Origin of the sequence: Paenibacillus melissococcoides, from assembly GCA_944800085.1 — a bacterium.
Lineage (GTDB): Bacteria > Bacillota > Bacilli > Paenibacillales > Paenibacillaceae > Paenibacillus_B > Paenibacillus_B melissococcoides.
In genome coordinates, this window is record CALYLO010000005.1 from 458169 (window position 1) to 511884 (window position 53716).

Genomic DNA, 53716 nt, shown 5'->3' on the forward strand with positions numbered 1-53716 from the left:
AAATTTGCCGCTCGGGTTGACGTAGCTGTCCAGCGACTCCAGCGTAGCCAGCTCCAGGTTTTCGTTGCGCTTCGCGCTGGAGAAGGTCCCGTTGTCAAGCACATCCGACCCGTAGTAGGTCCCGTCCGTATTTCCACTCGACTTGTTTTTACCCGTGATGACACGGACGCCGAACTGATCCTGCTTATAAAATTTGCGGATCGCGTTCACGACCTGAGAACCGCTGACCGTGGTATTATCATAGACGGTAAACGATGCTTTGCTGAGCTCCGTCTGTATGGACGAGAACTCATTTTGCGCCGTCTTCGTCGCCTCCTGGGCGCTGACGAACAGCAAGACGACAATCGTAATCAATGCAATGGTCAAAAAGATTCCGGCCGCTACCTTCAGCGCCGATTGAGCATTATTCATCGCAATCACCTGCACCTTTTCCCGATTTTTGTTCTAGGTAAATGCTGATTGGCATGCCTTGCTATAGGCGGGCCGCTCTCCTGGCCGCAACCTACAGCTGGCGAATTTGGTCAAAAGACGAGCGCATTTGCTCCGCGCTCATCCAGACGAGCGGGATGACCAAATATAAAAACACGAGCGCATACATCGGCGCGAATCCGAACCATTGTCCCCATACCGCTTTGGCATCGATGCTCTTTTCATAATGCTGCTTTATCATTTCTTGCTCATAAAGCCAGTCCTGCTCTACGTCATCGAAGGCTTGATGAAGCGGAATCAGATCGAAGGCCAATTCGATTTTTTCGACGAAGCGGACAAAGTCGGGATAAGGAGCATCCCGCTTCAACTGCCGCAGCGCCTCCTCGGCCCCGCTCTCCCAATTCATGAGGCATGCGTGCAGCGGCTTCCTGAAGTATATCGAGCTGCGCCCCATCCAGCCCACGATCTGTTCAGCCGTCATGCGGTCGAAGGCTCTCATCAGCAAGGTCAGCGACTGGAATTGGCTAATCTCCGTCCTCATGTCGATATGCTGCAGCCGGATCCGGAGATGAAGAAAGACGACCGGGCAGGCATAGGCGGCAAGACTGGCGGCAAGGACCAGCAGCACCTCCCACCACTGAATGCGGCTTCCTTGCACCCGATCGGCATAATCGGCAAAGTAGCTGGCTGCCTGCTTGGATTTCCATTCGCTGCCCGCCGAAGGCTGAGCAAGGAGTTGTCCCTTCCATGTCTCAAGTGCTTCCGGCGATAGCCCAGCGGCGCTGCTGCCTGACACAGGCTGCAGCTCCAGTCCGAGCGCCGTCATCTGCCGCTGCAGTTGATTCCACGCCCCGGAAGCCGCGGTCGACTGCAGCAGGAACAGCAGACAGACGCCGCAGCACAGCACAACCGCAGCCAAGGTCCAGCGCCGGGCATAGAATCGATCCACCGGCATGTTATCGTTCGCTTCTCTCAGCAGCCGCTGAATCCGGCGGATCGCTGCGGGCGGCGTGCGGGCCATCAAACGGCGCACGAGACGCTGGACGGCAGGGCGGGTCCAGAGGCGGCGCTCCCATGTCCGCCGGGCTTCGGCTTCAGTTCGGCCTGATCGCCAATGCAGTTGAAGCAGCAGCCTATGGCAGATAAAGACCGTAAGGAACACCGCCAGTTGAAGCAGCCAGCCGAGCTTGCTCTCATAAAACTGCTCCATTAGCGGGAAATAGGCCTTCGCCCAGCGGGAGAGCGGGTCAGCGAACAATACCGGCGCGACCGCAATCGCCTGCAGCCCGCTCAGCAAATAGTCCAGCCGGGAACGCATCGTCAATTCCAGATGCATCTCCCTCACGAGCATCGAGATGCCTTGAAGATAGGAGGAACCTTGCCGCTGAGGCGGATCCCCGTATTCGACTATGAAGCGCGACAAGCCGGCGAACAGCTTGAAGTAACGGTTCGGTGCCGCCTCTTCATATGCGGCCAGAGCCGCTTCCGGCTGCTGCTCCTCCATCATGGCGAGCATTCGCTTCATATGAGACTGCAGCATCGGGTGCCCGCCGTCCGCCGCCTCGGCGATCGCCGCATCGACCATGCGATGGCGATGATAGGCTTGCCTCACACTGGCGAAGGCCTCGGCCCCGATCTTCAGCAGCTTGCGTTCCGCGCGCTGGACAGACGCATCCCGGTATAGCCCTTCCGCGACGCTCAATACGAGCAGAAGCATAAGCCAAGACAGCACATCCTGATCGAACGACAGGAATACGATTGCCGCCAGCGCAGCCGTCACGGCACTGCCGAGCAAGACGGCTGCCGTTTTCCGGCGCAGCAGCCATTCATCATACGAATAGAATGGGCTTAGCCGCTGCCGGATTGAACGGGCCCGTCCCTTCAACAGCGGCGTCTTTACAGCGATTACATAGAAGCGCTGCAGCGCGGCATGCCATGCCGCTTGGATATGTGCCCCCCAAGACTCGCTTTGCCGGGGGAAAATATGGGCTTGCTCAGCTTCAAGCCTCCGGCTGATTCGCCAGAGCAGAATACCGACGGCTAGCGACAAGGCGGCCAGCGCCACCAGCACCGTACTAACCGGCAAGCGTCATCCCTCCTTCCTTGCGCAGCCATTCGCGGAACCTCCGCTTGTCCTTGGCTGTCATTTCCCGTTCCATTGCTTCCGCCTGCCGAGCGGAAAGCGGATGAACCAAGCAGTACCGCCCTTGCCGGTATTCGACGATATTGCGATATTCGAATGCGCGCGTGCGGCCAAGCCGGCGATGCAGCTTCTCCGAGGACAGGATGTATCGTTCCCAGGATATTCCTGAACTCCCGCTCTCCACGGCCGGCGGCACGTCCCCCGGCTCCGGCTCCGCCACCGGAATGCACTCCGTTATCCGCTCGATATACCGTTTGCCGTCCGCATCCCGGGCCAGATGCACATCAAAATGGAGAACGCCGCTAACCTGCTGCTCCGCAATCGCCTCATTATGGAACATCCCGCTTTTAAGCAGCGAATTGCGAAGCGCGAAAATAAGGTCCGGGAACGTTTTCGCATGGTGCGTGAAGACGGTGAACAAGCTTGCAACCTGCGCCATTTGAATCATCCAGGCCGCTACCGGATCGGTAGCGACTTCACCGAGTATATGCACCGTGCCGTCCGTTTTCTTCTGCACGTCCAGCCCGGCCTGGCCGGAAATGCGCTCGGTCTCCCGAAGCGAGACAATATTCCGCTGCGGATACAGGCGCCGCAAATGGAGCTCGAAAGCCTGCTCCTGCACGCGAAGCGGATAGAACGGATAGATGGATTGGACAAGCGCCATCAATAGCGTCGTCTTTCCCGATCCTTGCGCCCCGGTAACGGCCGTCACGCGGGCCCCTTTCATTAAATAGGTAAGCAGAGCGATCGGCAGCTCCGCGTTCTTGTCCGTAATCAGCTGCGGAAGCGTGACGCGGCTCGTGTCGAATTTGCGGATGAAGAAGCACCATGATTCCGCAAACGGCGGGCGAAGAACGACAACCCGCGAGCCATCCTTCATATGATTGACCCGGTAGCCGTCCGCTTCGGTCAGCGGGCCGGGCGATTGATATTTATATATGTTGTGGCACACTCTTCGCAGTTCCGCTTCGCTGCCAAAAGAAAGAAACGCAAACCGAATCGATTTCCCTTTATAAAAAATCCACACGCTGTCGCAGGCCCGGATATCCTCCTTGTCCCCCGATTCCGCCTGCACCATATCGGCGTACGGCGAGCCGGCCAACACGTCAGGGATTCCGTTAATGCCGCCGGATACGCCGTCAATGCCCATATCGCGCATCTCATCAATGACCGAGAATCCTTTATACCGCTGATACAGCCGCTGAGCTACAATCCGAATCCGATCGCGACGCGAAAAGTTCAATTCCTCCACCCGAAACGCCGCGTCGACATCCTCGCCCGTGACGACATAGGCTGACTCGTCATCGGCAGACGAATGAGCTCTTAATTCATCCCATTTATACGTCCGTATCAGCACATCCAATGCGCCGTACCCGTATCGCTGCTTGTACGCATACAGGAGCAGGTCGAACTTGTCCTGCACTGTCAGCAAATCCGGGCGGTTAAATGAGATAAGCCGGTCCAGCTCATCAGCCGCGAGCTTGATATGCTGTTCGATAATATCGATTATCCACTCTTTTATATATTCCTTTGCCGCAGGCTCGCCGCTGCTGCATGCTTTCAGCGCTTTTTTGAGCGCCAGCCTCCGCGCCGTCTCGCGCCTGAAATCCTCTTCATTCGCATGCAGATCCATCAGAATATCGGAGGTCCAAGATATAAAATACTGCTTCACGGCGGCGTCCAGCTTTTCCCACGTCCAATCCTGCCGCTTGCCCGCATTGGCCGACTCTCTTCCCCTGCCGCGCAGGCGCAGCGTCAATGCGGCAAGCGTGCCCGCGGCAATAGCCGCGATGAGTATCCCGTTCCAGAACATGTGCTCACCCCGCTTTCCCTGACCCGGAACGCGCTATCGCGCCTGACTCCGACATCAGCCAATCCGCCAGCTTGTTGTGATGATCGGCGAATCCATTCCGCCGGTTCCGCTGCGGCTTCATGAGCTGCTGAATATACCAGGCGAGCAGCTTGCCCTCGTCTGCGGCGTTGCGGTAGCCGGCGGAGTACGGAATAATGAACAGCGGCGCCATCGGCCTGTATTGGCGGCGAATCCGAACCTCATTTTGCCGGATATCGTCATCATACATGCCTAATATATAGGCGGAGGCAGGAGATCCCCCATCGCTGAACGCGGCCTCCAGCGAAGACCGCTGCTGGCTGGCGACGACCAGCGTCCCATGGACCAACGCCCCAACAGCCTGCGCCATATGACCATTTTCTCCCCCCGGGTCCCACAGCACGATGTCATACCGCTTCTCCGCCAGCTTCATGATCCTCGGTATCCATTGGCGAAGGTTGGCACCTCCAGGCGATCGATTATGGTCGGCGTCGAAGCCCGGCATAATATCGAGATTGCGCATGATGGGAGCTGTGAAGGAAGTGAACATATCATCCTCCGCTTGCTGGTGCTCCATCATGCGAAGCAAATGGCTCCAACCGTTCGGAGTGGCGCGATAGCGGATCGAAGACGCCGCCTCCGGCTTCGGCAGGAGCGCCTCCAGCCCCCTTCCCCGCTGCTCTGCATGAATGAGGAGCACGCGCAGTTGGCAGCGCCAGGCGAGCGTTATGCCCAAGCATGCCGTTAATGAGGTGCCTCCGCACATTCCCCGTCCCGCCGAACGTACCATCCAATGCTTGCATAGCGGCATATTTCCATTACCGTCCTTTCGTCTTGGCCTTGAGGCATCTTCTCCATTCTTTGTCCCCGAGCGGACCCGCAATCTGCTCCGTCAGCTTGCGCCATGCTTTTTTCGTCCCGGGCGCAAAGGCCTGAAGACGGAGCGTTCCCGCCTGCTCCTGCTCCATCTTCGCCGCCCAATCCCGTTCGTCTTCGGGAATGACTACTGCGGCCTCCGACCAGCGCTGCTCGAATCCGGAATGATAAAGTTCCTTCACAAATGCCAGCTCGGACTCCGGCTCCACAGAACGGAACAGCACCGGAATGAATGCGAGCGGCTCCCCTTCCTGATGGCGCTGAAAGGCAGCCAGCCACTCTTTATTCTTCGCGATATGATATCGCTCTGCAGTCTGGCAGAGGAAGCGGCAATCCGCTTCCGCCCATTGCGCGGGAGCAAAAAATGCGGCTGAGTCCGTATCGACGAGGAGATCATCATAGCTCGGCGGCGCTTCATCTTCCCGCTCCAGCATCCGGAACGCGTCCATCCAATTCGAGCATCCGGTCAATACATCGAAGCCATTCCAGTTGTTCAGATTCATGGACGGATCCGGGCCGGCAACCCGGTACGTGCTCCATTGCGCCCGGGTCCCGTCAATAAGCAGCACCTTGCGCTCCAGCCGGGCCAGCAATGTGCATACCGCAAAGAGATGTTCGCTCTTATCCACGCTTCCGATAAATACCGCGCTGGTCAATCGTATTCCCCCTCTTCTTCACTCCCACTTCTGCCGCTATCAGCGGTCAGGCTCGGAAAAGATCGATTTATGATGCGCCGCATCTTCTGCCTGTTTTCCGGATCCGCCTGACCCTCGCTGCGAGGCTTCCGCCGGAATGAAATGATCGGCTTCATCCGGATGCATCGGCTCCGCAGGCCGTCCAGCCGGGTCCTTCTCAGTTCCAGCGCCTTCGGGAACCGTACCAGGCCATGGCCGCTGCGTATCCTGGGCTAACGGTTCTGCGGACGCGCCGCCCTTCGGACCGACGAACGGAGAATCCCTTACCGCCTCCGGCGCTCTTCCCGTCAGTGGAGACGCTTCGGCGGCCTGGGCAGAAACAGGATAACGGGCGGCCTGCGTCCCTTGCTCAGGGCTCATTCTTGTCACGCCGTGAGCATCCCCCTCGCGGGCTTTGTCGGCCCATGTCTTTTCCATTTGTTGACGAAGACGGCTCATTAGCGCCGTATTGGCCTGCTTCACGATATTCGGGTTCGATTGCATCAGCTTCAGAACCTGCTCATTGGGCGGATAGTTGACTGCCGCATCCTGTTGCAGATGAGGCTCGATATACTGCAGGGCGTAAATCTGCCCTCCGTGCAAATAAGCGTCCACGCAGGCGCTGGAGAACGACAATCGTTCCCGCTCATCCATCTGCAGCCAGACGACAGGCTCCTGCAGATCATGAATCGCCTTGCGGGACAGGATGACATAGTCTTGACCATCCGGGAAGCGGATGCGCACATCAATCGCGTCGCGCTTGCTCAGCCGCAGCGGCAGTTGGATGACCGCCGTCTCCACCCAGCGCATATCATCCGCCAGCCGCCCCTCTTCATACATCAGCGAGGCAAGGACCGGAGTTTTTGCCGATACGTCGATTTTCAGCACTTTCCCGATGGCGTCGCTGGCATCCTGCACCCGGCCGGCCGGCGCAGCCGATTCCGCGATCTCCTCTCTCTTCAGATCGGCCATGCTGATTCGGGTCCCGGCCTGGAGCGGCCGCTCGAACACCCATATTCCCGCCTGCCGCTTCCGCCGTTCCGAAGCCAGCCGCTCCAGCCGGGCGATTTCCTGCTTATACTCGGCTTCTACAGATGATCGCAGCGCAAATAAGTGGCGGTCGGACCACCACAGGCAGAACCAGAACAAGAGGCCTGCCGCCGCCGCGCCGCACAGTGCGGACCACGCCATTTGCTTGCTTCTCCGTGTCCATCTTCTCAACTTACACCTCTCCTTTGCCAAGTTTCTTCACCTTCATCCATCGCCCGAGCCGATTCAGCCAGCCCCGGCCGGTTCGCCCCGCCCCTATAAGCTCTTCCGTCCATCGCAGTGCGTCCTCGCTCCACTCGAACGGATTCGGCTGATAAGGCAGCTTCATCACGCCTCTGCACTGCCCGCGAATCCAAGGAGGCCGCCAGACAGGATAGGCATCCGCATGCGCAATGGCCGCGTACCAGTGCGTGCATTGATTGGCCTCTAACCTTCGGACCGCTTCGCGCAGCTCTTCCCGGCGCCAGGGAACCGCGCTGCCGACAAGCACCGGAATCTGGGCCCGTTCGAACTCCTCTGCACGGTATCCCGTCGCGCCCGCACTCATATCAAGCACGACATATTCGTACCGGCCAAGTAAATACGGCAGCAGATTGCTCTGCGTCCAGCGGTAACAGGTCACGCCATGCAGCCGGATTCCTGCGGCAGTATCTCCCGCCGGCTTCCGGCGTATTCGATTGTTCGCCATCGCATCGGGCTCCTCGCCTTCATAATCCGCCTCCAATGCGCGAATGACCGGACCGTCCGCCTCTTCACGAGCATCGACATAGGCCGCCCTGCCCCATTTCCCGGCCGTCAGGTGATACGCGCACATGAGCGCCGCATGCGTCGCTCCTATTCCGGAGGAGGTGCCGCGAAAAGCAATCACGACTCCCGCGCCTAGCCTTCCGGTCCTTCCGGCTGCAGTAAGAGGAGCGTTCGACTCATCCAAAGAAGAGCTGGCGTTCCCCGCGGCGAACGGCCTTAAGACTTCAAGCAGTTCCTGCGCCGACTGATAGCGATGATCGGGATGGGCGGCCAGCAGCTTGACGAGGACCGGAAAGAAGTCCGCCGGAACGTCATCGGCCAAACATTGCGGCGGAAGCGGAACCTCTCCCTTCCAGCGGCCGGCCGACATCATATGGGTCAGCAGAGCGCCTAGCCCGTACAGATCCGTGCGGGCATCGCTCTGCTTGCCGTCGTACTGCTCCGGCGCGGCGAACCCGACCGTGCCCAGCTTCACCGTATCGTCCTCCTTGTCTGCATCGACATTGCGGGCGATTCCGAAATCAATCAGCTTCACTTGGCCCTGCCGGGTCAGCATAATGTTCGACGGCTTCATATCGCGAAACACGATGGGCGGGTGCCGGCTGTGTAAATAAGACAAGGCTTCGCAAATCGGCCCCGCGTACCCGATCGCTTCGGCGAAAGAAATCGGCCGCTCCCGCATTCGTTCTCCCAACGTCGCCCCCTCGATATATTCCATGACGAGATACGCCCTTCCCGACGCGTCGGGCGGATAAAAGTCAACAATGAGAGGGAGATGCGGATGGCGCAAAGCCGTCAGCAGTCTTGCTTCATGCACGAGCCGCTCCATATCCCGGGCCGCGGGCTTAGAAACCTTAATCGCCCACAGCTTCCGGGCGAGCCTCTCGTCTTCCGCCAAATAGACGGAGCTCATTCCTCCTTTTCCAAGCAATCGGACAATGCGGTACCTGCCGTGCAGCAGTTGACCCGGCTGCAGGCCATATCCATGTTCCGGCAATGCAATCCCCCCAAGACAACGCAAAAAAGCACCCTGAAAACGAACCATCGTTCGTAATCAGGGTGCTTCCCTGTGTGCACGCTATGTTTTGATGCTAGTGTATCGAATTTGCGACGGCTTGTCCAGCCTTATTTTGAAAAAGGTCATGCCGCCGAAAAATTAATATCGTTAAGATTTCATCATATAAAGCGTTATCTCGTCCCGATTGTGGAACAACTGCTTCGCCCCGATGATTTGGGCATGCTCGGCATACATCGCAGTCACATCGCGTATCGTCTGCAGCGGCTTTTTGTGCATCAATTTTACGGTGACGAGAATCGTTCCTCCCGCAATCACCCCGTCCAGCAATCGGATAACCATCTCCGCCGTCGCTTTGGGGCTCCAGCTCATATCGCAGACGAGCAGATCGAACTCGTTCGGCTCCACCGGGACATCCGCAGCATTCCGCTTCACATATGTCAGCCGCGGATGACCCAGCAAGCTAGGATGCATATTGGCCGGGTCAATCGCGGTAACATGCACACCCCGCTCCAGCAAGAGGCTTGTCCAGCCTCCCGGCGCGGCGCCGACATCCAGCGCATGCCGATAAGCCGAGTAATCGAGGCCGAATGTCCGTTCCGCTTCCAGCAGCTTGAACTTGGCGCGGGAGATTTGCCCTTCCTCCCTCTGGAACCGCATCGCTCCGCCCGGCCAGTCAGAACCCGCTTCCCCGGGAGTCATCATGCCGGCATAGATTGCCTCCTCGCCAATCACGATGGAAACGATAACGTCCGGTTCGGCCAGCACCGCCTCTCCTCCAAGCCGTTCGATTAGAGAGAGGAACGCTTCCCGGACCGCCTTGTCTTCCTCTGTACGAGCGCCGCCAGACCGAATATGGACAGCGACCCGCGTGCCGCCGCCGGCTTGGAGACCGGTGCATGCGCTCAACCGCTCCAGCCACGAGGCGCACATCGCCTCCAGTTGTTGCGCCGGACCGCTCGTCAGCCCCTCTGCGCGCTTGACCGCCAGGTGCACCGGCTGAATATGCCGGCCGAAGATCGGCGGCTCCTGCTGCCAGCGTTCCATCGCTTCAGCGGAACCGGCTGGAAGCTCCATCAAGGCCATTTCGCCGGGAACGAGCATGCGGCTCTTCAACTGGCCGAAGCTTCTGCGCAGCTCCTCCTGCGCATACGAGATATAACCGTGATTGGAGGTGACAATCCAATGGGATGACGGTGTATAATGTGACTCCAGAATCAATTCTTGTACGGATTCCACGTGGGCAAACCTCCAGCTTTGTTGCGAATCAATCGCGTTATTCGAACATCATTTCAGGGTATATCATTTCAAAATGACGTGGCTCGCGGCACCCGTTCAAGGCACCCGTATCCATGGGCGATCATTCGTCCAGTCTACCTGGACGCCCATATCGAAGGTCTCCGAGAGCAGCTCCGGAGTCATCACCTCGCGCTTCGGTCCTGATGCAATCATCCGCCCCTCATGCAGCAGCGCGACATGCGTGAATAACGGGATAATTTCCTCCGAATGATGCGTCACATAGACAATCCCGAGATCGCGCCCCGAGAGCAGCGCCATATCTTGAAGCAGCTTCTCCCGCTCATAAATGTCGAGGCCCGAGCAAGGCTCATCCATAATAAGCAGTTCGGGATCGCCCATCAGCGCGCGGGCAAGCATAATCTTCTTGCGCTCCCCTTGCGAGCAGACGGCAAGCAGCTGATCCGCCAGACGGCCGAGCTGAAATTCCTCCAGCAATTGATGAGCCCGGTCCTTCACTTCGTTCGGAATCTCCTGGTAAAAGCGCAGCCAAGCAAAGGCGCCGGTCGCCACCACTTCCCACACCGGGTCGCGCAGCGTTAATTTCTCGACGAGCGATTGGCTGATATAGCCGATCCGCTGTCTGACTTCTCTCACGTCGCACTGACCATATGTATGACCGAGCACGCGGACGGTTCCGCTTGAAGGAAATTGGTAGGCGGTTATCAGTTCAAGCAGCGTCGTCTTCCCGGATCCGTTCCGTCCGAGAAGAACCCAGTGCTCGCCCGGGTTGACGCTCCAGTTGACGTCATTTAAAATGGTTCGCTCTTCTCTCTGGAACCTGATTTGTTCTAGCTGTATCACAGCAATCCCCCGCCTTTCAATCGTTCAAACATATACGTTACCGAATGAAATGCATATATTTTCTCGGGCCGGTTCTCCCGTTCCGGCGCCTCATCTCCCCATAGCAGAAGGCAAGGGACGCTCTCGATGCGATGCGCCTGCACCAGCTCGGCAGCTTCCAGCACATTGACCGAACCGATGGCGAGCTGCGGATACGACTGCTCCAATAGAGCCAGCATCCATTCAGCAAGCCGGCACGTCCCGCAAAAGGGGCTGTATACATAGAGGGCATGCGGTCTTCCCGCAGCCGCGGCCGGACGACCTGGCATAAATGCCTGCAGTTCTTGACCGCGAAGCGGCTTCACTGCTTCTCCATCCTAACCCGCTCCAGCGTATCCCAGCCCATGGGCCCGTTATGAAGCTTCACGGAGTCCGGCTTATGCTTATAGAGCTGCTGGTACATCCGTTGTCTCCCTTCCGGGCACGAAGTATGGAGATAGATTTCCTCCTCCGGATAGAGCCCGCGGCGCACCATTTCCAACACAAGCTCCGTTCCTGTCGGCTCGTCCGGCCCCAGATCATGATCCAGCGATAAAATACCGACCCGCTCCTCTTCCAGAAGCAGCAGACATTCCTCCATATTCCGCGCCAGCACGAATCCGTCCGGACAGCGCCGCCAGTCGTCCAGGTAGACATGAATCATCGCATTCCCTCTTTCCCTTCACCTAATAAATCATTTCTTGTCGGCCCGAACTGCCTCCTTCAGCCTGTTCCACTCGGGTACATGTCCGTATTGGCTACTTCCCGGCGTCTCCAAAATGAGCGGCTTGCCGCGGATCCCTTCAGCCATGGCCAATCGGGCCAACTCCTCAATGCCGATATGCCCGTCTCCCAGATTGGCGTGCCGATCCTGGCGCGAAGCATAGGCTTCTCTTGAATCGTTCAAATGAATGACCTGCATATGCCGCCAATAACCGAGCTCATGCCCCTTGGCGACCAATTCATCGGTCTTGGACGGATCCCATAAGCCGCTGACGAACGCATGGCATGTATCGAAGCAATAGCCGATTTTATCCGAATACCGGCTTAACTGTCTGATCTGGACAAGCTCCTCCAGCGTCACTCCAAGGCCGCCATGGCTGCCCGCCTGATTCTCCAGCAGTAGCAGGGCTCGTCCGTTCCAGACGGCAAGCACCGTGTCAATCGTGCGAATAATATTCCCGTAGGTGCGCAGCAAAAGCTGATCCCCGCCGTCCTTGCCTTTGAACATGCCGAAATGGACGACGGCTCCGATTGAGCCGCAAGCTTCCGCGATCATCAAATCATTCAACAGCGATTGAACCGTCGCTTGGAAACGCTCTGGCGTCTGCTCGGCATCCACCGCCAAATTCGTCGGATACGGCGTATGAACGACCGTGCGAATCCCGTGCCGTTCACATAGCTCCCGAGCCGCCTCCGCCTCGTCCTCGTAACCTTGCTTGACGGACAAGCCCCTCGGGTTCTTGCTGAAATATTGATAACAGCCAAGGCCGAACGCCTCCTGCAATCGTACGGCGTCACGCGCAGCATGGCTGTAGCCGCCCCGCAGCGATAAATGACAACCGTATTGCAGCGCGAAGCTGCCCTCTCCCCTCCCCGGGAGATTAGGATTCATCCGCTGGCGGCAGCGGCTGGCACTGCGGACAGTAATAAGCAGGCTTCCGTTGGATCAGCATTTCTTCAATCGGCGTGCCGCAGCGCGGGCAAGGCTCCCCTGTCTTGCCGGCGATTCCCCATTCGAGTGAAGCTCCGCTGCCGTCAGCTGCCGCTTCGCTCCTATCCTGCCGCTCGATCGCTTCCTGAAGCACATGAATCATGGATAGATACAACCGGTCAAGCTCTCCTTCCTTCAACTGATCAACCCGCACAGACGGGCGAAGTCCGGCAGCAAACGCGATGTTATCCGCATACCGGCTGTCAATTCCGGCTAGCAGAGCGGGATTCATCAAGGCCGCCTTCAAAGTCGACCGCCGCTTCGCGAACCGTTGGCGGAACCGCTCCGCCGTCAAGTGGCGGGACAACGGGTCAGGCCCCTGCTCCCGCTGCTGTTGATCCAGCTCCTTCGCCGACAGCAGCAAGAGCTGAAGCGACCGCGACTTGTGCACGGTCACAGTCATGCTATCCACACGCAGCGAAAATGCCGACTTGCTGGCGCTTGCGGCCGCTTGCGGTTCATCTTCCTCCGAACCGGCTTCGAGCCTGTCAATATGAAGCTCATCCTCCTGACCCAACCGCAGTACCAGACGCTGGCCATTATCCAGATGAAAAATAAGATCTGTTCCTCTTCGTTCCACAAATAAAATTTGTCGGCCAAGAGCCAAATCGTGAATACGTTCCATTTCCACGTTCAGCCCGGCTGGACGCTGCATATCCAATCTGCGGATCCGCTGGCCTACCGTATCCTGATCCAGCCGTTTCCGGTAACCTTCGATCTCGGGAATTCCCGGCATCGAGCATCTTCCTTCCTATGTCTATAAATTAATGGCGTTAATAGCGCTTATTCGTTATTATGCGCTTGTTCCAGGAACCACTGACGCATTTCCTCCAGCGTCTCGCATATGATATCGGGATTGACTCCCGAGCGCTTCTGATAATCCATGCGGTTGGCCGCCGTCGTAATGCCTGTCAAGACAAGCGCCGTTCGGCAGCCCGCCTGCTGGCCCGCCATCATGTCAGTCATCATATTATCGCCGATGACGATGGCTTCCTCCGCGCGGCAGCCCAGCCGTTCCAGAGCGGCGTCCATAATGATGCGGCTCGGTTTGCCGATCACGACGGGTTCAACCCCCGAGGCCGCCTGGATCGCAGCCCCGATCGAGCCGGCTCCAGGGGAGAATCCCCGGTCGGAAGGAAGCATCAGATCCGGATTCGTCAGAATCGAGAGCGCCCCCTTGCGGACTGCTGCTGCAGCCGCTTCCAGCTTCGCATAGCTCAAGCTCCGGTCAATTCCCTGGACGACGATATCGACCTCTTCATTCCATACGGCCTCCTCATCGTCCGTCCATTGAACGCCGGCATCCGTCAACGCTTGCTCCAGGCCTCTTTCCCCGATCATAAAGACGCGGCGGCCCGGAAATTTTTTCAAAATATACGATGCAGCAGCTTGCGCCGACGTGAGCACATCCTGACTTTTCGCATGGATTCCGAGCCCGTTCAGCATATCCGCGACTTCCTCCGGCGTGCGCGATGAGTTATTTGTCACGAACTGATACGGAATTTGGAGCTGCTGCAATGTCAAGATCAGCGCATCCGCGCCTTCAATCATCGTCGAACCGTGATACATCGTTCCATCCAGATCGATGCATGCATACCAATTTGTCTTCATCATGATGCTTCCCCATTCCTTTCTGCCGCATGCCGTAAGCAGACACGGCTAGGCCTGCCGCTCCCGGTCGGTGCGGATGACATGATCCACCCACTGCTCCACCGCATTGCCGTCCGCCAAGGTCGGAACGATATCCGACCAGCGTTCATCCCCGGACAATCGCAAAATGAAATGATGAAGCGCCGCAAAGTGGCTGTCCTGAAAGACGCCCATCGTCGCCTTTTCGTCCGGAAGCAGGTACAGGCTGTCCGGTTCAGGGAGCGCAGGCTGTTGTCCGGTCAATAAGTGCAGGGACGGCATCTTATCCCGTTCCAGGTCGCATGTGATGCTTCCCTTCGTACCGACGATGTCGATCCGGAACGCATCAGCGCCATAAGCAATCCGGGACACTTCCACCATGCCGTGGATACCGCTCTCTGTCTTATAGGTCATGACGGCCCAATCATCGACATGGACAGGGACGCGCTCTTCCGAGCCGGCCGTCTTCGGCCGCTCCGGCACAAACGTATGTACATGGCCATCCACCCTCGCGAAATCGCCGAACCAGTGCCGGATCAGATCAAGCGCGTGCACGCCGATATCCGTAATAGCTCCTCCGCCGGACAGCGAGTCGCTCAGCCTCCAGCTGAAAGGCCTCGATTCGCTCAAATATCCGGAGCGCAGATAAGCGATTTTGCATTGCAGGACATCGCCGACAATTCCCGCTTCCAGCCAGGCCCGGATGCGCATGACAGCCGGATGATAACGAAAGACAAAGGCGAGCTGCTGCGGGTGTTGTGCAGGTATCTCCTCTACCAATTGTTTCGTCGCCTGCGCATTGTCCGTTACCGGCTTCTCGCAATATACAGCCTGCCGGTAGGCAACGGCGGTTCTGACCTGCTCCGCGTGCAGCGCATTCGGCGTACAGATGCTTACCGCATCGGAACCCTCGATCTGAACCGCCTCTTCCAACGAATTCGTAATATGGGCAAATCCGATGCGCCGTGCCTGATCGCCCACTTCCTCGGGCCGTCTCGTGACCAACGCGTGGAGAGACAGCTCCACAGGCAGCGGCTTCACAATCGGCAGCGTTCTCAGTGCGATCATATGGGTTTTGGCAATCGTGCCGAACCCGACTATAGAGAAACCAAGCTTCTGCATGGAGGATTCCACCTTTCCTTCTTCCCGGCCTTCGCTGACGACAGCTTGCGGGGAAATACTCAACTTTGATCCATTGTAAAGAACCGCCACTCCGCTTGCAAGGCCGGATCTTAGAATGATCCGTCCATTTTCGACGGAACGCCGCGTCGAGTGGCGTCGAATTCCCATCCCTTTCCCTCGTACCGCCTCGGAAGACGCATCCTTTGTCAACTTGTGCGCTTTCCCGGAAAATAATCGGCCCGCTTGGCCGGCTTCCGCCGTCCGGTTGGCGACCCGGACACGAGCTTGCCAACGGGTAGTTGCTCCAGGCTATTGCTCCGTTTCCATCGCCAGCGGTATAGCGAGCAGGTCGTCGGCGAGCACAGTGGAGGAAAAGATAGCCCTCGCCTCAGCCAGCAAACGGGCCAGCGTTTCCTCCTCTTTATAGCGCGAGCTGAAGTGGGTGAGCACCAGCTTGCCAGCGCCGGCCTTCAGGGCGATGGCGGCTGCATCCGCGGCAGTGCTGTGGCCGTACTCATGCGCATTGCTGCGTTTATCCTCCATGAACGTAGCTTCATGAACAAGGACATCCGCCCCTTCCGCCAACCGTACCGCGTTCTCGCATGGCCGCGTATCGCCTAATATCGCGATCGCTTTCCCCGGTATCGGTTCTCCCGCGACAGCCGCTGCGGCAATGCAACGCCCGTCTGGCAGCATGACATCCTCCCCGCGCTTCAGCTTCCCGTAGACCGGACCGGGTTCGATGCCCATCCGCTCGAGCACCTCGATGCGCAGCTTGCCCGGGCGGGCAAGCTCCTGAATCCGATAGCCATAGGAAGGCACACGGTGATCCAGCGGCAGCGCGGTGACGCGGAAGCTGTCATCGGACCAGATCTCGCCCGGCTCGATCTCCTGGATTTGCAGCTCATAGGGCAAATGAGTATCACTCACTCGAAACGCGGTCTCCATAAACTCGCTCAGCCCTGCCGGCCCGAACACGGTCAACGGATCCACACCGCCTTGATACGCTCTGCTGGACAACAGCCCCGGCAGCCCGAACAAATGATCTCCATGCAAATGCGTTATAAAGATGAATTCGCACTTGCCCAGCTTCAATGGAGAACGCAGAACTTGATGCTGCGTCCCTTCTCCGCAATCGAACATCCAGAACGTTCCCCGTTCTTCTTGCAAGCGCAGCACGAGGCTGCTTACATTGCGCCGGGTAGTCGGCATGCCGGCCCCGGTGCCGAGAAAATAAAGATCCATAGCCCTGTCTCCCCCTTTACTTAATGATATAAAATAATTTCGGTTACTGATAGTGCATTCGTAGTAAGCTATACCCAACTGCGCTTCGTTCGATTCTGCCCTTGCTCCCACAAAAACAAAACCTCCGCACCTGCCAATAGAGGAAGCGGTGCGGAGGCGCGGAGTTGTTATTTTGGATCTATTATTCTGACAGCCTTGTTAGGCCTTATCCACATTGAAGTATGTTGCTTGCGGATGAGCGAACACCATCGCGGTAACAGAGGCTTCCGGCTCCATCATGAAGCCTTCCGTCAAGTGTACGCCAATATCCTCCGGCTGCATAAGGCGGAACAGCGGCTCCTGATCCTCCAAGTTCGGACAGGCCGGGTAACCGAACGACACCCGAATGCCCTGGTATCTGGCGCCGAACCGTTCCTTCATCGTCATCTCGGCGGGATCAGGGATCCCCCACACTTCCCGCATCATATGATGAATCCGCTCAGCCAGACCTTCCGCCAGCTCCAGCGCTACCGACTGCAGCGCGTGTGAACGCAAATACTCTCCCTGCTGCTTGAATTCATCTGAACGCTCGCGGACTCCTTTCCCGGCCGTTACGACCAGGAAGCCGACGTAATCCATAACGCCGCTCTCCTTCGAGCGCAGGAAATCGGCCAGACACATAAAAGGCTCGACCTGCTGCCGCGGGAACGTGAAGGTATGCAGCACTTCATCCTGCCGCTCCGGATTATAGATATGAATGGAGTCCCCTTCCGACTGGGCCGAGAAGAAACGGTACATCGCGTTCGCCTGCAGCACGCCGCTCTCCGCTTCCTCATGCAAAATCCGGTCCACGGTCTCCTTCAGTTCGACCGTCTTCGGATCGCGCTCCTTCAAGCGCTGCTCGACAGACCCGCGCATGCCGAGATGATGCCCGAGCAGCATCTGCATATTGACGTACGGAATGACTTGCGGCACAGGAATGCTGCGCAGCACGTGACGATCCAAATCTGGAGGAAGATGGACCGGCGCTTCCTTGATCGCCGAGCGGACCGCACGGGTCAGCTTCGGCAGCTTCTGCTCCACTTCCTCTTCCTTCGCCAGCCGCTCCTTATGCGCGCGCAGCTCGTCTACGAGGAGCTGCCGTTCTTCGGCATTCATCAGCTTGTTCGCCAGATCCAGCCCTTCCATCGCATCCTTCGCATAGAGGACTAGGCCGTCATATTCCGGAATAATCCGGGTTTTCGTAAATTTGCGCGTCAGCGCCGCCCCGCCAACCATGATCGGCACATCGATCCCGGCGCTCCGCAGATCTTGCGCGGTCACCACCATTTGTTGGGCCGATTTGACGAGCAGGCCGGACAGGCCGATCGCATCCGGCTTTTCTTTACGGTATGCTTCAATCAACTGTTCGGGCGGAACCTTGATCCCGAGATTAATAATTTCATAGCCGTTGTTAGACAGAATGATTTCAACCAAGTTTTTCCCGATATCATGGACGTCGCCCTTTACGGTAGCGAGTAAAATTTTCCCTTTGACCGCCGATTCGTTCTTCTCCATATGCGGCTCAAGGAAAGCAACGGACGCCTTCATCACCTCGGCGCTTTGCAGCACCTCGGCAACGATCAGCTCATTGTTGTTGAACAGGCGGCCTACCTCTTCCATTCCTTTCATCAGCGGACCGTTAATAATGTCAAGCGGCGGATATTTCTCCAGAGCGAGCGTCAGATCCGGAATAAGTCCTTCCTTCGTGCCCTCCACTATATATGAAGCAAGCCGTTCCTCCAATGGAAGATCGTTCGTCTTCACCTTTTTCTCTACCGTACGGTTGCGGAACGCCGCCACGAACTCGGCAAGCGTCTCATCATTCGTGTCGTAGAGAAGGGCTTCGGACAGCTTCCGCTCATGGTCCGGTATGGAGGCATATCGCTCCAGCTTTTCTGTATTGACAATCGCATAGTCGAGCCCCGCCTTGGTGCATTCATACAGAAAGACCGAGTTCAACACTTCCCGGCCGGCTTCCGGCAAGCCGAACGATATATTGCTGATGCCGAGTATCGACTGGCAGCGCGGCAGCGCCTCTTTGATGAGGCGGATGCCTTCGATCGTTTCCTTCGCCGAGCCGATATATTGCTCATCCCCGGTTCCGACCGGGAATACCAGCGGATCGAAAATGATATTTTCCGGCTCGATGCCGAAGTCATTGACGAGAATGTCATAGGATCGATTCGCGACCGCCAGCTTATCCTCCCGGGTAATCGCCTGCCCGCGCTCATCGATCGTACCGACCACGAGCGATGCCCCATAACGGTGCACTAACGGAACGACGCTCTCGAATTTTTCCAGTCCGTCCTCCAGGTTGACCGAGTTAATAATCGCCTTGCCTTGCGTATATTTTAATGCGAGCTCCAACACTTCCGGATCCGTCGTGTCAATGACGAGCGGGACTTTGACCATCTTTACCACTTCCTGCAAAAATACGCGCATATATTCCGCTTCATCCCGATCCGGGTCCTGGAGACACACATCGATGACATGAGCTCCGTTCTTCACTTGGGCACGCGCTATCTCTGCCGCTTCTTCGATCTTGCCTTCCCGGATTAAGCGCTTGAATTTGCGCGAACCCAGCACGTTCGTCCGTTCGCCGACCATGTACGGACGGCTCTCATTCTCGATGTAGACCGTCTCGATCCCGGATACGGCCGGCGGATGGCTTCCGGCTTGCCGCCGAGGCTCATATTTATCCAATTCTTCTTTGAGCACTCGAATATGCTCCGGCGTCGTCCCGCAGCAGCCGCCAGCTATATTCAACCAGCCCTGCTCGGCGAAGGTGGCGATTTTGCGAGCGAGCGATTCCGGGGATTCATGATAATGTCCGTTCTCGTCAGGCAGCCCCGCATTCGGGTAACAGCTAATCGCCGCCCGGCTAATCGCGGCAAGCGAACGCAAATGATCGCGCATGAATTCCGGCCCGGTCGCGCAGTTCAAGCCGATCGACACCGGATTCAAATGCTCAAGGGATATATAGAAGGATTCAATATTTTGGCCGGCAAGGGTCGTTCCCATCGGCTCGATCGTGCCCGAAATCATTAACGGCAGCTTCTGCCCCGTCGTCTCCATTGCGCGTTGAATGGCAACCGAACCAGCCTTCACGTTCAATGTGTCTTGAGACGTCTCCAGCAGCAGCGCGTCGACACCCGCTTCAATAAGCGCCAGCGCCTGTTCGTAATAGCTGTCTACCAATTGATCGAAGGTCACCCCACCCGTCACCGACAGCGTTTTTGTCGTAGGGCCCATCGCTCCGGCCACATAGCGCGGCCATTCTGGCGTACTGAACTTCTTCGCTGCCTCTACCGCCAGCTTCGCGGCTGCGAGATTTAATTCCCGGGCCCGTTCTTGGAGATCGTACTCCGCGAGCACAATGCTGGTGGCGCCGAAGGTGTTCGTCTCCAGAATATCTGCCCCGGCTTCAAGGTATTGTTCGTGTATTCGTGAGATGACGTCGGGACGAGTCAATACGAGCATTTCGTTGCACCCGTCCAAATGTTCGCCTCCGAAATCTTCCGGCGATAAATCCGCCTGCTGAATCATCGTCCCCATCGCACCGTCGAGAATGAGAATGCGTTCTTGAAGTCGTTCTTCTAATGTTGGTTTCTTCATCCTTCTGCCCACCCTCTGTCAAACGTTTAGAACCTAGTTTATCAGAAGTGCATCGTTTAGGAAAGACTTGTGATCTTGTCACTCGCTAGGCTCTTGCCCATTCATTTCCTGTGTACTATAATACAATCACAATAATTCTGATTATGAAAGTAGGGATTGGCGTATGGCAGAGATTCGGATCCGAAACACGAATGAAAAAATTACAGGAGAAGAAAATGTTCGTAATTTCCTGGAGGGGCAAGGCGTGCTGTATGAGCAGTGGAATCCGAACAAATTATACGCCTCCCTGCAAGACAAATTTGTGCTGACGGATGACGAGAAGCAGGCGATTCTTGATACCTTCGATGAGGAGATCCGTGACTAGGCAGCGCGCAGAGGGTGTCGGACTTGGGATATTATCGCGCTATCCGACGCGACGCCGAATATCGAAGAGCTGTTGAAAAAATTCGAGCAAGTTCATACCCATACCGAAGATGAAGTTAGAGCGATAACCGCCGGCAATGGGATCTTTGTGATTAAAGGATCCGATGATGTCGGCTATATGGATGTCATTCTGTCGGCCGGCGATGTCATCTCCGTTCCGGAGAACAAGCCGCACTATTTTACCTTAATGGACAACCGCAAAATCGTAGCTGTTCGCTTGTTCATCGAGACCGAAGGCTGGATCGCCCATCCGTATGCGGATTCGTCTTTCCAACAGGCGTAACGGTGGAATAAATACGCAAAAAGCCCTGTCGCCATGACAGGGCTTCCTGCTTTATGATTTGACTTCGAATTGCTTCTTCGGCATTGAATGCATATCGCGTGCCGTTACATGGGAGATCACATTGTAGGCGCCCGCTTTGTCAAACGTATGCTCGAATTGATATGTACCATCCTGCGTGAAGGATCCCTCGGCCCGCTCGTGCTGCTCTTCCCCTTCCAGCCAATATTCGAACTCCACTGTGTCCGCATCATCCACCGCCTGGTCGTTCTGCGTAACGCGAGCGGTTATCGTAACAGGCTCATTTACTTTCACTTCCGCGGGAACCTGCAGGTCTACTTTAATCAAGTCTGGTACCGCCCCATCTTGCCCGTGCTCTGCGTGCCCGCCATGATCGCCCGATCCATTGTGGCCCGCATGCTCGCCGCCATTGCTATTGCCATTTCCGCAGCCTGCAGCGAAAATAAGCATCATGCAAAGCGACAGCGCCAACATTAACTTCTTCATCATGCCCATTCACTCCTTAGCGATTTCCAACCTCTCTATGCATTCATTATAAACAACAATACTCCGCAAGATATGACTCGATCGGGCTAGATCCTGAACGGTTATGTGACGGTTATGTGACATTCATCACACCAGCGCCGGCTCAAGCCATTGCCGTGGCCGCAGTGTTTAACCCCATCAAGCAAGAAAGCCCGCCCTTCAGGCAGACTTTCCTTCATTTATGGGCTTATTTTAGCGCCGCTTGATTTATTGCTTCAATCACGCCGGTCAGTTCCATCAAGTTGGTTATTTGGTGTTCGGGCCGGATATGGCCGGTCAATGTCACGCCCTTGCGATTAATCCAGGCATGATGCATCCCGACATTCTGGGCCCCTAATATATCTGTAGTCAGCTTGTCCCCAACCATTAAACCTTCATCAGGTCCGATGCCTAACAAGGACATCGCATGGCGGAACAGGCTTGACGCAGGCTTCCCTTCCGGATGATAACCGGAGATGACGATATGATCGAAGAACGGAATGATATCCGGGATGCCATCAAGCTTCTCCTGCTGCAAATCCGGAGCCCCGTTCGTCAACAGGAGCAACTGATAATGAGGCTTCAACGTTCGCAAAATATCATACGTCTCCTCATATACGTAAGAACGCGCCCGCCGTTCGCGCATGAAGCGCTCCGCGAGCTCTGCTCCCAACGACTCCTCCTCGCAACCCGACTGACGAAGACCGGTCGTCCAGGAGGCGGTACGGTAAGCCGGCGCCAGCTGCTGGAGGCTGCGGAATTGCTCATGCTCTCCCCCGGTAAAGCGCCCCCACAATGCCTCGAACGGATTGATGCCAATGTTGGTCGTGAAGGCGTAGGTTTCATAGCTTTCATATAAAGATCTTGCAGCGTTCCGCACTTCCGTCTCCAATTGTTCCGCATTAACCCCCGCTTTCGCGTGTGCATATTGGCACACGGCGGCAAAGGCTTCCTCCACACACCGCTCATCCCACAGGAGCGTGTCATCCAGATCGAATAATACGGCACGAATGGCCATTGCGTCTCCCCCTTGTCTCACTCCGGCAAAACTACTTCTTCGGCTTCACGAAGACGACTTTGTCCGACTGCTCCGTCTCATTGGACTTGCCGTTCTTGTCTGTTTTCGAATTCTCTTCGTACGTTATGCGATTCTGAGCAGCGAACTGCTGCAGCCGCGCATGCATCGCTTCGATATCATAGCGGTTCATCATGCGTGAAAATACCCAGTTCGAGCCTTTGCCGTTCTTTTCAATCACGATGAAGCCCGGCTGATACGTTATTTTCTTGATGTCTTCCACTTTGAGCGTACGCAGCCGATTCCATTTTGTCGTGCTTAGTTCGTCTTTCGTGACCCGTAAAAAAGGCCGCCGCAAAAACAGCATCAATGCCAATGCCAGATAACAAATAACAGTTATCCAGTATAGCGTCGGGGACGGCAGGTTCGTGCCGACACTGCCAAGCAGCGCATAAATGATCGTGAACCCGGTCAATATCAAAGGAAGAATAAAATTCCGGCCCTTGAATTCATCGAACGAAACCGTATGGGAAGTAATCCCCGGCTTGCCCTGCTTTTTGCGTTGCTTGTTCAACTGAGCGCTGTTGCGCCGTACTTGACGTTCCCAACTACGCGACATTCCATCCAGACCTCCTGTATGCTGAACACTCTAATGAGTATTGCTTCCCGATTGATTGTTCTGTCCGCCCTCTTCGTCTTCCACATAGCGAATGCTGTCCAACTTGTTGCGTACCTGCTGCCGGAACAATACAAGGTATTGCTCTCTTAGCGCGGCCCGTTCCGCAAGTTCCTCCGAGTTGAGCCCTACGCTCTTATGCTTGCGGGCCAGCTCATTGATGCGTGCGATTAATTTATCCATATTCATCTTGTACCCTCCATACACTGGTGCATATCTTCTACTTTGACATGCTGCATCAGCCTTGTCAAGCAAACTGACATCCAGAGAATACAAGAAGCAGCGCGTTCGCTCTCAACGGAGAGATAAGCGCTGCTATGAGAAAAGGATCCCGGCCTAAGCGGGAATATCGTCAAGAAAATATTGGCACGACAATGACGATGCCGGATTGCAGCGTATGTCCTCTTAATTCATTCAATTGAATAATCTTGTGTATGTACTCTCGGGTATCCATTCCGTTCGGTTTGTATACCGTCGCGATCTCCCACAGGCTATCCCCAGGCTGAACAAGTACGCGCTCCGTAACTACAGAAGGCTGCTCGGATACCGTGTCGTCGTCCCCCCATGCTTGTACGATCCCCGCACACAAAAGGAACAGCAGGCCGAAGAGCAAAATCGCTCGAATCAATTTCCTTCTATTATAACACTTCTGCTTTACTGGTTGATGCATCGTTGATCTTGCTTCCGTTCGATATGCATAATTCCGTCTCGGGTTATATACCATGTGGCTCATGTTCGATCACTCCCCAAACACTTGTTCTATTCTTGTTGCCAATAATGTAACACGAACATACGTTCAGGTCAACACTTTTTGAGGAACGTGCGTTCTCTTTTTTTTGTTCCCAAAATCCCAATAAGTGACGTTTACCGAAAGAAAAACGAAAAAACCGCATTAAATCAAGGATTTTTTAGAACTTACGTTTGTGCGAACGGAGGTTCTATGGTATAATTTTGACAAAAGAGCATTCATTGGAGTTGATATCTTTGTCTAAAATATCAAGTCGACAACAAGCGATCCTTGATTTTATACGTGATGAAGTCCGCACCAAGGGCTATCCTCCTTCCGTGAGAGAGATCGGGGAAGCTGTCGGCCTCGCATCGAGTTCAACGGTGCACGGTCACCTGGACCGGCTGGAGAAGAAAGGCTTTATCCGCCGGGACCCGACGAAGCCAAGAGCAATCGAGCTGCTTAGCGAACAGTCGGATCGCCATTCGGAGTTCAGCCACGCCGTAGCGCGCGTTCCCGTCATCGGGAAGGTAACGGCCGGCGAACCGATTACGGCGACAGAGAACATCGAAGATTATTTCCCTCTTCCGTTGCATATGGTGGGAGATGATGACAACATCTTCATGCTATCCGTTGTCGGCGACAGCATGATTGAAGCCGGTATACATAACGGAGACTACGTTATCGTCCGCCAACAGCAGACCGCGAACAACGGCGATATTGTCGTGGCCATGACCGAGGAGAACGAGGCAACGGTGAAAACCTTCTACAAGGAACGCGATCATATCCGCCTTCAGCCGGAGAATCCGACTTTTGAGCCGATCCGGTTGAAGCATGTGACGATCTTGGGCAAAGTGATTGGGTTGTTCCGTGATTTTCATTAATACTCGCAGTCTATGGGAACAAATGTGGAGAAGCCGCTTTGAATACAGCATTTCTGTATTCGGAAGCGGCTTTTTGACGTGTCCGGGCCACATCGCGTGATTAATTCCGGGGCCGATGTGGTAAGTTACGGTACATGGTTAGCTTTTATTGGGATTTATACATATAAAAAAACAGCCCTGCTCGCTAAACAGGGCTTCGAACAAAGTCGTTCTTAAAAACGCTAACGGGGAAGGCTAACCCAACAGGAGCAATTAATAAATAAATGCGCGGGAAACGATGACAAGCAGAATAAACAACACCAAAATTACACCCGTCGAGGTCCAGAGTCCTCCAACTCCACTCATTTGAGTTACCTCCTTTCTCTTGGTACTCCCATGATATTAGAATTACGGACGGCTTGACTTGGCTATCACCTAAAAGTACACAATTTGGGCGTTTTGCGAACGGCGCGCTTCCTTGCGTCTGCCTATAGGGCCAACTTACCTTAAAGCATGATAAGCCCGATCTGCGCTTTACTTTTTCCCTATGCTAGTGCCGTGGCGGCAATGGGAATCCGTCATAAGGTATTAGTGTAAATCACTATAAGGAGGTTAACGATGGCAGCTACCCCGAGTCCGCTATGCCGCCAATTCGCTCAAATCTTAGGCGCTCAAGCCCAGGTCATTAATGGAGTATGCACTGCTTCGAGAGTAAGGAACAACATTAAACCGACGATCCTTGGCAGGAGATCCAGGTCATTTTTGACGATTCCTCAAGCCTTTTCCTTTGAAAGCGTGTCGAGGAACGGCAAGGCACTCTGCCTTGGTGAAACTGTTATTCTTACGGGGGAGATAAACCCGTTCATTTCGAGGCTCCGTCAAAGTGGAATTAAAGTAACCGCTCTTCACAACCACTGGCTATTTACGAATCCAAACTTGTGGTATATCCATTTTGAAAAAATCGAACAGCCGTTGGTGTTTGCCAGAAATGTAAGAAACGCTTTGGGCGTGCTGACGACAAGACAAGTTAGGCCAGTTATTCGAAAAAAATAACATGACTTTCTGGTCATTTGCCCCGCAGCTTTAGCACAGTCACATTGTAAAATCTCTCATATAGTAAATCTAGGAAGGAGGTGGCTTGGATGAGACATCATCGTAAAGCAATCACTGTTATTCTTAAACCGGGTCAGAAAGTTTTGGTAGTGTGCAAAAAACACAGAAGAAGACACTGCTGGTAAGTACCGAGTGGAGCACGAAGCCTTGGCTTTGGTGCTCCATTTCCTTTCCTGAGCCGGAAACCTGCCCCTCAGCTCTCACAACCTGCTCAGGTTTGCCCGCAAGAAAAAAAAGCCTCGGAGTAATCCGGGGCTTTGATTTTGTCGAGATGCCGGATCGAAGAAATTAAGTTACTACAAACTCAACAAGGACTGGCGTTGCAGGGTCAAGCGTATCGCCATCCGGAATCATTATCGTTGTTACGGTGACGGTTGACGAATTTCCCATATGAGCTATGCCGTGGATATATAGATTGTAATACGCAAAAGAGGCTGGAAAATGCCGTGGCTGCTGCCCCGGCATCATTCGAAAATGCAGTGGCCGCAATCGCAAACGTTGCACCTGCTCCGGTCCCGGCACCGATAGTAGCATTGAATCTCCGGCTTGCCAGAAACGGTTTAATAATTGCCATTTACTCCCCCCTAATTCAAGATAATATATCTAATGTCAACTCCCCATGAAACGTACTTTGTAGGGGACATTAGACTAGTCAGACTTCATAATCGTATTTTTCAAGTACTCATTGAATTCGGAATATTCATCTTCTGTAATACTCCTTGGATAACTCATGATGACCAGGTCATGGGGCAAATGCTGTTTTCGATACGCAGGATGTTTATGTTCGTAATGGTTTTCTTGAAAGCCAAGTGCGCTCAATTGAGCGACTTAGAATTATTTAAATAGCGACTTAAATAGATTACTAGTATTGTACAGGTTATTAGCCCGAAGCGCTAAACCGCTGCTCCCCCATCCACTTTCAAGAGCCGCTTGTGCAATCGTAAGCGAAGCTGGCACTCCGGTCCGTTTCATGTCTTCAACGGCTGCCGGTGCGATCTTCGCAATGAAATCAGTTTGCTTCATGGTGCTTGTCCCCTGTTCTTGATTCGAGTAAGTTCGAAACATAATCTCCCGGTTCAGTATGTGCTCCATTTCCAAAGAAAGGCACGGTATTGGCCCCACTCTTATAGTTCAGATGTGAGCCGCTGTTTCCGGCTCGTTTTGCTTTTTCTGCCGCATCATGCCCCCTCAATAGCATGTAATGAAGGCAGCGGAAGAAAATACCTTGCGTCCCTAGGGCGTGTATGCAAACCTTAAGCCAACCAGATCATGGAAGAGGCCAGCTTTAAGAAGGCAACAAAAGTACAGGCCAATTTATCGTACCGAGTTGCCAGCCGACGATTATGTTTGAGTTTGTTGAACAGGCATTCGACCAGATGACGCTCTTTATACAACCACCAGTCGGTTGTACGTTGGATCGTGCGATTCTTCTTACTGGGAATGACGGAATGGGCCAGTTTCTCTTCCAAAAGCGCAATGATTTTATCGGTATCGTATCCGCGATCCGCCAAAACATGTTTACCTTGTATGTCTTGGGTTTGCAGGATCTCATAACCCGTTACACAATCATTGATGTTGCCTGCGGTTACTTCGAAGCGTAGCGGATTGCCAAGGCCGTCTACAACGGCATGAATCTTGCTGGTTAATCCTCCGCGTGATCGTCCGATGGCTTGGAATTGCTGCCCCCTTTTGCCCCCGCGCCGTGTTGGTGAACACGAACGATGGAAGCATCGAGCATAACACTTTCGTCATCGGGATTGGCAGCCAGAACGTCTAGCATTCGATCAAAGATGCCTGCTTTCTCCCAGCGGCGGAAACGACTGTAGACACTGCTCCAGGAGCCATAATGCTCTGGCAAGTCTCGCCAAGGCGCACCAGAACGAATCACCCAAAGCATGGCATTGAACATTTTTCGGTTATCGATTGCCGGACGTCCACCCTGTGGTTTCCGTTCCGGTGGCAAGAGGTCTTTGAGTCGTTCCCATTGGTCATCTCGTATATCATATCGTCTTCTCATAGGATAAGTTTACCAGATATTTGGCTATTTCGATAGTTTGCGTACACGCCCTAGTTAAGCACTGGAAAATACGTAGATACTTTTATGGAGTGTTAAAATCTTTTGTTTTCCTGGGATCTATATTGACACATTGTATACGTTTGTATACAATTCATAACAAAGCAATATGTATTCAAATGTATACAAGTGGAGGGTTTTTATAATGAGAAATGAAATATTTAAGGATTTTAAGAAAGAGAGACATCATCATGGTGAACGTTATAAAGGAAAAGATAGTTCACACCAACGAGGTCCAAAAACCTTTCGTCGAGGTAGAGCAATTGCTTTTTTAGAAATGTTGAATCTTAAGCGCTCCACCATTAAACAACAGTTAGATCAACCAGAGTTTGAATCGATCCATCAAATTCTAGTCGGTGAATTAAAAGCCCTCGATATGGTAATCAACGAATTTATTCAATTATTTGAAATACACATAAGTGAAGCCATGGATACGCCCAAGATAAAGGATGAAGAAACCGAAATTTCTGTCTCGGAAAGCAAAGATTCTAAAGCTAATGATGAGAAAGGAAGCGAATCTGATGAAACAAATTAACAGTTATATCGATTCCGTATTTTATAACCAGGATGCACTTTTGGAGGAAGTTATTGCATCCATACAGGAAAACGGAATGCCCTCCATATCGGTATCTCCTTCCTCTGGAAAATTCCTAACGATGCTTGTTTCCATTTCAGGGGCTAAAAATGTGCTGGAAATAGGAGCTCTGGGAGGCTATAGCGGGATATGCCTTGCCAGGGGATTCGGTACAGAAGGAAAATTAACTTCCCTTGAGTTAGAAGAGAGTTACGCAAACTTAGCATACAGCAATCTTTCTCGAGCTGGCTTTGGCAATCAAGTAACCTATGTTACCGGACCGGCTTTGCAAAGTCTTGAAAAATTAGTTGCGGAAAATAAGCGATATGACTTTTTCTTTATTGATGCTGACAAACAAAATTATGAAAATTACCTGAACTATTGCATAAAACTGGCTGAATCGGGCGCTTTAATCGTCGCTGATAACGTACTGGCAGGCGACAGTGTAGCGGATCAGGGAGCTAAACCGAAGCGATATACTGAACTAATGAGAAAATTCAATGAAACCGTGGCCAATCATCCACAATTAGAATCACTGCTAATTCCAATAGGTGATGGAATGACCGTTTCAAAAGTTAAGAAATAAAAGGATACCGGATAAATTATATATCATACCGCCGAAGTCCAAAACGAAGGGAATTGTTAAGTCTTTCAGAAGAGCCGCAGCTTAGGCCAAGGTCTTGGAAAATTAATATAAGTTCCAACTGATGAACCTGTGTTTGACCTTTCACACCGTTTCAAGGTTTTGTGGGTAATTAAAATTGTTTAACACCAACATAGCCTCGGATCACTCCGAGGCTTTGACATTTCTCTCGCCTGCCCTTTCAATGCTTTGGCGTCAAGTTTAAGGTGATTTTCTCTTCCCCCTTACTTGCATCAAAGTTTAACATCTCGCTCGCTTTTTCCATCTCCAGGAACGTTTTTGCGATCACACTTCGCAAACCTACCGCCTTGCTTAACCCATCGCCATATTCCATTATATGGAGCCTATATTTTCCATTCTATTGGCTCAACCCTATAATGCTTCCAGTTGTCGTCGACTGTTTTTTGGCTCTGCCACGAAACCAAATACGAAAGAACATTTAAAGAAAGGTGAAAGACAAAAAGAGCCGTGGTAGTTCTTTCATCAACGGCTCTTTATCGTTGTAACTATTTTTTCTGTTTTTATACAATTCTTTTAAACTTCAGAGTGTAGTTTCGGCCGTAATCATTATAACCATGTGAAGACACTCTCACGTATGCCTTCTGACCATTTGAAATCGAGTACCAAATGTCTTTCTGGATCCTATCATCATTGTAATCTATAACCTGAAGAATTCTCCCATTTTGGTCTGTGTGAATTAGTTGAAGATCATAAATAACTCCTGGCTCAGCCTTCATACTTATATGGAACCCCATTGCATCTTGATCACCATTCGTATAATCAATCAAGTAATAATCAGAATCTCTGATGTTGTCAATTGGCAGGGTAAATTGATCTTCATATGAGTACCCCCATCTATAAAGCGTTACAGCTTCTTCATAGGTGTCACCAAAACCAGTTTTTGCAAAAACAGAAGGTGATGCTACTACCATCAAGGCCGTTACCAGAAATGCAACAAAGATCTTTCTTGCTTTCATAGTGTTTCTCCCTTTCTTTGGTATAGTAGAGATAATCATCCCTCTGTCAAATACACTACCTTATCAGGGTATATTTGTAAATAAATTAATGGAATTTTTTGTGCAATAGCAAGCGAAACTCCTGTCTTCATCATATCTTCCATGTCCGTCTTCACGATCTTTAAAATGAAAGTAGCGCCGATATGAAGTATGTCCAGGAGCGGCTTGGTCACGGAAGTATTCAAATTACATGGGACGTGTACGCCCACGTATCCAAAAAACTTGAGGCTACGAACATGGACAAGTTTGAGAATCACCTCAAAAACATTCTCGAATAAAAGTGTGGGTGTTTTGTGAGTGCTCCACTCCCCAACCTTCCCCGCATCATTTCACCCACAAATTATAAATCCCCAGAAGCCTTACGGCTCTAGGGATTAATGAATTAATATAAGGTCATATATTGATCGCGTTCCCACTGATGAACCTGTGTGCGGTTTAAGTTTTGACTTATCACACTGTTGCACGGCATTTTAAAAAACCTGTAGTAACGGGCTTTGCGTAATCGGGGGCGTCATATAATATCATATGATTTCATCATTTTGGGGGCATTTTGGGGGCACTCTTGGGGGCATTTTGTTGGTAATAACTACAGTATAAAAATGCCCTGGCGTAATGCCGGGGCTCATCTTTTTGCGAATGATCGACAACCAAGAACCATTCTTGTGGTATTTATGTAAAATTGTTGTAATTATAAAAATGTATGGTATATTAGTTTTAGAGCATCATCATTGTTACAGTCACCTATAATTTTTTTTAGGAGGCATGTATCATGACGAAAAAGATTTTTGCTTTAACCCTTGCTTCTGTGATGTTACTTTCTTCGCAAGTCGCTATGGCGGCACCATCAGCTGCTAGTAATGCTCTGAATAAGGCACAACAACATTCTGCTATGGCATCAAGTGATATTGAGGTTAATGTTTATTTAAAAGTGGGTGAGGGGAGACAACTAGCTGGAACTGGTTTTTGGGTAGGTTATAACTCTACTATAATTGACTTGAGCAGCACGGGGTATTTAATTGCACTCAAACCCGGATCATCTACTGTAGTCGCATATGATCCGAATGGAAACAGAATACTTTACTATGTTACAATTACTCGTTAATTTTTAATAGTTCGACAGAAAAAAGAGCCGGAGGGATGCTTTGATATGAAGTGCTCCCATCACGGCTCTTTTCGTTTGCACCGGTGCTTCCGGATTTGATTCCAGTATAATCTATTTCCCCATCTGCTTCAACAGCCGATCAGCGATTACCGCCATCTCTGCCCGAGTAATCGGCTCGTTCGGCGCGAATCCCGTGTTACGGCCATTCATAATCCCCGCATCCATAACACGCCGAATCGATGCTTCCGCCCAATGGCCGACATAATCCTGCTGCTTTGGTTTTTCCATTGCTTGTACCTCCTTCTCAATCATTTTTACAAATTCGGACCACCTCGGCAGTATCTGGCTTGGACATGCCTTCCCGCTCCAATGCCGGTGCGGAACAACACGGCTGACCGCTATTCCATACCGCTTGCAGAGCAGAGCGACCAGTTGCGCCGCCCGCTGCCATGCCTTCGGTTCGTCCATGCCCTGGTACATACAGACCTCAATGCCGATCGATGTCGTGTTGCCGGGACCGTTGCCGTCGCCCGCGTGCCAGCCCTGCTCATCATCTCGCAGGTGCTGGTAGACCTCACGGTCGTCTACCGTATAATGCCAGCTCTTTTGAGCCCCGGCGCTCCCGTTCAAAATATAACGGCTATGCGCTTCGGCTGTAGCTCCTGGGGCCGGATTGTCCGTATTGTGAACAGTAATATATTGCGGCTTCATCGGGCGGCTTGGCTTGTTGGGCCGGCCGTCGGGCAGCAGCCGCTGTTTAATCTCGATTGTCATTATTCTTCATCTCTTTTCTGAAACGAATTTTTTAGTCCGGAATGAATACCGATTGCGCCGGCTGCTTCAATTAGCGCCAGTTTGCCAGCTTCGAGTAAATCTCCATTAAACAAAAAAGCGTTCAACAGATTGAACGCCACGGCAAAGATTACGATCACAAACGGGATATATTTATTTGGGAACCATTCTTCATTTTTGAGAAAGCCGCCCATAGCCATAGCCAGGGCGATAACGAATCCAATTTCAATCATGCTCAGTTCCTGCCTTCCATAGTAAATTTAATGACTGCCAGAACGACAGCGCCGATCACGGTTGTCCCAAGCCAGAAAATTGTTTTATCGATTTTGTTAAGTCGGTGATGTGCTGCCTTTGTTGATTCATTAGCTTGATACGCTACCTTCTTCGCATCCTCCGCCGTATCTCTGACATCTGTGACTGAATCTAATTTTGTTTCCACACGAACCATCCGTTCCCGGATATCCGTTAACATACGTGTCTGTTCGTCCACTGCCATGCCCCCCCCCCTTTGCAAACAAATAGCCCCCACGCTGCCGTGAGGGCATAAAAACAGCGCCATGCTTTGAGCAGGCGCTTACTCTTTTACCGGAAATTCCCGACCTGTGATTTTCTCATACTCTTCCGGCGTGATTTCTCCGAATCGGTTGGCCTCCGTCTTCACGGCTGCGCATAGTCCCTCTGCGTCGATCCATTTACAATCAAAAGCAAGTTTCCAGAAATTCATTCCGTTTGCCCTCCTTTAAATTCAATAATTTCAAGTTTAGCATTCGTCAATTCCGCACCCAGGCTGTCGATAGTCTGCTTTTTCTGCATGCTGTCCAGCCGCGATTGGGTCAACATTCTGCCAAGGTCATCAATGACGCTCTGCTGCTGGATATTCCTGATTTTCATTTGCGTCAATTCTTGGCCCAGCGCGTCGGTCTGTGACGGCTGCGGATCCGGATTCAGCGCTTCGATTTCCTCGTCCGTGAGGCCGTTCCGCCAGAAGCTCGCCCCATCTATGGACTTCGGCGGCTCCGGCCGGGGATCGTCGCTCTCCGGGTCATGCTCGGCCAGCGCGGCCAAGTATTCGACGTAGGCCGCCTCATAAGCCTCCTGTGCTGCCCTGTAGCCCTCGACATCGAATATAGGCTGATACAGTCCATCGGGCATTGGCACGGCTACCGTGTAGCCCACGAGTACCGTTTCCGGTTCGTCTGGCTGCTCGTCGTCGTGCTGTACCGGTTCCGGCTGCGGGAGTGTTCCGGGTTCGTCCGGCTCGAGCGCTTCCCGCCGATCAAAAACGCCCGTCACGGAGTCCGCAACGAGCGTCGGTTCGATGTAGCGACCGGAGATGTCGGTTATGATTACTTCTTTCATGTCGCGCCTCCTTATTGCTCCGCTAGGAATGTAATTGCGGAAAGTGCAAGATATACACTGGATACCGCCCGGATTATGGTAACCGACCCGTCGGGAGATACAACAATCGCAGCCGGACTCACAATATCACCGTCAGAACTTGTTGCGCTAAACATTTTATGCATTCGCGGTCGGTAACCTTTTGGAAGTCTGAATAACAATGTGCCAGGTGTAACGGAGCCGCCGCTTATCATACCGTCCACGTAAACTATTCCTGACGAGTCTTTATAGTATGAAGCGGATAGATAGTTCGTGAGATCATATGGAGTCCAATTATTTAGTAACGTCGCCTGAATCCAGCCCGCCACATCCTTCTCCGCCTTCTGCGTCTCCACCACCGACAGCCGCCGCCCGATGTCGCCCACATCCTGCACCAAGTCCGATACAGTCCCACGCAGGTTGGCCGCTACTGTGCCGCTGATTGGAGCCGCGAGCGTTGGATCAAGCATCGTATAGGTGACGTGATAGACTGCGGTTGGGTCGTAATAACTAGGTTCAGTTTGTAAAACATTGTCGCCCTTCGCGATCCACGCCCTGTCAATTGCGTTATTTTTATAAACTATTGCACTAGCTACACGTGTCCTGTGTCGGAGCATCGTTGCAGGCAGATATGCATTGTTAATATTTCCTTCATCGCTAACACCGGGCGCTGGATTCGCCCGTTCCCGGATCACAATACCGCTACCGACCTCGACCATGTTCGAACCTGCGGAGAGTGTCGCTCCCAATTCGTAATTCCGGACGGGTTCGACGGTTGGCTTCGCCTTTAGGTATTGGAGGCGGTATGGCGTCCATTCCGGATATGATTCCGTAGGTTGTGCCGTCTGTGGCGCTGAGTTGGTGTTTATTTTATACCAGCACTTAGTTCCAGTCCCGTTATACAGAGGGAAGCCTGTAATATTCTCAGCCATTCTCCAACCCAGAAAATACGCTTTAATCTCGTCGGCTGTCGGAGTGTAATCCGGCCCCCATCCGCTGTCTGTGTTGGGAATAGTAACCCACAGATTCCCTTCACTGCTTGTAATGTATGAGTCGGGCTCGGTTAGAGGGACGGAGTTTAAGTCAAGAATAAGTTGCGTCCCATCAAACTTTATTAGTCGCGAAATGCTGCTCGTATCCTTTTGCTTTAATAACATTGCGATCTGCTTAAATCCATTGAGATTTGCATTTTGGGCTATGTTTTCAAAATTACTTGGTTCTAGCGCAACCTTCCCCCACGCCTCCAACACATAAGGCAGCCCATCGTCTCCCATAAAGAGAATATCGGGATTGCTGCCGTCTACCGGATGAGCGGCGAGCTCCGTTTCGAAGGCGATCATGCTACGTTGCTGCGGTACGAAGGGCTTCGCTTCGGTTCCGACGGTGAGCATCGGGTTTTTACAGGATACGTCAATATCGGCGGAAAAGCTTTTTAGTACTAGCGCAATCTGCGTTCGACTACCAACGTTGAAGGAGCGGTAAGTATCCGTACCGTATGGGACAACGAACGTGTTGTAGTCTAGTTCCGTGATGCACCATGACACCCCGGAATTTTCGAGCGAGAATACATATGTCTGATTCGGCAGTACCGATAGATGATACGCCAGGAAGTCCCCGTCTCCACCAGCGCCAAAACGCAATTCATAAGGGGCTACCACTGTCGCTTTCGATGCGACAGTGATCCGATCGGCTTCATAAAACGGCGGCAGCAGATTGCCTCCCGTTACGATGGCGTATGGGTTGGTTACGTTCGTCATGCTGTCTACGTATGGATAGCGTTCGGCCACATAGTCAAAGTTCGTGCCGCCGATGGCTTCATATTCGGCTTGCGTTATCTCGTAGAGGGCGAATGCACCGATCCGGAATTCTGCGTCAGCCGTCCCTTCTCCACGGAAGTAAAAGATTAGTTTTTCTTGAATAGAGGACATGTCAGTGGGAGATATGCTTACGTACCTAAAAACCATCCCTTCCCCCTTTTTGACATTTCCCGATTTTCGGATCGTATAGTATCCAGTGCTTTTCCATTCCGCGAAGGAGAAATAAACAGGTTCATCACACGAAATGTTGTCCAGGTACGCTACCGCTACATAATGCTTCGAGCGATCAATGTTTAGTTCGTATCGGGCGCCAAAGTGCCCCGGGCTGTCTGCCGCACGATTACATACGATCTTCTGGACTTTCGTTCCGACGGGAGTAGATGCGGGAATGATCTCCCCGGTCCCGAAAAAGGTCGGTAACAGGCCACGATAGTCGAAATTACCGTCTTTTCCGTTCAGATTAAGGAGTGTACGCCCCTTAATCTCCCCCATCCGGAACGGCGTGTCCTGTTCGGACTCTACTACCTGGAGGCCGGGCCGCAGCTCAAGGGGCGTACCCGGCACATCGGCCATGCCAGCCTCTATGCCATCGATGCGCTGCTCATGATCCTCCAGCTCCGCAGCGTGCTCCTTCAGCTGCTTGTCGTGCCGCTCCAACTCGGCCCCCTGCATCGGCACCTCCGCCGCCAGCTTATCAAACTCCGCCTTATCTACGGCCGACATGAGCCCGCCTTCCTTCGCCGTGGCATTCGGGATAGGGTCCGCTCCGTGCTCCGTATGGCTGCTGCCGTGGTCACCAGGCGTCGAGTCTCCAGAGGCCGTGAATGTCACTTCGTTCGTGTTCGGATTCGTCGTTATCTTGATTCCGACGCCGCCTTTAAAGGTCAAAGCGTCCGTCTTCTCGCCGGCTTCGATATCATTGACCTTTGAAAAAGCCGGCTGATTGACCTCCGCCCCCTCCTCGATGCTGCCCAGCTTCTCGTGGTCTTCAGCCGTTACGTGCATGACGGCGTCCGCCTTGTGGCTATCCAAGTCAGCCTGAACGGCGTCGACCTCCGCCTTCCGCGCAACGTCCGTTTTCGCTGACGGCGCCGCCGTCTTCATTCGACCGGACGCGTCACGCTGCGCAAGCGTGCCCGGAGTGGCCGATGCGGTGCTGGCGTCCATCTTGGCCTTGTCCTGGGCGCTCATAAATCCGTCCGTTGTATCCGTGGCGTTCGGGTGCCGGTGGTCGCCCGAGGACTTTGAGTCCATGTCCTGCTGAACTTTGTCAAAGCCGATGTTGATGTTCTGAAAGTCTTCGCTGATTTTCTTTGAACCGACCAGGTTACAATATCTATTTGCCATTTGGTGCTCCTTTCTTGCGTATGGCTGCCAGTCGTTTGCCAATAGCCTCATTTATGCCCATTAGGATCGCCTCTTCATGCTCAGGTTGGTATGGGACGACGGCCGAGATTACGGCGCATATCTCCGGTACGGGCTTGGTTGGATCAATCTCGACTTGGATGATCGGTTGTATCTTTGCCATGGTGGGCCTCCTTTCGGAACGTTTGTTTGCAAGGAAAAACCTCCCTATTTGTCGAATGGTAGGATATACCATAGTTAGAAGGGAGGTTTTGAGATTGGAAAAGAAACTCAAGTGTATTCGTTGTAACAATTTTCTATAAGAGCACGCTGTTTATAATGCTCTTATAGAGTTAAAGCAGATCGAAGAAAAATTTGAGCTAGTAGAAGGTAAGTCACTTCCTGTTATCCCGTATATTTGCGGTAATTGTGGCTATGTTGAACTGTACGTACCTTCTTCCCAAATGGGTTAGTCGTTTCTATGATGCTCACAGCCATAGTATGGCCGCTCATATGAACTCCGAATTAATGGTTTCCATGTCTGGTTAAGCCGCTCTTCATGAGCGGCTAACTCCTCCTTCACAATCTCCCGTATCCGTTGTTCGTCAATATCATTCTCCTGTAGGACCGCCCCACGGGTCAGCTTCTGTAAGCTTTCTATTGGTAATATGACCTCTGGACTCTGCGCGTTGCCAGCCTCACTTACCAAGGATTCAGGTTTTACGAACCCACCGATGGGCGGCTGTCCTTTCGACTTATTGAGAGCTTCTTCCACCGTTCGCGCAAATTCGTCGACATTAAGATCGATTTGCCCATACTTTCCCCCTATATCCTTCAGAGCCTCGATTAGTTTGGCTACAGCCTCCACTATCCCCGGGAGTGGGTGCGGCTCCTCCATACAAACCGCGTCATCGCTTATTTGTTCTTGAATCCGATCAAGCAACTTAACCACAGTTTCTTCGATTTTTTGCACTGTTTTCTTTTCCATCTTGATCATCCTTTCTCCCAATCAAAAAGGCCCCGCCAGCGGCGAGACCTTCATGAATGGTATGTTATTTTTCAAGAGCAGCCAGGGCTTCGTTAATCAATTCCAGCTCTTTGGTGTATTTTGCAATCTCTGCATCGTATGATGCGAGTTGCTCTTCCTTTGCGGTTAAAGAAGTACCTTCACCTCGTGGAGCCCCATTTTTCTCCAACTCTTGAATTTTTGCGAGAATGTTTCTACGCCCTTCTTCCGTTGAAGCTAGAATATCGTTTTGTATACTATCTCGGGACTTTTCCAAGTCAGCTTTACTTCTACCGAGATAAGGATTGTTAGTATTAGTAGGCGTTGTATTAGATGCGGAATCAGTATCGTCAGATGTTATGATTATCTTCTTTCCTTCCACCTTCATATCTACCCCCAATGCATCGGCTAGCCCGCGCACTGGCGCATTCGTACGCCCTTCAATAACCGCTCCCTTGTCAGCAAGCGTTTTTCCGTCAACGATTACGGTATATTCTCCCGTTACCTTCTTACCAACCAATGATTTAATTTGCTCAGCGTACGCGCTACCTGCTGTCGCGACAATAGCCCCAATGACCACTCCAGTTAATAGATAAGTCCACTTTTTCATCAAGTCTACCTCCGTAGCAATATTTACCTACATATTATCACTACGGGGTCGAGGTTGTGAAGGTTCCGCCCCAATTTTGATTCTGACCGTTGCCGTGGTTATGTGTGCCTATGTTCACCCTGTGAGTGTGGTTATTAAGTACATACCAAATTCGATTAAGCTCCTCTTTTAGCCCCCTCACATCGTCAATATCCATATCAAGCCCACTGGCGCCATATCTAAATTCAACGCGGCCATTGAACGTCGTGTACCCCTGTATATTTACGGGGCCGCTCGTACTGTTGGATCCGATGAAAAGCGAATCCGAAATAATATTAAGCTGATTCTGGGCCTGGTAGGAATTTATCTCCCCGGCAAAACCGCCATTTGAGCCATAAAACGATATTGCAGAGACCCCAGAATCTGAACCCGTATTTATCCGGATGCGGTTATTTCCGTAGCTGTCATAGGTCCGGAATCCACTGGAATCAATCTCAATACGCCGGCCGGAAGCCGCGGTCTTTATCGACGATCCGATGATGGTTGACCCGTTGATCGTTCCGCCGATAATCGAGGCCGCCGTGATGGTTCCGGAAAATGTACCATCCACACCGACCAAGGTCCCGGTAAAAGTCCCGCCTGCAGCCGAGAGGTTTCCGGCAAATGTGCCCCGGGCAGCCCGCAGCTCGCCGGAAAAGTCACCATCTACACCGCGGAGCGTGCCTGTGAACGTGCCACCTGCAGCTGACAAGTCCCCCCGAAATGTGCCGCCGGCTGCCTCCAATGTGCCGGAAAAGATGCCGTCAGTCGCCTCTAAGGTTCCGTTAAACTTGTAGCGCCCAGCAACAGGATCAAAATATATGCGATCCTGACCATTGGCCTGGAAGGATAGCTTATCGCTGTTCAGGATGACCTTACTACGGTGATCCTCCCGCTCAACAATGAGCCCTTCCCGGCGTGTAACCGTCACACCAAAATACGCCTTGCCCTCCTTCAGCGCATCCTTGTTCAGCTTGTTGACCTGTTGCGATAAGCTACCTTCCAGTTGGAACTCGGACTGCTGCTCAGATACAGACGGAGCGTCAATCCGAAGCTTTAAGCCTCCCTTAAAGGACAGCGTCTGACGCAGGATAATTGAGTTGTAATCAACAATGCCGTCCCACGGTAAATGTGTATCCTGCCAGCTCGTAATCGTCTCGAGCCAGCTCGCCCCCTCCAACTGTGAGAAACCCAATACGTCGCCGTGTTCGAGCTGCGGGAAGCCGCGCGCGTCCATAGTCAGCGGCAAATAAGAAAATCCATTCAGCGCGGCCAGCAGGTCGTTAACCATGGCTTGTGTCGCGAACGGATTTTCAAGTTTGAGCGTATGATTTTCATCGCCGCTGCCAGCAGAGTACGAGAGATCATCCTCAGTGTCGTATGTGACGACAACACGGGTGTAGGTCTTGACCGGGTTGGTCTGCTTGACTCGAATGTAATCAGAAACCCGCATCTCGAATACCGGCGGCACCGAAGCTGCGAATCGCTTGAATTTGAGCGTCCCGGCTTTGTCGATGAAGATGCTGGCGCTGTTGAGCCCGGCGATGTATGCCAGGACCTGCCGCATCGTGAATCCTGCAGGACCGGCTTGGATCTGATAGGACGGATTAATGAACACGCTGCTATCATAGACGTAGCCCAATCGGCCGCATATCTCGTCAAATACAGCTTTCTGGCTGGCCGGATAAGTTAACGAAGACACATAAGGCACATCGCCCCATACCAACTTGTCGAAACATGTGAAGCGCCAGATGTCGTTGATTTTCTCGCGTGAATCGACGAAGAACTCCCCAAGCGGCAGCCACTCCGTCGCCCCGGCCTCCCAGGGAATGTTCATTGACTCCCACGGGTATGTCGCATCGTTCCATGTCATTCCTTCCAATGACAGCGCCAGATAGAGTTTAATCCTTGCGTTGGCCGGAATGGTCTCCTTGAGCCGCATGGATAACGTGAGTTCCGACGGGATGGCCGTGCCAATCTCGAACCCTTCCGACATGGAAAGGTTATTCATTATTGAAAAATCGACGATCGTCGCATTCGTGTACGTCTCGCCGTTTATGTCAGCCCTGACCAAAAACTCGCGGTCGTGCCGGCGCAAGTAGTCTGAATATAGCGGTGATATTGGATACATGGCCTCACCGCTCCGTCAAGGTGACCTTCAGGCCAGACCACATGATTTCATTACCCTGCTCAACCGTGAATGGTGCCGGGCGATTACCGACATACATCTTTTTTGTTTCATATGAACCGGTCATCGGATCCGGATAAGTGAAATCGAAGAACACCCCATCCATCGACTTGAGCAGCGCCGATATTTGCTGCCATTTGAGCGGTCCCCAACTCATTTCGATCTGCCGTTTGACGGCGATCCTATCCCGATTCAAAGTTCCGTCTGCTGTCCTTACGCTCGACTCGCCGTCATCCAAGTCCATTGTGGTAACGGTGAAGGATGAAGGATAAGCGGCAATTTCCATGCCGTTCACTTTTAATCGCAAGTGCGGTCACCCCCCTCATAATCCCAAGCGCTTGGGATTTTACACATTTAATAATGTACGCCCTGCCTGCCGCTGGGCACTATTGATGGATTTGACGGCCAATCGCCCGAACTCCGTTTCACCAATTTGTAGCACAGTCTGCTTGTCGTTGGATTTCAGCGCCTCCAGAATCAAATACAACGCCTCAACAACAGGCTGGTTGTTCGCCCCGATCATATCCTGCAGCTTGCTCAGCGGGCTGACAACCTCCGGATCGACAGCGGCGCCGCGGTTGTCTCCGACCATTGCAAGCGTTGGACCGTATGCGAGTCCGCCTTTCGCGAGCTTCGGGATTTCGGGGATTGTTATCCCGAAAGTACCGCCCCCGAGAAATTCCGGGATGTCGAAGCTGAGCTTGTTCGCCTGCCGAACAAAGAAGTTTATGGCGTCTATCAGGAGGTTTATCGCCCCCTTAAATACACCGACAATCGCATCCGTGATGCCAGTGAATATATCTTTCATGCCGTTCCAGGTGCGCTCCCAGTCAAGGATGAGCACGCCAGCAATAAAATCAACGATGCCGCCCAGAGCCTTAATGATCCCTTTGGCGACATCAGAGATAACACCCAGTGCCGTACCGATGACGTCACCGATTAGGGCGAAAATATTTGAAAAAGTCGGCCCCAGTTTTTTGACAAGCCCATTGATAATTGGGAGGATAAACTTGTTAAAAATGTCTAACGCCGCTGTACCCAACTTGCCCACAAAATCCCCAACCTGCTTGATTAAACCCTTGAGATGCTTATCCCATAGCCAGGTTAGCATGTTAAGCATTTTGTCGACAAAGGGTTTTAGGAAGCTATTCCAAAGGTTGTTCCATAGCTCTCTGATTCCGTCCAGGGCTTCTTTTAGACCCTCGACTATTTTTTTGCCCCAGTCATCCCACCAACCAAAGATGATATCGAGTGTATCTCGAACCACTTTCGATAGCATCTGCATCGCCGGATCCACCGCATCGCGCCAAATATCATCAAATATCTGTTTGACGAGATCGAAGAGGCTACGAAATATGTCTTTTGCTCCGGTGAGAAACTCCGAAAGGCGCGGCAGCCCTTCGGTTACAAACTTATCGATGATCGGGAATGTATTATCCCACAGACTCGAAACTACCTTTTGCGCGCTGTCCCCTAGTCCAGCCAGGACATGCCCGGCAAGCTCAATGCCATTCTGCCAATTCGGTACTACCCCGGTTTGCACCCAGTTTTTTAGCGGCTCACCGAGCGTCAGGACATCGTTAAACATTTGAGCGAACTGCATCTTCCAACGGTCCAGAACAGGGGATATTTCCGCCCAGGCATTTTGGAAAGACGGCCCGAACGTCTCCACCAGCGTCATCCATCCTGACTTGATGTAGTCCCATGCTCCACCGAACGATGACTTTATAGTGGCTACCAGCGCGTCCATCTGTGACTGGATACCCGTGATATCCATATCCGGCATAGCCATTTCAAAGTCACCCGGACCCCCGCCACCTCCACCTGCATCCTCTACGCCTGTGTCCGCTTTAGAGAGGTCTAAGGTGTTGAGCTCGTCGAAGGATGCCAGCGCCCCCTTGGCATCCTTTCCGGCCTTCTTCGCTGCTTTTCCGTAGCCGGATAGGCTCTTTTTCGCCGTCTCGATCCCTTTGGCTGCCTGGTACGACTGTTGATAGGTCTTCCCGAAGAGAGCCGATATAAACGCCGCAATGTATGCCGTGGCCTTAGCCAGCCAACTCATGAGGGCGTTTATTGCTGGCAAGATGGCGTCGTAAATCGGTTGAAAGGCTACCCGCAGGTTGGTCTTGATTGCGTTGAGTGATGCAACGTATTGGGCATTTGTCTTTAATGAGGATCCCAAGTACTCGGTAAAACTCCTCACCGCTTTATATAGCGCGGCAAAAACAAACACCTGTTTAAGGACACGGCTGAATGCCGCCGTAAATTGGTTCCCCATCTTTCCGGCCCTGGTACCGGCGGCCCCGAATGCTCCGCCTGCTCCAGCTGCTGCTTTCGCAGCTTTATCGAGATTCGACCGCATCGGCTTCAGGGGCTTGTTGGCCTGAATCAACTTGCTGCCGAGTTTTTCTACTGGCTTTTCGGCCTGGTCCGCCGCCTTACCCGCGTCCTTGAGCTTGTCTTCCAGTTCCCATATCTTTTGGGCCGTCTTGTCACTGGTCTGCGTGAGCCGCAGCAACGTGCCTTCGGTGTTGATGATCTTCTCCGCAAGCTTGTTCTTTCGCTTATCCGAAAACGCATTTTCATAGGCTTCGTTGAGCTCGGCCAGCTTCCGTTGCTGAACTTCGATTTTCGCGTTCACGTTATCGAGGACGGAAGATAAATCCGCAATCTTTGCCTTAACGGCTCCGGTGTCCACTTTCGGTGCGGCGATGGCTCCTGCCCCCGCGCTCTTCAATCCTTTGAACACGCTGCCGATAGACGCCCGCATCGTAGACGCAAACGAGCCGGCTATATTCGATATCTGCTTGCCGATCGGCTTCTCATCCAGTTCCAGCCCAAGGCTGACCTTGCCCACTTCATCCGACATTCGTTCACCTCCTCGCCGGACAAGCAAAAAGGCATCGTCCTATTGCGGAGATGCCCCGAATGCCTGCTTTATCATGTTCTGGAATTCTTGCACGGCGGCCGCCGCTTCCTCATCAGTCCATTGGGCTTGTTTCAGCCCCCTGGTGCGCCACTCGTTCCGGATTTTCTTCTGCTCCGGTGTGAAATGTTTCAACTTTTCCCGATCATTCTCCGATCGGATACGCACAATCTGACCGAGCGGCGTCTCCGGCATGATACCCGCGAGAAGCGTGCAAAACTCATCCCAGGTCATATCCGACTCTGCCCGAAGCCGAATGCCATACTGCGCGGCAATGGACGCCTCTATCAGGCTCCAGTCTTCGTACAGGTCATACCATTGTTCAGGTCGTCTCTTGCTTGGCTGCGAGAAATCGGGCCTCAATGACCTCGTAATCCTCGTTCATTGCGCCAGCAAGCGCAGCAATTAAAATAACCTGGTAATCGCCGAATGAAATATCTGATTCGTTAATTTCTTTAACGGCTTCCTTTCCTAGTGCCAGCTCCAGCACTTCGTCCAGGGATCCATCACCGGCATCCATTTTGGCTTGAATGGCAAGGACCGTATTTTTCCGGTTGTCGATCCGATATTCCTTGCCTTCGCCCAGTTTTAGGACCGGTCTCTCGTTTGTCAGTCTGCTTGTAATATCAATTGTTTTTGCCATTACTTACCGCCTCCTGTCCCAGGTGTATATTCCGGCTTGCCATCACTCATAACATCACATTCCAGCGCGGCCACGTTGGTACTGTCACCGGCCCCTGGATTCTTCACGTCAACAATGCAATCAAACGCCAGCTTCGAGCCGTCGGGGAAATTGACCTCAAATTTTGAGCTACAATCTAGGCCACTCTTCCAGGCCGTTGACGCAACGTAATCGTTGCCCGGATCCCCGACATGTCTTTTACCGTTGAGTGAGAGGGTAAACCCCTTTCCGGTCATCAGGCGCCGCGTCCAGCCTTCGGTATCCATCGGCGTCCACTCCTCCGTGTTGCCATCGATGGAGATGCTGAAGCTTTCCATGTCCTTGATGATGGCCATTTCTTGGGCTGTACTCGCCCGGCCTTTCGTGCCGATTTTAAAATCGATATTGAATACGGGGAATACCCCGCTTGTTACTAATGCCATCGCCGTTACCTACCCTTCGTAATAAATGTGTGTTTCAATCACATATTCGTAAATACCTTCACTGTCAGTACCTACGCTGATTGGCTCCGCCTGCGGCAGCCGGAACATGATGACCCTCTTGCCCCCAATCTCGGCTGTCCGGCCGAACAGTGCAGCGTAAACCTCCTGCGCCTTCTGCTCTGCCGTATTGGCATTCCGGCCCCAGTGCACAAGGATGGATACCGCCTTGACCTGGTAACCCGTCGTCTCAACGCCGCCTACGGCCAGACGGACGGGCGCGCCAGTTGTGTTGTAGAGGCCAATGCACTGCTGCTTACTACCGTCAATCTTGCCAATGTACCACTGGGGGCACTCGATGACGGTCTTTAGCCAGTCTCGAACCTCGGCCAAAGTAATCATTTTATCAGCCCCTTCGCTGCCGTCTTCAATAAGCGCGCATAAACTTCCTCGACGAATTTCCGCTTGTCCCCGGCATGATACCGCTCCATCCACTTGCCTTGGGCATTCGGATTTTTATCGGACCTAAAGTTATATTCTGGATGCCAGTACAAGCGGCGCGCATACGGAGTATCGAAGACGATCTTCACTTTGCCTTGGCTAAGTTGTGACGTGTCCACGTGCCCGCTCCGCTCCAGCTCCCCGGTCTGCTTCGGCACGACGGCGGAAGTAACGATGTCCGACTTGACCGCTTCGGCCGTCATCTCCAGGGCCTGCTTCTGCGCCTCGGCCAGCTGCTTGATGGCGCCCTGGTTAATGGTTACTTTCGCTTTTACCCTCATTACATCAACTCCAGCTCAGTAGAAAATACAGAGCCGTCCGGATTGCGAGGGCGACGCGTGCGGAAGATGTTTTTCTGCTCGGTGCCGATCTCCACAAAGCCCTCGATTGTCTTGCCTGGACGGATATCGCCTTCGATAACAATCAACCCGGAGAGCAGCACCAGGCGGCGCTCCGCGTCGAGAACCTGCCTGGACTTCTCGTCATAACAACAGAGCCCATCGAAGATTAAATCCTCGACAGGCTCGCCGTCTTCTGACAATTCCGTTTGGTAGACTTTGACCGGAGTAACCTGGTTCCATTTTGGAAACGGAAATCTCATCACCAGATCCCCCTATGCGTCAAGCCGGTTGACATGAGCAGGTTTATTACCTCATCCGATGTATGCACGCCACGGGCTCCCGTTGCAGCCTTGAAGCTCATGGACGTGCTGCCGGCACTGTATCCGGATATGGGCATGGTCAGATAATCCCCGTACCTAAATACAAAATCCGCCTGCTGGCATACGGCCTTGGTTACATTGGTACGCTGAAAAGGCGTGAGGTTATCAAAGCCCCACGCCACAATGCGGTTATATGTCAGCCGATCAACTTGGTCAGACGCCCGGCCAAGAGCCTTATCCAACTGTTCAGCAGGGATCAGCCCATCGCCGTACCGATCATAATCGGCTGCCGTTGCATAAGTCATGTGATCACCTACTTGTCGCCCTTGGGCTTCTTGCCATTCGTCTTCTCAGGAGCTTCCGGCTCTTTTTCCGGTGTTTCGGCCGGGGGCTCGCCTGTCTTGTCATCCGCCCCTTCCGGTTCCTTTTCCGGTTCCGATCTCTCTATGAAATACCCGCGGTCCTCAAACCATCGAAGCAAATGAGGATTGTCCGTCTCGCCCACTCCATTTACAAACGGGACGCTTGCGGACACACCAGTATATTGCTGGTTAGGCGCGTATACTTTCGCCATTATTCCGCACCGCCTTCCGTCCCGCCGCCATTCAGCGGCTCAGGTACGCCGGGGTTTGCAGCATCAGGCAGCACCGTCCCGAATCGTTCTGTTTTTCTAATGTTGTCGTATCCATCATCTGTTTTTTCACCTAAAGCATCAGGCGTTTTTGCACCCAGCGCCTTACCAACGTAATAGCCGTTGACATAACCGTTCGCAAGATCGTCTTTATACTTCATCGACTTATCCCTCCTTACTTGACTTTGAGTTTACGCATTACCCCGGCTGCCTTCGTTGCCTTGAGCGCCACGGCGGCCACCATCTCGACCTCGCCTGTCTTAACCGCTCCCGATGTCGTATAATCCGGCAACCATGTGCGTACAGGCGGTTGCCCCGACATCGACACCCCATGAAAACCATCCAAGCCTAATCGTACCGCGTACAACGATGTCTCACCTGACGCATTCGTGCCAACAACCGGATCATTGGTGCCGGACTTTTCTCCAAGGTCAATAAGTGGTGTTTCGTTGTACTTTTCGACTTGCCGGCCGAAATCATCACGAGTGATCGTATACATGCCAGCACGGCGGGCACATGCGCGAATTTTAGCGATCAACTTCAGGTTACCCATGATGACGGACGGTGTGCCGTCCAGCCCCATCAAAAACTCATCCAGTTGATCTAAAAACACCTTGTAATTTTTATCTACTGCATCAGATGTTGACAAATCGATGGCTGCCCCCGGAATGTACTCCGTGCTGGAGCCAGCTAGGGCCTTTTCCAGTCCGTCAAACGCCTTTGCATCGACAGCACTGTCGCCATTGATTACGGTGTCGTTAAACAAAGCTTGCGCCGCCTTCACTTTCTGCTGCATCTGCAACGTAACCTCATTAACGATCCCGCCCATGCCCGCAATAATACGGTCAATCTTAAATGTGCCCCCGAATACTTTCAGATCAACGGTATAGCGTTGCTTACTAACTTCTTGTGGAGTGTACTCCTCGTTGACGGCACGGAATGCGGCTGTCGGCTGTGTAATCAAACGTGTATAGCCATATGTCAGCGTCGCTCCTCCGCCTGTCGGGGAAACGGCGTCATCGAATGTCAGATTGTCGAGTAGGAAGTTATTTTTACGAAACTCATCAATAACTCCGATTTGTAGGGCGTCCTGAACATTTTTCTGTGCTTCTTGTAATGTTACTGCCATGTTGATCACCTATCCTTATCAATTATTGTTTGAAATGTGAAGCGATAGCTTCGGCCAATGACACAGGCTTGTTATTAGGTGGAGTGCCTTCGCCGTTCCCGCCAACCTTAAATCCCGGCTGCTGTTGTTGCTGCTGGGTCTCTTCAGTCTTGAACAAGAACCCCTTATGCTCTTGCAGGTCCTTCAGTTGCTCCTCCAGTCCGACCACCTTATCACCGTCAATGACTAGCTTGGACTTGTCAAACAGGCCTGTAACCAGTGCCTCATCATGGACTTTCCCAGACAGCGCCGACTTGATGGCATTGGTCAACGTCAGTTCCTTCAGGTCGGATTCGTATTTCTCCTTGGCCGTCTTGTTTTCAACCTGCAACTGCTCGATCTGCTTCTTCAACTCCTCGGACAGGCCCGCAGCCTTGCCCAGGTCCTCGATCTGCTTATCGCGATCAGCGACATCCTTCTCGGCTTTCTTCTTGGCCTCTGCCGCCTCGTTATATTTGTCCTTTGGAACAAAGTGCATCGGCAGCTCTTTACGAACCTCTGCGTCAATTTTTTCGATCTCTGTATCCGCAATGCCTAACTTTTGCAACAGTACTTTAAGCCAATCCATGTATTAACGCCTCCAATGATTTTTATAGCTGCTCTCCAGCTTAGGGAGTTGACCGTTATGCTCCGGCCAATGAGCATGCCTAGTTTAAAGCCATACGACAGGGCAAAGAAAAAGCCGCTCACTTGAGCGACCAATTACTTTCTATATGGCAAGGCTAAGACGAAAGCTATCGGAGAGGCTACAATCCTATAAGCCGCATGAAATGTCTGCGTAAATTTTTCCCACACCTATATCCCCCCTGTTTCGTAATTCGACACGTTCCCTACGACGCATACGCCGGAGCTCAGGATGATCCGCCAGGTGCTGCTTCAGCCGCTCGGTCCACTCTTCCACCTTCGCGGCGTATTTCTCCTGGTTCGCGTCATCAAGGGATCCGGCCTCCAGGCGCTTGTATCGGCGTATCTGGCGCTCGATGTAACGCTGCCGCTGTTCGGCCTCGTAGTTGCGCTTGGCCGTTTCTTCGTCGACGGGAGGCGGCAGCTGCGTGATGCCTTGAAAGAATGTCGCCAAGGTGTGCCGGCAATTGGGATGGAATGCGCCTTGTTCCATTGCATACGACAGCAGCAAATAGCCGGTATCCCGGGACAACTCGGCAGCCCGATCCTTGGAAAGTGACGTGTACACGTCATCAATCATGACCGTACCTTGATATGGCATACACCACGGCGAGCAGTTATCATGCGCCGACATAATCACCGTATAAATGCCCCACTCGTCGCGCTTTTTACCCTCACCTAAGAACGTCGCTCGCTGCGACGCCGTCCGCAGGGGCCATCTCCGCATAGGGCCGGTATCGTAGCGGCGGCGGCCGTTTGAATAGGTGATGCAATCGATGCGCGCTGCCAAAAAATTCCTTTGTGGCAGCATCGATCGCCTGGTCGAGGGTGTTTATAGCCCCGGCAGTCATATGCACCTCGGCCTTGTAAATCACCTGCCGATACACGTCATCCAATCCGGCGGAGTACACCATGCTGGGCCTTCTTCAGGTCGTTCTTGACCGTCGCCTGGAGCGCGCCGAGCTTCTTCTCGTTAAGCGCCGAAAAAAATCCGACTCCGGCGGCGCCTTCGGCAGCTCCACATTGGGACGAGGCTCCGGCGACGGAAGCGGCGGCCGGAAGTTCCTCGGGAAAGTCGATTTCCCCTGTCGATACATATGCGCTGCTTGCCGAATGGCTTTAAAAAAGAAATTGACGACCCGACCCCGATACCCGCTCGAGATCGGCTTTCACCCTCTGCGAAGCTTGACGCCAGCACATCATCGACCAGCTGCTCGGCCCCCCTGCCTGTGCTCTCGAACAATTCGCTTGTTTGGTCTTCCTGTACTGCCGGAGGGTTCCGCAGCTTGGCACGCTGCCACTGTTCGAATCTGGAATGCGCTGACTTTTCTGTTTCTTCCGTCTTGTGCCTGACAAGTTTGGCGGCGCATTGAATTGACCAGATTGATTCGTCATCTCGTCGAATATGGCCCGGATATCGTATGGGCTCTTGCTCATAGTCTTTCCTCACCAGCTTCAGGATTCCGGCGGATCGTCGTGCTCCCCGACCTGCGGCTCATCCATAGCTTGTGAGACCCTGCTCTTCCTTCAGCGGGCCACCTCTTCAGCCTTTTGCTCAATCGGTCCAGGTGTCGCAATACAATTCCTCGACCACTGCTCGATGCTCATGATGCCATAATGTTTTAGCCTTACCTACCGTTTCCACGACGCTATCAAACGACGGAGAGGCATACACTCCGCCAAAGGTCACCGCTGCCTGATATTCCCCGCGCTGCGGTTTCGCATCGTGTCATATACCTTCAGGACCGTATCGACCAGCTGCGGGATAACCTCATTCAGCCGCTCTATGATCTTGTTTCGAGTATAAAGCGTGGCCTTTTCCTTCTCGCGCTGCGCCTCGGCGTTGTCCAATTTTTTTAAATCGATGCCGAGGGTGGACGGCTAATGATGCCCTGCAAGCACATATCCAACGCGCTGGCATACGACGCTACGAATGCCTCATATAGGATCTGCGGCTGAACCATCGTTATTTGTCCCTTGGCATCTTCAACCATTACACTGTTCAGCTTGGTAAATTGATTATCAAACGGGTTCGGCCGCATTAGTGAGCCGTCTTTTGGATTCTTAGGGATCAGGTCCTCCGGAATGTATTTCTGCACCCGCCCGGCGCGGATGGCGTCAACCCACTGGCTGATCACCTCGTCCAGCGCGTCAAAGCTATCGGCCTTCGAGTCAAATATCGACTTGCCCCGCCCCTTCCACTTCTTCGACCTAAAGAAAGCCAACGGCACGGCCATAATAAAGTCGCCGTCATACGTCACATCTGCCAGCTCTGCCGTCTCCGGCACAGTTGAGAGCGGAACTTCCTTGCCTTCGGAGTTGAGCAGCCGATACCGGATATAGCCCCGGCCGAATGTCTCCTCTAGGCGGTAATCCTTATCCCTGTGAACGTAATCCGTGAAGAAAAGAACCTCCTGCAGCCGGCCCCTGGTGCGCCTGTAGTCCACCCGCTCACCGCTGTAAAATTCGATGATCGGGAACTGCGTAACGTCCATGTCGACGGTGATTTTAAAAGCCCCATCGCCTGTGACCAACGTCTCGATGATGGATTCACCCACCAGCTCGTCAAAGTCGTTGTCGTCGCTGATATCGGCCCATAAGTCTGTTTGCTCCTGGCTCTTAAGCTCGACGCCGTCCAGGTCGGCGACCACGATATCAGACAGCCGCTCGGCCACCATGGCGGGCAACCCGGAATGTATCTTTCTGATTGACAAGTCGGCGCTGGGCACCGCCGCCCAAAATCGGGACTTGCTCACCGCGTCCAGCGCTGTCTGCTTGTAAAACTGGTCCAGCTCGGACGGATCGCCCCTGTACCAGAGCCGGTTCCGCAGCACGTTGGTCTGATAGCTGAGCGGCTCTGTAATCGTGATGACCCTATTTTCCGGCGCCGGATTGATGCGCAGCATCTTCATGATCATGTTTTTCACCCCCGTCCATAAGCCCATAATCTCAACCCCCATTCAGCAAATACATTGTTTCGGCCACGCCCGTTGTAGCATCCGGCGCATCGTCATGCTTGTTCTCGCCTTCCCGCTGATACGATGTCATGGCCTTGTAATACTCCGGCCAGCGGTCCCGCCAGTTCACCGGATAGTAAATGTGATTCATAACCCAGGTTGCATTGGACACGATCCTAGCAATCTTGTTCTTGCTCTGGTGGAACCAGCTCACGTCCGTTCGGTTGCTCCGGTGCTCCTCCTCCAGGAGCCGCTTCACGTTCCGAGCAAACGCCCGGCCGCCGTTGTTCGACTCGATGCGGGCCTTGTTGACTTGACACGAAAAAAGAGCCTTCGCGACAGCGGGCTCTGTAATCTCCATTGGTTCCTTCGTGTATATGACATCCAGGATATACGCCTCTTTGTTGTATACGCCCCAGATGATGTTGCATAGGTAGTCGGCTCCTTGGTCGGCGGAGTCACAGTAAGCGTAAATGCCGCTGAACAGCGGATTGCCGCTGGCGTCCTTCGGCAGCCGCTCGTATGTCTTGAAGCTGCTGTACAGCTTGCCTTTGATGTCGATCGGGATCTGCTGATAGTTCGCGCTGGCGATATCTTCGCCCATGGCCCGAACCTTCATGTCATACGACTCGCGGGAAAGGATATCAGGGCACAACATCGTACCGTCGTCTTGCAGCGCCTTCATGCTCAAATGGCGGACTTTCTTGCGCTCCTCCTTGAAGTGCTCAAGCGCACGGCCGGCCAGGTCGCCGGTTGCCCACCGTGTCATGATAATGATGATCTTGCCGCCTTCTTCGAGACGGGACAGCATGGTATTGGTAAACCAATCCAATGCTTCTCCAGCGTTTTCTCGTTAGCGGCTTCCTCGGCGTTCTTGATAAGGTCATCAATCATAAGGATCGTAGCCCCGAAGCCGGTCGCCGTACCAGTCGGAGACGTGGCGAGATAGTTGTTATATCCACCTTCCAGGCTCCACAGGTTCATTGCCCCATCGCCACGTTTGATTCTCACGCCCGGGAAGATGTCGCTGTAAACAATCTTGTCCTTGTCTGCCTTCTCGGTACTGATACCGTCCCGAACAGCCTTCGAGAACGTCGTGGACAATGTCTCGTTATACGATCCGGTCATGACCTTCTCCTGCTGATTCTTCCCGTATACCCATTGGGCGAACATGGAGGCCGTCCTGGACTTACCATGTCGAGGCGGGAGGTTAATGATTAGGATATCATCGTCGGAACCGTAAAAATCCTGCATTTCGCCGCACAGCTCGCCTAGAAATGCCCGATCATCCCGGTAAAAGTCCGGCGCCATCGCCTGACAAAAGTAAAAAACTCGCGGAAGCGAGCTCAATAAGGGCATAACGTTTGATTGTCTCCAAGTCAACCATTGCGAATCAACTTCCGTAGTTCGTCGGTGGTCAGGCCCTGAAGCGGGTTCACATCCATACTACCGCTGTGCTCCACCTTGTCCTTGAACATACCAAGATGTCGGCCAATCTTCTCCAGCGCTGACACCTTGTCATGGAGCTTGAAGGCGATGCCTTCCCTCGTGTGCTTAACCTCAGAGATAACCGCACCGTCCACCTGGTCGCTCGGCTTCAGCTCGATCACGTCTTGATAGCCAAACACTGGAACCTCCTCATCGTCCACAGTTTCATAGCCAACCACTGCGCGTTCAGTCCGGAACGAGAGATAGCTTTTAATGTCCGCAAAGCCGATCTTCGCAAGTTCTTGCAATACCCTATCCTGGGTTATCTCCGTCCGCTTCTCTCGTCGTTCCATCGCCTCTTGAATCGCCTTCTGGATGTCTGGTTTTGTCAGGTTCTCCGCCCCTATCTTCCGCGCCGTTTTCGCGCTATACCCCGCCCTGATTGCCGCCTGTGTGGCATTGAGGTCTATCAGGTACTCTTGCACAAATGCCTTCTGCTTGGCCGTCAATGCCATGTTATCAACTCCTTTCGGTGATATGGAAAAGCCGCTGAACTCTGTCAGCGACTCAATTTATAAAGCGCGTATTGATTTAATGACACATTTTCGGCCGCTGCCTTCTCCGCCAAGTGTCGATGTAAGGACTTCGGCATGCGAACAAGGAACTTTCCGCTGTATTCCTCGTCTTCTGGTTCCGGAATAGGATCACCGTACTCCAGCTTTATTTCAATGTGCGTTTTAAATACTTCTTGAAGATCCTTATATGCCTCTTCCCACGTGTTACCGGACGTATGACAGCCATCCAGCTCTTTGACCGATGCCCAATAGCCATCCTCTGTACGCTTTACTTGAAAGGTATATGGCAGGCTCAGGTAATAATTGAGATCCTTTTGCTTTTCCATAATGTTTGGCTTAAGATAGGGGACATAGGGGAATTACTCCCCCTTATGCTTGTTCAACCTCGTAAGCGCATCTTCCCACAGCCTTTGGATGGACTGGATTCTCGCGCTTCACGGTGGTTAAAAGCCCTTGCGCGTTTCGGAAATGATGGTGAGAACCGACTATTCTCACTTCTATGTATCCGGCGTGTTCAAGGGCTTTTTTCACCTCTTGAAAGGTTATCCCTTTGGTTTCCTCATCATTTTATTGACGAGTTTTTCTATCTTAGCCATGTTTCACCTCCTGTAATTATGATATCACATATAGTCTCACATAGTCAAGCAGTGAAAATAGAAAAAAGCACCGCGAAGGGTGCTTATTGTTAAAAAACCATATTTTCGTATACTTCTTTTATTTTGAAATTAGCTC

At 52.8% G+C, this 53716-nt stretch carries 62 protein-coding genes and 3 pseudogenes (1 of these 65 running past the window's edge); 7 read left to right on the forward strand and 58 right to left on the reverse strand.

Features of this window, described 5'->3' with window-relative positions; genetic code table 11:
• From OCY70_RS19990 to metH, 17 genes are all read right to left on the reverse strand, one after another.
• Nucleotides 1–411, reverse strand: the 5' portion of a protein-coding gene (locus tag OCY70_RS19990; protein WP_213429383.1) for an ABC transporter permease. 63 nt of this gene lie to the left of the window's left edge; 411 of the gene's 474 nt are visible here — the first part of the coding sequence; its start codon is at nucleotides 409–411; its stop codon lies off the left edge, out of view.
• Between the two features lie 91 nt (nucleotides 412–502).
• On the reverse strand, nucleotides 503–2515 hold the full coding sequence (locus tag OCY70_RS19995) for a GTPase SAR1 (protein WP_213429382.1): 2013 nt from the start codon (nucleotides 2513–2515) through the stop codon (nucleotides 503–505).
• The gene (locus tag OCY70_RS20000; RefSeq protein WP_213429381.1) at nucleotides 2505–4385 is read right to left on the reverse strand and encodes an ATPase, T2SS/T4P/T4SS family; all 1881 of its coding nucleotides are present in this window, start codon (nucleotides 4383–4385) and stop codon (nucleotides 2505–2507) included. The genes OCY70_RS19995 and OCY70_RS20000 overlap by 11 nt, the downstream gene beginning before the upstream one ends.
• A gap of 4 nt (nucleotides 4386–4389) precedes the next feature.
• Nucleotides 4390–5214: an ABC transporter permease gene (locus OCY70_RS20005; protein WP_249725378.1), complete on the reverse strand. Its 825-nt coding sequence runs from the start codon at nucleotides 5212–5214 to the stop codon at nucleotides 4390–4392.
• 7 nt (nucleotides 5215–5221) lie between these two features.
• The gene (locus tag OCY70_RS20010) at nucleotides 5222–5935 is read right to left on the reverse strand and encodes a carbon monoxide dehydrogenase maturation protein (RefSeq protein ID WP_213429380.1); all 714 of its coding nucleotides are present in this window, start codon (nucleotides 5933–5935) and stop codon (nucleotides 5222–5224) included.
• A gap of 39 nt (nucleotides 5936–5974) precedes the next feature.
• Entirely contained in the window at nucleotides 5975–7174 is a 1200-nt protein-coding gene (locus tag OCY70_RS20015) for an SAF domain-containing protein (RefSeq protein WP_249725377.1), read from the reverse strand.
• Between the two features lies 1 nt (nucleotide 7175).
• Complete coding sequence (locus OCY70_RS20020; RefSeq protein WP_249725375.1) at nucleotides 7176–8747, reverse strand: serine/threonine protein kinase; 1572 nt, start codon at nucleotides 8745–8747, stop codon at nucleotides 7176–7178.
• A gap of 168 nt (nucleotides 8748–8915) precedes the next feature.
• Nucleotides 8916–10004, reverse strand: a complete 1089-nt coding sequence (locus OCY70_RS20025; protein ID WP_213429378.1) for an SAM-dependent methyltransferase — start codon at nucleotides 10002–10004, stop codon at nucleotides 8916–8918.
• A gap of 96 nt (nucleotides 10005–10100) precedes the next feature.
• A complete protein-coding gene (locus OCY70_RS20030) occupies nucleotides 10101–10865 on the reverse strand; it encodes an ABC transporter ATP-binding protein (RefSeq protein ID WP_213429377.1) in 765 nt (254 codons plus the stop codon).
• Complete coding sequence (locus OCY70_RS20035) at nucleotides 10862–11209, reverse strand: thioredoxin family protein (protein ID WP_261945119.1); 348 nt, start codon at nucleotides 11207–11209, stop codon at nucleotides 10862–10864. The genes OCY70_RS20030 and OCY70_RS20035 overlap by 4 nt, the downstream gene beginning before the upstream one ends.
• Nucleotides 11206–11547, reverse strand: coding sequence for a cyclic-phosphate processing receiver domain-containing protein (locus OCY70_RS20040; protein WP_213429375.1), 342 nt, complete (start codon nucleotides 11545–11547; stop codon nucleotides 11206–11208). Before OCY70_RS20040 ends, OCY70_RS20035 begins: the two co-directional genes overlap by 4 nt.
• A 30-nt stretch (nucleotides 11548–11577) precedes the next feature.
• Nucleotides 11578–12498, reverse strand: a complete 921-nt coding sequence (locus OCY70_RS20045) for a deoxyribonuclease IV (protein ID WP_213429374.1) — start codon at nucleotides 12496–12498, stop codon at nucleotides 11578–11580.
• Entirely contained in the window at nucleotides 12488–13333 is an 846-nt protein-coding gene (locus tag OCY70_RS20050) for a DNA-formamidopyrimidine glycosylase family protein (protein WP_213429373.1), read from the reverse strand. The genes OCY70_RS20045 and OCY70_RS20050 overlap by 11 nt, the downstream gene beginning before the upstream one ends.
• A 47-nt stretch (nucleotides 13334–13380) precedes the next feature.
• Nucleotides 13381–14211: a TIGR01457 family HAD-type hydrolase gene (locus tag OCY70_RS20055; RefSeq protein WP_213429372.1), complete on the reverse strand. Its 831-nt coding sequence runs from the start codon at nucleotides 14209–14211 to the stop codon at nucleotides 13381–13383.
• A 45-nt stretch (nucleotides 14212–14256) separates the two neighbouring features.
• Complete coding sequence (locus tag OCY70_RS20060) at nucleotides 14257–15516, reverse strand: Gfo/Idh/MocA family protein (RefSeq protein ID WP_306433954.1); 1260 nt, start codon at nucleotides 15514–15516, stop codon at nucleotides 14257–14259.
• A 141-nt stretch (nucleotides 15517–15657) separates the two neighbouring features.
• Nucleotides 15658–16593, reverse strand: a complete 936-nt coding sequence (gene rnz, locus OCY70_RS20065) for a ribonuclease Z (protein ID WP_213429371.1) — start codon at nucleotides 16591–16593, stop codon at nucleotides 15658–15660.
• Nucleotides 16594–16791: 198 nt separating this feature from the next.
• Nucleotides 16792–20229 (reverse strand): methionine synthase, encoded by a 3438-nt coding sequence (metH, locus tag OCY70_RS20070; RefSeq protein ID WP_261945120.1) that lies wholly within the window; start codon nucleotides 20227–20229, stop codon nucleotides 16792–16794.
• A 163-nt stretch (nucleotides 20230–20392) separates the two neighbouring features.
• Between metH and OCY70_RS20075 the strand changes: the two are divergent.
• Nucleotides 20393–20935: pseudogene (locus OCY70_RS20075) on the forward strand (cupin domain-containing protein).
• A gap of 51 nt (nucleotides 20936–20986) precedes the next feature.
• Here the strand turns inward: OCY70_RS20075 and OCY70_RS20080 are convergent.
• The 5 genes from OCY70_RS20080 to OCY70_RS20100 all read right to left on the reverse strand — a co-directional run bounded on the left by OCY70_RS20080 (nucleotide 20987) and on the right by OCY70_RS20100 (nucleotide 23881).
• A complete protein-coding gene (locus OCY70_RS20080; RefSeq protein ID WP_213429369.1) occupies nucleotides 20987–21442 on the reverse strand; it encodes a FixH family protein in 456 nt (151 codons plus the stop codon).
• A gap of 223 nt (nucleotides 21443–21665) precedes the next feature.
• Nucleotides 21666–22475, reverse strand: a complete 810-nt coding sequence (locus tag OCY70_RS20085; protein WP_213429368.1) for an HAD family hydrolase — start codon at nucleotides 22473–22475, stop codon at nucleotides 21666–21668.
• A gap of 31 nt (nucleotides 22476–22506) precedes the next feature.
• The gene (locus tag OCY70_RS20090) at nucleotides 22507–23091 is read right to left on the reverse strand and encodes a methyltransferase (RefSeq protein WP_213429367.1); all 585 of its coding nucleotides are present in this window, start codon (nucleotides 23089–23091) and stop codon (nucleotides 22507–22509) included.
• Nucleotides 23092–23121: 30 nt separating this feature from the next.
• Nucleotides 23122–23337 (reverse strand): DUF896 domain-containing protein, encoded by a 216-nt coding sequence (locus tag OCY70_RS20095; RefSeq protein ID WP_213429366.1) that lies wholly within the window; start codon nucleotides 23335–23337, stop codon nucleotides 23122–23124.
• A 163-nt stretch (nucleotides 23338–23500) separates the two neighbouring features.
• Entirely contained in the window at nucleotides 23501–23881 is a 381-nt protein-coding gene (locus OCY70_RS20100; protein ID WP_213429365.1) for a LysM peptidoglycan-binding domain-containing protein, read from the reverse strand.
• Nucleotides 23882–24132: 251 nt separating this feature from the next.
• On the opposite strand from OCY70_RS20100, the gene lexA reads away from it, so the two are divergent.
• Nucleotides 24133–24759, forward strand: coding sequence for a transcriptional repressor LexA (gene lexA / locus OCY70_RS20105; RefSeq protein WP_213429364.1), 627 nt, complete (start codon nucleotides 24133–24135; stop codon nucleotides 24757–24759).
• A gap of 252 nt (nucleotides 24760–25011) precedes the next feature.
• Here the strand turns inward: lexA and OCY70_RS20110 are convergent, their stop codons facing one another.
• Nucleotides 25012–25104, reverse strand: coding sequence for a YjcZ family sporulation protein (locus OCY70_RS20110; protein ID WP_249725374.1), 93 nt, complete (start codon nucleotides 25102–25104; stop codon nucleotides 25012–25014).
• A 252-nt stretch (nucleotides 25105–25356) separates the two neighbouring features.
• Between OCY70_RS20110 and OCY70_RS20115 the strand changes: the two genes are divergently transcribed.
• On the forward strand, nucleotides 25357–25791 hold the full coding sequence (locus OCY70_RS20115) for a DUF1259 domain-containing protein (protein WP_213429363.1): 435 nt from the start codon (nucleotides 25357–25359) through the stop codon (nucleotides 25789–25791).
• A gap of 348 nt (nucleotides 25792–26139) precedes the next feature.
• On the opposite strand, the pseudogene OCY70_RS20120 reads toward OCY70_RS20115, so the two are convergent.
• The 3 genes and pseudogenes from OCY70_RS20120 to OCY70_RS20130 all read right to left on the reverse strand — a co-directional run bounded on the left by OCY70_RS20120 (nucleotide 26140) and on the right by OCY70_RS20130 (nucleotide 27868).
• A pseudogene (locus OCY70_RS20120) lies at nucleotides 26140–26425 on the reverse strand (DUF4183 domain-containing protein).
• 296 nt (nucleotides 26426–26721) lie between these two features.
• Nucleotides 26722–26874, reverse strand: a pseudogene (locus tag OCY70_RS20125) (glucosaminidase domain-containing protein); the annotation flags it as partial.
• Between the two features lie 230 nt (nucleotides 26875–27104).
• A protein-coding gene (locus tag OCY70_RS20130) for an IS5 family transposase (protein ID WP_390905288.1) occupies nucleotides 27105–27868 on the reverse strand; the annotation gives its coding sequence in 2 pieces (ribosomal slippage) (nucleotides 27105–27532 and nucleotides 27532–27868; 765 coding nt in all).
• A 202-nt stretch (nucleotides 27869–28070) separates the two neighbouring features.
• Here OCY70_RS20130 and OCY70_RS20135 point away from each other — a divergent pair.
• Complete coding sequence (locus OCY70_RS20135; RefSeq protein ID WP_261945122.1) at nucleotides 28071–28460, forward strand: hypothetical protein; 390 nt, start codon at nucleotides 28071–28073, stop codon at nucleotides 28458–28460.
• Nucleotides 28447–29085 (forward strand): O-methyltransferase, encoded by a 639-nt coding sequence (locus OCY70_RS20140; protein ID WP_213430624.1) that lies wholly within the window; start codon nucleotides 28447–28449, stop codon nucleotides 29083–29085. The genes OCY70_RS20135 and OCY70_RS20140 overlap by 14 nt, the downstream gene beginning before the upstream one ends.
• A gap of 578 nt (nucleotides 29086–29663) precedes the next feature.
• Here OCY70_RS20140 and OCY70_RS20145 read toward each other — a convergent pair.
• The gene (locus OCY70_RS20145; RefSeq protein WP_213430623.1) at nucleotides 29664–30119 is read right to left on the reverse strand and encodes a hypothetical protein; all 456 of its coding nucleotides are present in this window, start codon (nucleotides 30117–30119) and stop codon (nucleotides 29664–29666) included.
• A gap of 808 nt (nucleotides 30120–30927) precedes the next feature.
• On the opposite strand from OCY70_RS20145, the gene OCY70_RS20150 reads away from it, so the two are divergent.
• Entirely contained in the window at nucleotides 30928–31260 is a 333-nt protein-coding gene (locus tag OCY70_RS20150; RefSeq protein WP_213430622.1) for a hypothetical protein, read from the forward strand.
• 111 nt (nucleotides 31261–31371) lie between these two features.
• Here the strand turns inward: OCY70_RS20150 and OCY70_RS20155 are convergent, their stop codons facing one another.
• The 24 genes from OCY70_RS20155 to OCY70_RS20270 all read right to left on the reverse strand — a co-directional run bounded on the left by OCY70_RS20155 (nucleotide 31372) and on the right by OCY70_RS20270 (nucleotide 48751).
• Nucleotides 31372–32034, reverse strand: a complete 663-nt coding sequence (locus OCY70_RS20155) for an N-acetylmuramoyl-L-alanine amidase (RefSeq protein ID WP_213430621.1) — start codon at nucleotides 32032–32034, stop codon at nucleotides 31372–31374.
• Complete coding sequence (locus OCY70_RS20160; RefSeq protein WP_213430620.1) at nucleotides 32034–32285, reverse strand: hypothetical protein; 252 nt, start codon at nucleotides 32283–32285, stop codon at nucleotides 32034–32036. The genes OCY70_RS20155 and OCY70_RS20160 overlap by 1 nt, the downstream gene beginning before the upstream one ends.
• A 2-nt stretch (nucleotides 32286–32287) precedes the next feature.
• Nucleotides 32288–32548 (reverse strand): hemolysin XhlA family protein, encoded by a 261-nt coding sequence (locus tag OCY70_RS20165; protein ID WP_249725543.1) that lies wholly within the window; start codon nucleotides 32546–32548, stop codon nucleotides 32288–32290.
• A 78-nt stretch (nucleotides 32549–32626) separates the two neighbouring features.
• A complete protein-coding gene (locus tag OCY70_RS20170) occupies nucleotides 32627–32776 on the reverse strand; it encodes an XkdX family protein (RefSeq protein ID WP_261945123.1) in 150 nt (49 codons plus the stop codon).
• On the reverse strand, nucleotides 32773–33411 hold the full coding sequence (locus OCY70_RS20175) for a hypothetical protein (RefSeq protein WP_213430618.1): 639 nt from the start codon (nucleotides 33409–33411) through the stop codon (nucleotides 32773–32775). The genes OCY70_RS20170 and OCY70_RS20175 overlap by 4 nt, the downstream gene beginning before the upstream one ends.
• A gap of 11 nt (nucleotides 33412–33422) precedes the next feature.
• On the reverse strand, nucleotides 33423–36593 hold the full coding sequence (locus OCY70_RS20180) for a hypothetical protein (RefSeq protein ID WP_213430617.1): 3171 nt from the start codon (nucleotides 36591–36593) through the stop codon (nucleotides 33423–33425).
• Nucleotides 36583–36774 (reverse strand): hypothetical protein, encoded by a 192-nt coding sequence (locus OCY70_RS20185; protein ID WP_213430616.1) that lies wholly within the window; start codon nucleotides 36772–36774, stop codon nucleotides 36583–36585. The genes OCY70_RS20180 and OCY70_RS20185 overlap by 11 nt, the downstream gene beginning before the upstream one ends.
• Nucleotides 36775–37059: 285 nt before the next feature.
• On the reverse strand, nucleotides 37060–37578 hold the full coding sequence (locus tag OCY70_RS20190) for a hypothetical protein (protein WP_213430615.1): 519 nt from the start codon (nucleotides 37576–37578) through the stop codon (nucleotides 37060–37062).
• A 64-nt stretch (nucleotides 37579–37642) separates the two neighbouring features.
• The gene (locus OCY70_RS20195; RefSeq protein ID WP_213430614.1) at nucleotides 37643–38206 is read right to left on the reverse strand and encodes a copper amine oxidase; all 564 of its coding nucleotides are present in this window, start codon (nucleotides 38204–38206) and stop codon (nucleotides 37643–37645) included.
• A 40-nt stretch (nucleotides 38207–38246) separates the two neighbouring features.
• Nucleotides 38247–40355: a DUF3672 domain-containing protein gene (locus OCY70_RS20200; protein ID WP_213430613.1), complete on the reverse strand. Its 2109-nt coding sequence runs from the start codon at nucleotides 40353–40355 to the stop codon at nucleotides 38247–38249.
• Nucleotides 40356–40359: 4 nt separating this feature from the next.
• Nucleotides 40360–40719: a DUF6711 family protein gene (locus OCY70_RS20205; protein WP_213430612.1), complete on the reverse strand. Its 360-nt coding sequence runs from the start codon at nucleotides 40717–40719 to the stop codon at nucleotides 40360–40362.
• 39 nt (nucleotides 40720–40758) lie between these two features.
• Nucleotides 40759–43281 carry a phage tail protein gene (locus tag OCY70_RS20210; protein ID WP_261945124.1) on the reverse strand — a complete coding sequence of 841 codons (2523 nt, stop codon included), beginning with the start codon at nucleotides 43279–43281 and terminating at the stop codon, nucleotides 40759–40761.
• A gap of 39 nt (nucleotides 43282–43320) precedes the next feature.
• Entirely contained in the window at nucleotides 43321–43701 is a 381-nt protein-coding gene (locus OCY70_RS20215) for a Gp15 family bacteriophage protein (protein WP_249725455.1), read from the reverse strand.
• On the reverse strand, nucleotides 43661–43981 hold the full coding sequence (locus tag OCY70_RS20220; protein ID WP_213429998.1) for a hypothetical protein: 321 nt from the start codon (nucleotides 43979–43981) through the stop codon (nucleotides 43661–43663). Before OCY70_RS20220 ends, OCY70_RS20215 begins: the two co-directional genes overlap by 41 nt.
• Nucleotides 43981–44442 (reverse strand): phage tail tube protein, encoded by a 462-nt coding sequence (locus OCY70_RS20225; RefSeq protein ID WP_213429997.1) that lies wholly within the window; start codon nucleotides 44440–44442, stop codon nucleotides 43981–43983. The genes OCY70_RS20220 and OCY70_RS20225 overlap by 1 nt, the downstream gene beginning before the upstream one ends.
• 9 nt (nucleotides 44443–44451) lie before the next feature.
• Entirely contained in the window at nucleotides 44452–44841 is a 390-nt protein-coding gene (locus tag OCY70_RS20230; RefSeq protein ID WP_213429996.1) for a phage tail terminator protein, read from the reverse strand.
• On the reverse strand, nucleotides 44838–45221 hold the full coding sequence (locus tag OCY70_RS20235) for a minor capsid protein (RefSeq protein ID WP_213429995.1): 384 nt from the start codon (nucleotides 45219–45221) through the stop codon (nucleotides 44838–44840). The genes OCY70_RS20230 and OCY70_RS20235 overlap by 4 nt, the downstream gene beginning before the upstream one ends.
• A complete protein-coding gene (locus OCY70_RS20240; RefSeq protein WP_213429994.1) occupies nucleotides 45221–45541 on the reverse strand; it encodes a hypothetical protein in 321 nt (106 codons plus the stop codon). The genes OCY70_RS20235 and OCY70_RS20240 overlap by 1 nt, the downstream gene beginning before the upstream one ends.
• Entirely contained in the window at nucleotides 45541–45906 is a 366-nt protein-coding gene (locus OCY70_RS20245; protein ID WP_213429993.1) for a hypothetical protein, read from the reverse strand. The genes OCY70_RS20240 and OCY70_RS20245 overlap by 1 nt, the downstream gene beginning before the upstream one ends.
• 8 nt (nucleotides 45907–45914) lie before the next feature.
• Nucleotides 45915–46175, reverse strand: a complete 261-nt coding sequence (locus OCY70_RS20250) for a hypothetical protein (RefSeq protein WP_213429992.1) — start codon at nucleotides 46173–46175, stop codon at nucleotides 45915–45917.
• A complete protein-coding gene (locus OCY70_RS20255) occupies nucleotides 46175–46393 on the reverse strand; it encodes a hypothetical protein (RefSeq protein ID WP_213429991.1) in 219 nt (72 codons plus the stop codon). Before OCY70_RS20255 ends, OCY70_RS20250 begins: the two co-directional genes overlap by 1 nt.
• A gap of 14 nt (nucleotides 46394–46407) precedes the next feature.
• A complete protein-coding gene (locus tag OCY70_RS20260; protein ID WP_213429990.1) occupies nucleotides 46408–47361 on the reverse strand; it encodes a major capsid protein in 954 nt (317 codons plus the stop codon).
• Between the two features lie 22 nt (nucleotides 47362–47383).
• Nucleotides 47384–47968, reverse strand: coding sequence for a phage scaffolding protein (locus OCY70_RS20265; RefSeq protein WP_213429989.1), 585 nt, complete (start codon nucleotides 47966–47968; stop codon nucleotides 47384–47386).
• 186 nt (nucleotides 47969–48154) lie between these two features.
• A complete protein-coding gene (locus OCY70_RS20270) occupies nucleotides 48155–48751 on the reverse strand; it encodes a phage minor capsid protein (protein WP_261948783.1) in 597 nt (198 codons plus the stop codon).
• A gap of 210 nt (nucleotides 48752–48961) precedes the next feature.
• Here OCY70_RS20270 and OCY70_RS20275 point away from each other — a divergent pair, with 210 nt between their 5' ends.
• The gene (locus OCY70_RS20275) at nucleotides 48962–49147 is read left to right on the forward strand and encodes a hypothetical protein (protein WP_261948784.1); all 186 of its coding nucleotides are present in this window, start codon (nucleotides 48962–48964) and stop codon (nucleotides 49145–49147) included.
• Between the two features lie 563 nt (nucleotides 49148–49710).
• On the opposite strand, the gene OCY70_RS20280 is transcribed toward OCY70_RS20275, so the two are convergent.
• From OCY70_RS20280 to OCY70_RS20310, 7 genes are all read right to left on the reverse strand, one after another.
• Entirely contained in the window at nucleotides 49711–49875 is a 165-nt protein-coding gene (locus tag OCY70_RS20280; protein ID WP_261948785.1) for a hypothetical protein, read from the reverse strand.
• Nucleotides 49876–49880: 5 nt separating this feature from the next.
• Nucleotides 49881–50969 carry a capsid protein gene (locus OCY70_RS20285; protein ID WP_261948786.1) on the reverse strand — a complete coding sequence of 363 codons (1089 nt, stop codon included), beginning with the start codon at nucleotides 50967–50969 and terminating at the stop codon, nucleotides 49881–49883.
• A gap of 4 nt (nucleotides 50970–50973) precedes the next feature.
• Nucleotides 50974–51813: a phage terminase large subunit gene (gene terL / locus OCY70_RS20290; RefSeq protein ID WP_261948787.1), complete on the reverse strand. Its 840-nt coding sequence runs from the start codon at nucleotides 51811–51813 to the stop codon at nucleotides 50974–50976.
• Nucleotides 51747–52154 carry a hypothetical protein gene (locus OCY70_RS20295; protein WP_261948788.1) on the reverse strand — a complete coding sequence of 136 codons (408 nt, stop codon included), beginning with the start codon at nucleotides 52152–52154 and terminating at the stop codon, nucleotides 51747–51749. Before OCY70_RS20295 ends, terL begins: the two co-directional genes overlap by 67 nt.
• A gap of 206 nt (nucleotides 52155–52360) precedes the next feature.
• A complete protein-coding gene (locus OCY70_RS20300) occupies nucleotides 52361–52924 on the reverse strand; it encodes a terminase small subunit (RefSeq protein WP_261945126.1) in 564 nt (187 codons plus the stop codon).
• Nucleotides 52925–52968: 44 nt separating this feature from the next.
• Nucleotides 52969–53310: a type II toxin-antitoxin system HicB family antitoxin gene (locus OCY70_RS20305; protein ID WP_213429985.1), complete on the reverse strand. Its 342-nt coding sequence runs from the start codon at nucleotides 53308–53310 to the stop codon at nucleotides 52969–52971.
• A gap of 43 nt (nucleotides 53311–53353) precedes the next feature.
• Complete coding sequence (locus OCY70_RS20310; protein ID WP_315973924.1) at nucleotides 53354–53515, reverse strand: type II toxin-antitoxin system HicA family toxin; 162 nt, start codon at nucleotides 53513–53515, stop codon at nucleotides 53354–53356.
• Between the last annotated feature and the right edge of the window lie 201 nt (nucleotides 53516–53716).

Excerpts from the sequence above, each read along its gene's own strand:
- OCY70_RS20045 (WP_213429374.1), bottom strand. The coding sequence starts at position 12,498 with ATGAATCCTAATCTCCCGGGGAGGGGAGAGGGCAGCTTCGCGCTGCAA.
- OCY70_RS20200 (WP_213430613.1), bottom strand. The coding sequence starts at position 40,355 with ATGTATCCAATATCACCGCTATATTCAGACTACTTGCGCCGGCACGAC.
- OCY70_RS20230 (WP_213429996.1), bottom strand. The coding sequence starts at position 44,841 with ATGATTACTTTGGCCGAGGTTCGAGACTGGCTAAAGACCGTCATCGAG.
- OCY70_RS20055 (WP_213429372.1), bottom strand. The coding sequence starts at position 14,211 with ATGATGAAGACAAATTGGTATGCATGCATCGATCTGGATGGAACGATG.
- OCY70_RS20240 (WP_213429994.1), bottom strand. The coding sequence starts at position 45,541 with ATGAGATTTCCGTTTCCAAAATGGAACCAGGTTACTCCGGTCAAAGTC.
- metH (WP_261945120.1), bottom strand. The coding sequence starts at position 20,229 with ATGAAGAAACCAACATTAGAAGAACGACTTCAAGAACGCATTCTCATT.
- OCY70_RS20135 (WP_261945122.1), top strand. The coding sequence starts at position 28,071 with ATGAGAAATGAAATATTTAAGGATTTTAAGAAAGAGAGACATCATCAT.
- OCY70_RS20155 (WP_213430621.1), bottom strand. The coding sequence starts at position 32,034 with ATGACAATCGAGATTAAACAGCGGCTGCTGCCCGACGGCCGGCCCAAC.
- OCY70_RS20095 (WP_213429366.1), bottom strand. The coding sequence starts at position 23,337 with ATGAATATGGATAAATTAATCGCACGCATCAATGAGCTGGCCCGCAAG.
- OCY70_RS20005 (WP_249725378.1), bottom strand. The coding sequence starts at position 5,214 with ATGCCGCTATGCAAGCATTGGATGGTACGTTCGGCGGGACGGGGAATG.
- OCY70_RS20175 (WP_213430618.1), bottom strand. The coding sequence starts at position 33,411 with ATGAAAGAAGTAATCATAACCGACATCTCCGGTCGCTACATCGAACCG.
- OCY70_RS20150 (WP_213430622.1), top strand. The coding sequence starts at position 30,928 with ATGACGAAAAAGATTTTTGCTTTAACCCTTGCTTCTGTGATGTTACTT.
- OCY70_RS20165 (WP_249725543.1), bottom strand. The coding sequence starts at position 32,548 with ATGGCAGTGGACGAACAGACACGTATGTTAACGGATATCCGGGAACGG.
- OCY70_RS20260 (WP_213429990.1), bottom strand. The coding sequence starts at position 47,361 with ATGGCAGTAACATTACAAGAAGCACAGAAAAATGTTCAGGACGCCCTA.
- OCY70_RS20300 (WP_261945126.1), bottom strand. The coding sequence starts at position 52,924 with ATGGCATTGACGGCCAAGCAGAAGGCATTTGTGCAAGAGTACCTGATA.
- OCY70_RS20140 (WP_213430624.1), top strand. The coding sequence starts at position 28,447 with ATGAAACAAATTAACAGTTATATCGATTCCGTATTTTATAACCAGGAT.
- OCY70_RS20190 (WP_213430615.1), bottom strand. The coding sequence starts at position 37,578 with ATGGAAAAGAAAACAGTGCAAAAAATCGAAGAAACTGTGGTTAAGTTG.
- OCY70_RS20305 (WP_213429985.1), bottom strand. The coding sequence starts at position 53,310 with ATGGAAAAGCAAAAGGATCTCAATTATTACCTGAGCCTGCCATATACC.
- OCY70_RS20265 (WP_213429989.1), bottom strand. The coding sequence starts at position 47,968 with ATGGATTGGCTTAAAGTACTGTTGCAAAAGTTAGGCATTGCGGATACA.
- OCY70_RS20060 (WP_306433954.1), bottom strand. The coding sequence starts at position 15,516 with ATGGGAATTCGACGCCACTCGACGCGGCGTTCCGTCGAAAATGGACGG.
- OCY70_RS20090 (WP_213429367.1), bottom strand. The coding sequence starts at position 23,091 with ATGTCGCGTAGTTGGGAACGTCAAGTACGGCGCAACAGCGCTCAGTTG.
- OCY70_RS20250 (WP_213429992.1), bottom strand. The coding sequence starts at position 46,175 with ATGGCGAAAGTATACGCGCCTAACCAGCAATATACTGGTGTGTCCGCA.
- OCY70_RS20110 (WP_249725374.1), bottom strand. The coding sequence starts at position 25,104 with ATGAGTGGAGTTGGAGGACTCTGGACCTCGACGGGTGTAATTTTGGTG.
- rnz (WP_213429371.1), bottom strand. The coding sequence starts at position 16,593 with ATGGATCTTTATTTTCTCGGCACCGGGGCCGGCATGCCGACTACCCGG.
- OCY70_RS20210 (WP_261945124.1), bottom strand. The coding sequence starts at position 43,281 with ATGTCGGATGAAGTGGGCAAGGTCAGCCTTGGGCTGGAACTGGATGAG.
- OCY70_RS20085 (WP_213429368.1), bottom strand. The coding sequence starts at position 22,475 with ATGGCCATTCGTGCCGTATTATTCGATCTGGATGACACGCTCCTGTGG.
- OCY70_RS20100 (WP_213429365.1), bottom strand. The coding sequence starts at position 23,881 with ATGAGCCACATGGTATATAACCCGAGACGGAATTATGCATATCGAACG.
- OCY70_RS20145 (WP_213430623.1), bottom strand. The coding sequence starts at position 30,119 with ATGAAAGCAAGAAAGATCTTTGTTGCATTTCTGGTAACGGCCTTGATG.
- OCY70_RS20185 (WP_213430616.1), bottom strand. The coding sequence starts at position 36,774 with ATGGCAAAGATACAACCGATCATCCAAGTCGAGATTGATCCAACCAAG.
- OCY70_RS20225 (WP_213429997.1), bottom strand. The coding sequence starts at position 44,442 with ATGGCATTAGTAACAAGCGGGGTATTCCCCGTATTCAATATCGATTTT.
- OCY70_RS20195 (WP_213430614.1), bottom strand. The coding sequence starts at position 38,206 with ATGAAAAAGTGGACTTATCTATTAACTGGAGTGGTCATTGGGGCTATT.
- OCY70_RS20170 (WP_261945123.1), bottom strand. The coding sequence starts at position 32,776 with ATGAATTTCTGGAAACTTGCTTTTGATTGTAAATGGATCGACGCAGAG.
- OCY70_RS20160 (WP_213430620.1), bottom strand. The coding sequence starts at position 32,285 with ATGATTGAAATTGGATTCGTTATCGCCCTGGCTATGGCTATGGGCGGC.
- OCY70_RS20220 (WP_213429998.1), bottom strand. The coding sequence starts at position 43,981 with ATGGCAAAAACAATTGATATTACAAGCAGACTGACAAACGAGAGACCG.
- OCY70_RS20000 (WP_213429381.1), bottom strand. The coding sequence starts at position 4,385 with ATGTTCTGGAACGGGATACTCATCGCGGCTATTGCCGCGGGCACGCTT.
- OCY70_RS20235 (WP_213429995.1), bottom strand. The coding sequence starts at position 45,221 with ATGAGGGTAAAAGCGAAAGTAACCATTAACCAGGGCGCCATCAAGCAG.
- OCY70_RS20180 (WP_213430617.1), bottom strand. The coding sequence starts at position 36,593 with ATGGCAAATAGATATTGTAACCTGGTCGGTTCAAAGAAAATCAGCGAA.
- OCY70_RS20270 (WP_261948783.1), bottom strand. The coding sequence starts at position 48,751 with ATGCGGAGATGGCCCCTGCGGACGGCGTCGCAGCGAGCGACGTTCTTA.
- OCY70_RS20115 (WP_213429363.1), top strand. The coding sequence starts at position 25,357 with ATGGCAGCTACCCCGAGTCCGCTATGCCGCCAATTCGCTCAAATCTTA.
- OCY70_RS20285 (WP_261948786.1), bottom strand. The coding sequence starts at position 50,969 with ATGGGCTTATGGACGGGGGTGAAAAACATGATCATGAAGATGCTGCGC.
- OCY70_RS20255 (WP_213429991.1), bottom strand. The coding sequence starts at position 46,393 with ATGAAGTATAAAGACGATCTTGCGAACGGTTATGTCAACGGCTATTAC.
- OCY70_RS20050 (WP_213429373.1), bottom strand. The coding sequence starts at position 13,333 with ATGCCGGGAATTCCCGAGATCGAAGGTTACCGGAAACGGCTGGATCAG.
- OCY70_RS20295 (WP_261948788.1), bottom strand. The coding sequence starts at position 52,154 with ATGTTCGCCCAATGGGTATACGGGAAGAATCAGCAGGAGAAGGTCATG.
- OCY70_RS20080 (WP_213429369.1), bottom strand. The coding sequence starts at position 21,442 with ATGATGAAGAAGTTAATGTTGGCGCTGTCGCTTTGCATGATGCTTATT.
- OCY70_RS20245 (WP_213429993.1), bottom strand. The coding sequence starts at position 45,906 with ATGACTTATGCAACGGCAGCCGATTATGATCGGTACGGCGATGGGCTG.
- OCY70_RS20040 (WP_213429375.1), bottom strand. The coding sequence starts at position 11,547 with ATGATTCATGTCTACCTGGACGACTGGCGGCGCTGTCCGGACGGATTC.